The sequence below is a fragment of the Sphaerisporangium album genome, assembly GCF_003323745.1.
In the GTDB taxonomy this organism is placed as follows: domain Bacteria; phylum Actinomycetota; class Actinomycetes; order Streptosporangiales; family Streptosporangiaceae; genus Sphaerisporangium; species Sphaerisporangium album.
This window is the reverse complement of record NZ_QOIL01000021.1, coordinates 57672-114487: the sequence shown is the minus strand read 5'-3', so window position 1 is coordinate 114487 and position 56816 is coordinate 57672. Positions and strand designations below refer to the sequence as shown.

Genomic DNA, 56816 nt, shown 5'->3' with positions numbered 1-56816 from the left:
TCTTCGTCACCTTCATGATCTTCTGGATGCGCACCGCCGCACGCAAGCTCTCCGGCGACCTGCGCGCCAAGCTGAGCGAGGCGCTCGGCCTCGGCGCCGCCGCCGTGGTCGTGATGGCCTTCCTCGCCGTCGCCCGCGAGGGCCTGGAGACCGCGTTGCTGTTCTTCGCCGCCGCCCAGGGCGCCGGCGCCACCTCCTCCCCCCTCATCGGCTTCACGCTCGGCATCGCCACCGCGATCGCGCTCGGCTGGGGGCTGTACAAGAGCGCGCTGCGCATCAACCTCGGCAAGTTCTTCACCTGGACGGGCCTGCTGCTGATCATCGTCGCCGCCGGCATCTTCAAGTACGGCGTGCACGACCTGGTCGAGGGCGGCGTGGTGCAGGTGCTCACGGCACCGGCGTTCGACCTGACCGGCGCGCTGCCGCCCGACGCCTGGTACACCACCCTGCTCAACGGCGTCTTCAACTTCACGCCGCAGCCCACCACCATCGAGACGATCGCCTGGGTCGCGTACCTCGTGCCGGTGCTGGTGCTGTTCCTCGTGCCGGCGCGCAAGGGGCCGGGCGCCTCGCGCACGCCGTCCGCCACCCCGGCGTCCGCCGCCTCCTGACCCCGCCTTCTTCCTCTACACCTTTCGACCTTCGTGAACTGGAGCACCATGCGTACCGCCACTGCCCTCACCGCCGGCGCGCTGGCCCTCGCCGGGCTGACCGCATGCTCGTCGACGACGAGCGACGGCGGCGACACGTCCGCGCGGACGGCCGGCAAGCCCGGGAAGATCACCGTCGCCGCCTCGGACACCGAGTGCAAGGTCTCCACGGCCTCCCTGCCCGCCGGCACCTCGACCTTCCAGGTGACCAACGGCGGCAGCAAGGTCACCGAGTTCTACGTGTACGCGGCCGGCGACCGCGTGATGGGCGAGGTCGAGAACATCGTCCCCGGCCTCACCCGCGAGGTCATCGTCGAGCTGCCCGCCGGCGCGTACGAGACCGCCTGCAAGCCGGGCATGATCGGCAAGGGCATCCGCAACCCGCTGAAGGTGAGCGGCACGGCCGTGGCCCTCTCCGACGACGCCCAGCTCGCCCAGGCCGCCAAGGACTACGGGCGCTACGTCAAGAGCCAGACCGACACGCTGCTGGTCAAGACCCAGGAGTTCGTCGACGCCGTCAAGGCGGGCGACGCCGACAAGGCCAAGGCCCTCTACCCCGTCGCGCGGACGTACTGGGAGCGCATCGAGCCCGTCGCCGAGAGCTTCGGCGACCTCGACCCCGCGATCGACGCCCGCGAGGACGCGATCGAGCCCGGCGCCGAGTGGACCGGCTTCCACAGGATCGAGAAGGACCTGTGGGTGACCAAGGACATCAGCAAGGACGGCCCCATCGCCGACAAGCTGATGGAGGACGTGAAGAAGATCGTCGATCGGGCCAACAGCGAGCCGCTGTCCCCGCTGAAGCTCGCGACCGGCGCCAAGGGCCTGCTCGACGAGGTCGCCACCGTGAAGATCACCGGCGAGGAGGACCGCTACTCGCACACCGACCTGTGGGACTTCGCGGCCAACCTCGAAGGCTCCAAGGGCGCCATCGCCGCGCTGCGTCCCGTCCTCACCGAGCGCGACCCCGCCCTGGTCAAGAGCCTGGACGAGAAGTTCGCCGCCGCCGTGGACACGCTGGGCAAGCACCGCTCCGGCGACGGCTGGAAGCTCCACACCGAGCTGTCCAAGGCCGACCTGAAGGAGCTGTCCGACTCGATCAACGCGCTGGCCGAGCCGATCAGCAAGGTCGCCGCCGTGATCGCCAAGTGAGCGTGCGGACGCACCTGGACGGGCACGCGTGCCGGGCGACGTCCCGGCCGGCGTGCCGACGGACGTCCGGGCCGGGCCGCGAGGAGACGAGATGAAGCAGATCAACCGGCGCACGCTGTTCGGGCTGGGAGCCGCGGGGGTCGCCGCCGCGGGCACGGGCGTCCTGGCCTCGCGCTCCCTCCTGGAGGGCGCGCCGCCCGCCGCCGCCGCGTCGACGTCCGACCCGGTCGCCTTCTACGGCGAGCACCAGGCGGGCATCGTCACCCCCGCGCAGGACCGCCTGCACTTCGTCAGCTTCGACGTGGTCACCAAGAAGCGCGACGAGCTCGTCGACCTGCTCCAGGAGTGGACGGCGGCCGCCGCCCGCATGACCCAGGGCAAGGACGCGGGCACGTTCGGCGCGGTCGGCGGCGTCCCCGAGGCCCCGCCGGACGACACCGGCGAGGCGCTCGGACTGCCCGCCTCCGGGCTGACGATCACCATCGGCTTCGGGCCGTCCCTGTTCGACGACCGGTTCGGGCTCGCGGCCAAGAAGCCCGCCGCCCTCGCCGACCTGCCGAAATTCCCCGGCGACGCGCTCCTGCCGGAGATCTCGGGCGGCGACATCTGCGTCCAGGCGTGCGCCCACGACCCGCAGGTCGCCGTCCACGCGATCCGCAACCTCGCGAGGATCGGCTTCGGCAAGGTGTCGGTCCGCTGGTCGCAGCTCGGCTTCGGCCGGACGTCGTCCACCTCGCGGGCCCAGGCGACCCCGCGCAACCTGATGGGCTTCAAGGACGGTACCAACAACCTCAAGCTGGAGGACGCCGCCATGCTGGGGCAGCAGCTCTGGGTCGCCCCCGGGGACGGGCCGGCGTGGATGACCGGCGGCAGCTACATGGTCACCCGCAAGATCCGCATGAACATCGAGACCTGGGACCGTGCGCCGCTGTCCGAGCAGCAGCAGATCTTCGGCAGGGACAAGGGCGAGGGCGCGCCGCTCGGCAGATCCCGGGAGTTCGACCCGATCGACTTCAACGCCAAGGGCGCGGACGGCGAGCCCGCCATCGCCATGGACGCCCACGTCCGCCTCGCGCACCCGTCCACGCACGGCGGCGCCCACCTGCTGCGGCGCGGCTACAACTACGTGGACGGCTCCGACGGGCTCGGGCGGCTGGACGCCGGGCTGTTCTTCATCGCCTACCAGCGCGACCCCCGTAAGCAGTTCGTCCCCATCCAGATGGAACTGGCGCGTAAGGACCTGCTGAACGAGTACATCAAGCATGTCTCCAGCGCGCTGTTCGCCTGCCCGCCGGGGCTGCGCGACGCGGGCGACTACTGGGGGCGCGCCCTGTTCGCCTGAGGTTTCACCCCGCCCCCGGACGCCCGTGCGTGGCGCTGGGGGCGTTCTGTGTACCGGGCTCTTGTTCCGGCTCACCGGTCGGGTTCTCGTGCCGCTACGGGGCGCTCAGCGCTGCGTAGATGCGTTCACGGGGCCGTGCGGCGCCTGAAGGTCGGGCTTTCCCCGTAGAACGCGAAATTTCCGTCGCCCCCGGGTTGATCCACCTACCCACAGGCGCGACGGAAATTTCGCGCGGCCGGGCTCAGCCCCTCAGGGCTCACACCCGGCCCTCTGCACGTGGCCGCCCGCCCATATCAGGACTTGGCGCCCGCCTTCGCCCCCGCCTTGGCGCGCGGGCGCTTCGGCGCGGGGCCGCGGGCGCGGCGCTCCGCCAGCAGCTCGGCCGCCCGCTCGATCGTGATCTGCTCCACCGAGTCCTCCTTGCGCAGGGACGCGTTCGTCTCGCCGTCGGTGACGTACGGCCCGAAACGCCCCTCCTTGACCACGACCGGCTTTCCGGAGACGGGGTCGTTCCCCAGCTCGCGCAGGGGCGGCGCGGCGGCCGCACGGCCCCTGCCCCGCTGCTTGGGCTGCGCGAACAGCTCTCTGGCCTGCTCGATCGTCACCGTGAAGATCTCGTCTTCCGAGGCCAGCGAGCGCGAGTCCGTCCCCTTCTTGATGTAGGGGCCGAACTTGCCGTTCTGCGCGGTGACCTCCTCGCCGTCGATCTCCCCGAGCACGCGCGGCAGCGAGAGCAGCTTGAGCGCGTCCTCCAGCGTGACCGTCTCCAGCGACATCGACTTGAACAGCGAGCTGGTGCGGGGCTTCTGAGCGTCCTTCTTGGCCCTCTTCTTGCCGTCGGCGGGCGGCTCGTCCTCGGGGAGGATCTCGGTGACGTACGGCCCGAAACGCCCCGTCTTGGCGACGATCTTGTGCCCGGTGACCGGGTCCGTCCCCAGCTCGCGCTCGCCCGAGGGCTGCTTGAACAGCTCCTCCGCCTTCTCGGCCGTCAGCTCGTCCGGCGCGAGGTCCTCGGGGACGTTCACGCGCGCGCCGTCGCGGTCCAGGTAGGGCCCGTACCTGCCGACGCGGATGACGATGTCCGTCCCCTTGATCGGGAACGAGCTGATCTCCCGGGCGTCGATCTCGCCCAGGTCGCTGACCAGCTCCTTCAGGCCCTGGCCGTGATCGCCGTAATAGAAACGGCGCAGCTCGGGCACCCGCTGGGCGCGGGCGTTGGCGATGTCGTCGAGCACCTTCTCCATGTCGGCGGTGAAGTCGTAGTCGACCAGGTTGCCGAAGTGCCGTTCCAGCAGGTTGACCACGGCGAACGCCAGGAAGGACGGCACCAGCGCCGTGCCCTTCTTGAAGACGTACCCGCGGTCCAGGATCGTGCCAATGATCGACGCGTACGTCGACGGGCGGCCGATCTCGCGGTCCTCCAGTTCCTTGACCAGCGACGCCTCCGTGTAACGGGCGGGCGGCCGGGTGGAGTGGCCCTCGGCGCCGAGCTCCAGCGCGGTCAGCGGGTCGTCCTGGCGGAGGTTCGGCAGCCTGCGCACGGAGTCGTCACGGTCGGTGGCGGGGTCGTCCGCGCCCTCGACGTACGCCTTCAGGAAGCCGTAGAACGTGATCGTGCGGCCGCTGGCGCTGAACTCGACCTTCTCGTCCGTCGAGGACGTGCCGCCGATGCGCACGCTGACCGACTCGCCGACGGCGTCCTTCATCTGGGACGCCACCGTGCGCTGCCAGATCAGCTCGTACAGCCGGAACATGTCCGAGCTGAGGCCGGTCTCGCCGGGCGTGCGGAACTCGTCCCCAGAGGGCCTGATGGCCTCGTGAGCCTCCTGGGCGTTCTTCACCTTGCTCGCGTACACCCTCGGCTTGTCGGGGACGTACTCGGCGCCGTACAGCCGCACCGCCTGGCTCCTGGCGGCGGCCAGCGCCGTCTCCGACAGGGTGGTGCTGTCGGTACGCATGTAGGTGATGAAGCCGTTCTCGTACAGCTTCTGCGCCACCTGCATGGTGTACTTCGCCGAGAAGCCGAGCTTCCGGCTCGCCTCCTGCTGCAATGTGGTCGTCCGGAACGGCGCGTACGGCTTGCGCGTGTACGGCTTGCTCTCGACCGAGGTGACCTTGTACGCCGAGCCCTCCAGGCGCAGCGCCAGCGCCCGCGCGGCCTGCTCGTCCAGGTGCAGGACCTCGGCGCTCTTCAGGGCGCCCGTGCTGGCGAAGTCGCGGCCCTGGGCCACCCTGCGGCCGTCCACGCCGGTCAGCGTGGCGGGGAAGCTGTGCGGGTCCTCGTCGTGGCCGGTGTCGAAGAGGGCCTGGAGGTCCCAGTACTCGGCCGAGGTGAACGCGATGCGCTCGCGCTCGCGCTCGACCACCAGGCGGGTCGCGACCGACTGCACCCGGCCGGCGGACAGGCGCGGCTTGACCTTCTTCCACAGGACCGGGCTGACCTCGTAGCCGTAGAGCCTGTCCAGGATGCGGCGGGTCTCCTGGGCGTCCACCAGGCGCAGGTTCAGGCTGCGGGGGTTGGACACCGCGTCCCGGATCGCCTGTGGCGTGATCTCGTGGAACACCATGCGGTGCACCGGGATCTTGGGCTTCAGCACCTCCTGGAGGTGCCAGGCGATGGCCTCGCCCTCGCGGTCCTCGTCAGTGGCGAGGTACAGCTCGTCGGCGTCCTTGAGAAGCTGCTTCAGCTTGGACACCTGGGACTTCTTGTCAGGGTTCACGACGTAGAGCGGCTCGAACTCGTGGTCCACGTTGACCCCGAGGCGGGCCCATGCCTCGCCCTTGAACTTCTCGGGGATGTCCTCGGCCTTTTCGGGCAAATCACGAATGTGACCGATGCTGGACTCCACGATGTAGCCGCGCCCGAGGTACCCCGCGATCGTCTTCGCCTTCGCAGGCGACTCCACGATCACCAGGCGGGTTCCGCCGGCGTTGCCGTTGTTGGCTGGCACGCTGCTTCCTACCTCGCTGTTCGCTGTCGTTCTCCTGCCGGTCGCTCCCGGCCCGCCGTGGGCGGCGTGCCGGGTGATCCGTCACAGGCATGAAGGTAACCCGTCGTCGGAAAATTCTCCCCGTCGGACTACCCGGTCACTTACCGGTGTTCCACCTACCTGGACCCGATACCCACGAGGACGCAGAATAGAGCCCAGAGAGTGCCAGCGTCCCCTTGCACACCCTTCGGAGACTAACCGCAGTGCTCGAGTACTCCTATTTGGACCTGTACCTCCCGCGCGGGACAACGCGGGAAACCGCCCGCCGGGTGCTGACCGAGCATGCCGAGTACGGCCACTGGGAGCTGGACCGTCTGAGGTTGTATCCCGACGGGCGCCGGTACGTACGGCTGCGACGGAAGGTCCTGCGGGTGGCCAGCACACTTTAATCCTCGTGAGGCCACTGTAGCCCCTGGACATGGCTTTGCCCGCCCCGGGCCGCGCCCCCGGAACGGGCAAAGCATCTGTGCTCCGCCGCGCGAATCGGGCCCTGCGGCCCGGCGCCGCGGCCTGTATTCGCAGGCGGCGAAGCGTCTGTGACTCCGCCGCAGGATCACGGCGAAGGGTCTGAGACCCCACCTCGCGCGTTCGCACGAAGTGTTTGTGACTCCTGTCGCATCGCGGAGAGCGGACGTTCTATAGAAGATCTATAACAGAGCCGCATGGCTCGCGGCCCGCCGTCCGTGCTCTCACGGCGACGCTCGCGAGAGCGCTGTCGCGGCACTCTCCAGGCTCCACCCGGCCCGCGTCGCGTGGCTCGCGACGCGGAACCGGCCGGTCCCGCCGGCGGTGTCGCTCCGCCGGCGTCTCACTCCGGGTCGTTCACCTGCGGCGGAGGCGGCGGGTGCTCGCGACGATCGTGGCCGAGGCGGCGAAGAGCGCACCGACCAGCAGGGCCGCCAGCGAGCCCGCGTTCATGCCCGTGACGCCGAGCGGCCGCTCGGCGCTCATCAGGCCGATCTTGTCGCCCGCGAGGGGCAGGGTGCCCGTCACGGAACGTCCACCGGCGATGCCCCCGGCGGGCGTGCCAGAGACGATCTTGTTGACGGGGGCGAGCGGGTCGCCGGCGGAGGCCCCCTGGACCGGAAGGCCCGGGGTCACGGGGAGCTCGGGAAGGCCGAGGGGCTTCTGGCGCCCGCTCGTCGCCGGGGACTGAGGTCCCCCGGCCTGGCCCGACTGGTGGCTCGGCGCGGCCGGCCCGCGCTGCGCCGGGAACGCCGGGACCAGAGGCAGCTCGGGCAGCAGGCCGAGGCCGGACCGCTTCTCGGCGGACACGTCGCCCGAACTGCGGGCCCAGTGCCCGAGACCGTGCCTGGCGCCGTGCGCGGCGGCCTGGCCGCCCACGCCGGCACCGCCCAGGCAGCCCGCGGCGGCGTCGCCCAGCACGGCGACGGCGTTGCCGCACACGTTGACCGGCGCCTCGATCGGGGCGACGACCTGGTTGCCGCCGAGCACGCTGTGACGGCCGTCCGTCCTGTTGCCGCCCGCGCCGCTGCCGCCGCCGCCCTTGATGGTCGCGCCGCCGGTGCAGTTCGAGAACGCCCGGCCGATCACGGCCACGGACGTGCCGCAGACGTTGATCGGCGCCTTGATCGGGGCCACCACCTGGTTGCCGCCGATCACCGACGCGTACCCGGACGTACGGTTGCCGCCCGCGCCGCCGCCGGCGCCCGGTGCGCTGACACCGCCCGGGCAGGTGGCGGCGCCGTTGCCGACGGCGTTGCCGCACACGTTGATCGGCGCGTTGATCGGGGCGACGACCTGGTTGCCGCCGAGCACGCTGTGACGGCCGTCGGTGGAGTTGCCGCCCGCGCCGCCACCCCCGCCCGAGCCGTTGTAGCCGTTGCCGCCCTTGCCGACGGTGGCGCCGCCCCGGCAGCCCGAGAACGCGTGGCCGATCGCGGCCACGGAGGTGCCGCAGACGTTGATCGGCGCGGCGATCGGGGCCACCACCTGGTTGCCGCCGATCACCGACCCGCGCCCGGACGTACGGTTACCGCCCGCACCCTGCCCGCCACCGACCTTGGCCGTCGCCCCGCCCCGGCAGCCCGCGGCCGACCGGCCGATGACCGCGACCGCGTTGCCGCAGACGTTGATCGGCGCGGCGATCGGGGCGACGACCTGGTTGCCGCCGAGCACGCTGTGCGAGCCGTCCGTCCTGTTGCCGCCCGCGCCGGACAGGCCGTTCCCGCCGCCCTTCACTTCGGCTCCGCCCCGGCAGCCCGCGTCGGACAGCCCGATGACCGAGACCGCGTTCCCGCAGGCGTTGATCGGCGCGGCGATCGGCGCCTTGATCTGGTTGCCGCCGAGTACGCTGCCGTTCCCGTTGGTGCTGCCCGGGGTGCCGGCCGTGCCGGAACCGCCGTGGACCGACGAGCCACCCCGCGAGGAGGCCGACGCGCCGCCGAGGACGCCCACCGCGTTCCCGCTGATGTCGACGGGAATGGTGATGGGCAGGTCGACCTGGTTGCCTCCGGCCACCGAGCCGGTGCCGGAGGTGTCGGCGAATGCCGTGCCGCCGCTGAAAGCCAGGACGCCGACCGCCAGAAGAGCGGCGGGAGCGGAGCCCTTCGCCCACGTACGCATAATTGATTCGCTCCTTGTTTTCTTGGGGGAGTTCCTGACACACCCGGCGTGACCAACGGGTTTCCGTCGAACCATGCCGACGGGCACCGGGTTTCCCGCCCGTCTCCTCGCGACCACGGCCACCGCCAGGACGCGGTGGCCGACTGTGTGGCCCGAGAGGTCGCGTACCGGAATGGCGTGCCGGGCGCGAGTCGGGCATCCGGTCGTGGCCGTGTCGCGCCTCACGGACGTCCGCCATGGGAAATCACGGCTCGTAGCGGGATTTCGCGCGGCAGGACCGTCGAAGACGCCGGGCGCCCATCACAGGTGCTGCTACTGCCACTGGTGCCGTCGAGACCACCGACGCGAGTGCGGGGGATGACGCGTCACCCGCGCGGAGGCCGCTCACATCTCTCCCGAGAAGTCGTCTCCGAGGCGTCACTCTCGTGAAGAGCCACCATCGAGGAGAGCGGTGATCTGCGGCACGCTCCGCGACCGGCCGGCCCCAGCGGGCCCGTACCGGCGCAGGGCGGGGATCAGTCGGGAGAGAAAGAGGGGTCGTCCGCGGCTGTGCGGACGACGGGGGCGGGCGCACTCGCCGTGACGGCGGGCGTGGCCACGAGTCGCGGGTCGAAGACGGACCGCGCGACGTCCCCCGGACCCGGCCCGAACGGGCCGGAGCCACCACCCCGGGGCACGATGCCGTCGGCCCCCGCCGAGTGATCGGCGGTGGACGGCGTGGGATGTGCGGGCTTGGACTGGCTGGTGAGCCCGTCCACACTGCGTCCCGCCATCGCCCCGGCGTCGGCCGAGGCGGTGTCGCTGACCGTGGGGAAACCACCGGCCGGAGCCGGCCCGGAAGCGACATGAGGGGGTGTGGAGGCGGAACCGCGCGCCGCCCCCGACGTGCCGACGTCGGCCACCACCCGGGAGACCTGGACGTCCTCGCCCGCTTGACCGGCCGCGGCCACGTGCCCCGAGGGGACGTGCGACTCCGCAGACGCCGCGCCGGCGAGGCCGAAGACCAGCCCCAGGACCCAGCCGACGGCGATCAGACCGCCGACGGCCAGGAGACGACCCAACCGGGAACCGGCCACGAACCGTGCCATCCGGTCTTCCCGCGTCGCGGTCGTCCGGGCCCCATCGCCCGAAGCGGCCGCGGGCACGCACCGAGCCACGGCGGGCGACTCGCCCACCCGCGGCCCCAGACCGGTGCGTGCCACGCGACCTCCCCGAACTCCTCGATCAGCCCAGCTTTCGCAGGGCTGATCGTGAATGCCAACCCCTCAACGCAAAGTTACTGTATCAGTACGGGGAGTGAACGCGACACGTTTCCATGGATCCGGTCAGCAGGCATCAAGGAAACGGTCAAGGACGCGTACGCCGAACTTGAGCGAGTCGATCGGCACACGCTCGTCGATGCCGTGGAACATCCCGCTGAAGTCCAGGTCGGCGGGCAGGCGCAGCGGCGCGAAGCCGAACCCCCGGATGCCCAGGCCGCTGAGCGCCTTGAGATCGGTCCCGCCGGACAACGTGTACGGCACGGCCCGCGCGCCCGGGTCCTCGGCCAGCAGCGAGTCCGCCATCGCCTTGACCAGCGGGCCCTCGAAGGCCGTCTCGAGCGCGATGTCGTGGTAGACGAACTCCCTGCGCACGTTCGGCCCCATCAGCTCGTCGATGGTCGCGAAGAACTCGTCCTCGTAGCCGGGCAGGAACCGGCCGTCCACGTGCGCCGTGGCGGTCTGCGGGATCACGTTGGCCTTGTAGCCAGCGTCCAGCATCGTCGGGTTGGCCGTGTTGCGCAGCGTGGCGCCGATCATGCGGGCCAGGGGGCCGAGCTTCGCGACCGCCGCCTCGGCGTCGTCGGCCTCCAGCTCGATGTCGAAGGCCTCCTTGAAGAAGTCCCGCACCGTCGGCGTCAGCCGGATCGGCCACTCGTACCGCCCGATGCGGCCGACCGCCTCGGCCAGCTCGGTGACCGCGTTCTCGCTGCTCAGCATGGACCCGTGCCCGGCGCGACCGGTCGCGGTCAGTTTCATCCAGGCGATGCCCTTCTCGGCCGCCTCGATGAGATACAGACGGTTCCCCTCGCCCACGGAGACGCTGAACCCGCCGACCTCGCCGATCGCCTGGGTGCAGCCCTCGAACAGCTCCGGATGCTCGGTCGTCAGCCACTGCGCGCCGTACTCGCCTCCGGCCTCCTCGTCCGCCGTGAACGCGAGCACGACGTCCCTCGGCGGCCTGCGCCCCTCGCTCAGGCGCTGACGCACCACCGCGAGGATCATGGCGTCCATGTTCTTCATGTCCACCGCGCCCCGGCCCCAGACGCACCCGTCCGCCACCTCGCCGCTCAGCGGGTGATGCGTCCAGTCGGACGCGTTGAAGGGCACCACGTCGAGATGCCCGTGAAGCACCAGCCCGCCACGGCCGGAGTCCTCGCCCTCGATGCGGGCGATCACGCTGGCCCGCTTGCTGTCACTCTCCAGGATGCGCGGCTCCAGCCCGACCTCCGCCAGTTTCCCGGCGACGTACTCGGCGGCCACCCGCTCCCCGGGGCCCGTGTTGTCCCCTGGGTTGGTCGTATCTATACGGATCAGGTCGCGGCAGAGCTCGGCGACCTCGTCCTCACCTTTGAACACGGACATGCGTGCTCCTTCGGTCCGGGTAGGGGCTGACCCCTCCATCCTGCCGCCCACCCCGATTCCCCCTCGCCCACCCCCGGCCCCGCCCGGCCCCCCGGCCAACGCCGGGCTTCCCGGTATGTAGCACTGCCCGAAGTTTGCTAACCTAGTGCAGCCGACGCGGGAAGACGTTCCCACGTGCAGGCACCACTCGTCCGGGTGGCGGAATAGGCAGACGCGCTAGCTTGAGGTGCTAGTGCCCTTTACGGGGCATGGGGGTTCAAGTCCCCCCTCGGACACCAACTCATACCCCATATGGTCCTGGTCACTGGAAGCGGCGACCAGGACTTTTCGTTGTGCGGGCTTGTAGATCAGCCTCAGGCCGGTCGGCGCTCCACAGCGTCAGCGTCGTACGCACCCGGGCGCTCATGCCGCGACCCCCTCGGCGTACGGGACTGCCTCCGTCGTCGCAGGCTCGGACCGCGCCGCTCCCGTACCGGCGTCAGCCTGACCGCGCACCTCTCGGACGGTGTCCACCTGGAAGGGTGCCTCCGCAGGCTCACCCATGGACGTGCGGTCGTAGGCCACGGCCTTGCGCCCTGGGTCCGCACGGTCCGGCAGCGGCTCCGCACGGTCGCCCTGACTCTGCGGATGACCCTCCGCACGGTGCGGACCACCGTGCGGGCCTACCTCGGAGGCAGAGGCACCACCGTGCGGGTCGGCTTCCGCAGGATCCAGGCCACCATGCGGACCCACCGCGTCAGCGTTCGCAGAGTCGCCAGCCAGCTCGTCGAAAACCGTCCCGTCCATCGACAGCAGTCCGCGGCGGGCTTCGGCCAGGACGCCCTCACACCACCGCTTGCGGTAACCGGTGCGCTGTTCGACGTCCCGCCAGGTGACCTCGTACTTCTCGCCCCGCTCGATCGCCGCGAGCATCTCCTCGCGGAGCTCGGCGACCACGGCGGCCCGGTAGGCGGCCTGCTCGACCGGCGCGCTGGGCTTGTCCGCACGGTCCTCCTCGGAGAACCCGCGCACGCCATCGTCCGTGCGGTCCTCCACCGTAAGGTCCGAATCCGCACGGAGGCTCTCGGCCCGCACAGTCGCCGGGGAAGGGACGACCGTGCGGGCCAGCACCGCACGGTCCCGCTGCAACCGTGCGGTCCCGGGCCTCGGCGCATCCGCACGGTCCACGACCGTGCGGGTCGGCCCCGCATCGGACGACAGCCCGTGCAGCCGCTCGGCCGCCGCCCGGTAGGCTCGGCGCACGGCCTCGGTGATCCAGTGCCGCAGGTCCGTCACGGCCTCGGCCGCACAGAACACGATCGCCGGCGGCACCGAGTGCAGCAGAATCAGCGAGGGATCCAGCGACGCCCAGGCCGACCAGGTGTTCATCGCGTAGGTACAGCCGAGGGCGACCCAATTGGTCCGGCGCACCCACGGGCCGGCCTTGATCTGGTGCCGGGCGATGACCTGCTCTCCGAGCAGCACGCCCACGAGAACCAGGGACACCATCGGGTCGAGCAACCAGGCGGTGCACCACTCGATCGATCCGACCTCGGCGCCGCGCGCGGCGAACGCCTGGACGTTGGCCGCGGTGAAGGCCAGGCCGAGGACGAGCCCAGTCCAGATCAGCCGGTCGACGCGCGTTCTCATCCGCTCGATGCGGTAGGCGATCACGTCAGGGTTGGTGTCGTAGGCCCGGACATCGGCGGCGGCCTTCGCCGCCAGTGCCAGCTTCTCGGCCTTGCTGCTCGGCCGATGCTGCGGTTCGGCGCGCGGCGGGGCCGAGGGCCACAGTGTCGTCGGCTCGGACATCAGGCGCTCACCGCCCTGCCGGCCCCGGCGGCCTCGCGCTGGACGGCCCGCTGTCGCTGGCGGATGAGGTTCAGCCGCTGCCATGGCACCGTACCGCCCCGGATGCCATGAACCCAGGTGCGAGGAAGGACGATCTCCTCCCGAAGCGCCAGCTCCAGGCACTCAGCCCGGACCGGACACGGCCCACAGAGGTCCAGCGACCGCCTCGTACGCAGCGCGCTTCTCCGCCAGTGCTTCGGGGCTGCCCCCGTTGAACTCGGGCGGCTCACGCGGAAACCACGCGTCGGGCTCATCCGTCCCGACGCACAAGCCGTCCACGATGACCCGCCGGTGCAGATCCCTCGTGGTCTGGGCGTAAACGCCCTTGAGCAGGGGTGCGAAGATGTTGGGCATCGGGTCTGATCTCCTTTCGCCGAGGTGGACTGACCCGGTGTCTCGCGACTCCGGTGTTGCAGCACCGGAGCCGCTTTGGTCTGCCACTCCTCGCCGAGGGCCGAACTTCGACCAACACACCTACTCGACTAGAGGAGTTTGCCTTCCCGTTATGGCTCCTCTAGACGAGTTGGTCAAGCCCTATCGCGCAGGAAGTTCGTACGAGAGCACGTACGCGTCGCTCGACATCACCGTGTCGCACACCTCGACAGGCCGGCCGTCTGCCGCGTAGGCCGTACGGATCAGGTGAAACACCGGCACTCCAGGCGCAAGCTTCAAGGCGCGCACCTCTTCGCGAAACGGCATCCGCGACCGGATCTCCTCCACGAAGCGATCAAGCCGGAAGCCAAGCTCCTCAAGACGGGCATAGATCCCGCCAGGCCCGCTGTCGGGCTGCTCGATCTGCGTACCCTGCGCGATCGAGGAAGGCAGATAGGAGACCGCCGTCTCCACCGGCTGCCCGTTGATCAGGTACCGGCGCGATCGAACGATCACGTGTTCGCCACCGGCAAGCTCCAGGCGCTCGGCAACATCGGAGGGCGCCGCAGCCTCACTCACCTTGATCGAGTCAACGGACGGCTTCCCACCCGCCTCCTCCGTCTCCACGATGAAGGCGGCCTTACCCCGCTCACGGTGGCGCCTCGCGAAGCGGTCAGAGGCAAGTCGGCGGACAGGTGGCCGAGAACGCACGAACACCCCGCGGCCGTGCTCCGCAACGGTGAGCCCCTCACTCTGTAGGACCTGAAGGGCATTCCGTATGGTCATCCGAGCCACGCCGTAGTGCTGCATAAGCTGCGCCTCTGAGGGAATCTTGTCTCCCTCATGGAGGGCACCGCGCTCGATGGCCTCACGAACGTGATCGGCGATCTGGCGGAACACAGCCCGGTCGCTGAGCGGGTCCAGCTCCGGCAGCGGCAGCTCCGCCACGCCAACTCCTCAACTCGTACATACCTGTACCGTCGGAGTTTAGCGACGGCCAGGTTGGAGGGTACCGCCCATGGATCACCAGCACCTGCACTCGGTCAGCGTGGCCGGCGTAATCATCGACGACCAGAGGCGCGCGCTACTTATCCAGCGGCGGGATAACGGCCACTGGGAAGCTCCCGGAGGAGTCCTCGAACTGGACGAAGATATCGAGACTGGCCTAGTCCGGGAGGTAAGGGAGGAAACTGGCCTTGAGGTCAGACCCATCGCACTGACAGGCGTCTACAAAAATATGACACGCGGTATCGTGGCCTTGGTCTTCCGTTGCCGAGCAGTCGCTGGCAGTCTTGCGGAGACCGACGAGTCTCGTGCCTTCCTGTGGGCGACCGCCGACGAAGTACGAACTCTGGCATCGGAGGCCTTCGCTGTGCGGATCGTGGATGCAATGGACCCCACCCAGGCGCCCACCGTCCGGCAGCACGATGGCAAGCATTTGATAGACACCACTCGACATGCTGCCGAAATGAGCCATATCGTGCGAGTCAGCAGCACAACTGCGCATGGACGTTCAGATCAGGCCTAGGATTCGAGTGCAATCGTACGGCCAGGTCTCGAGCGTGCACCTGGCACTGCACTTCAGACGTAGACCCTGTACGCAACCAAGACTTGAGCACCCAGGGTGATCCCCCAAGGGAGACTCTGGGTCCTACCGCAGGAGATCGCGAAGGGTGGGCTACAGCTCGCCAAGCTCAGAAGCAGCATCTAACATATGGCATAGCAGGGGATAATTAAACCTGTATATTGCTACCATGACGGCGACGGATCTGGCCCCACCCCCCACCTGGCCCGAAGACGCATTGCGGCTAAATGCCATCTGCCCATACTACACAATGTTTCCGTTGGACTTCCCGCTCCAACAACTGGCCGCCTTCACGCAAGCGACTCGCGTACTCGATCCATTCTGCGGCAGAGGGACGACGCTATACGCCGCGCGACTGGCCGGGCTCCCGTCTGTGGGCATTGATATCAATCCGGTAGCTGCAGCTATTGCACAGGCCAAACTGGTCCGGGTAACGCCAGGAGCCGTGGTGCGGCTGGCGACAAGAATTCTCAAAGAAGGAGAACCAGACGACATCCCCGATGGAGACTTCTGGCGATGGTGCTTCGAGGCGGATACTCTGCGCGAGCTCGTTATACTTCGAAACGCACTAATGTCGCTGAACTCGCCCACCGCCGCGATACTGCGGGCGGTGATGCTTGGAATCCTTCATGGGCCTCAAAATAAAGGCCTTCCTTCCTATCTGTCCAATCAGATGCCGCGCACTTATGCATCCAAACCAGCATACGCCGTACGCTTCTGGAAACAGCGCGGCATGGAACCGGTACGGGTCCCGGCGCTCCAAGTTATCGAGCGGCGGGCCGCAAGGCTGTTGGCAGCTACTCCGGCGGCTCACGGCGGCAGGGTCTACCTAGGAGACTCGGTGCAGACTCTGAACAGGTTGCGACAACACTTTGATCTAGTCGTCACCTCTCCACCGTATTACGGGATGCGCACATACGTTCAAGATCAATGGCTACGCTCATGGTTCCTTGGTGGTCCCGCTGAGGTTATCTACGGCTCCGACGGTCAGATCGCCCGTCAGCCGAGCCAAGAAGCCTTCATCGAAGCGCTAGCCGAGGTGTGGGCAGCTACCGCTCGCCGCTGTCACCCAGAGTCCCGCCTGGCGATCCGCTTCGGGACCATACCGTCGGCCCGCACTGATCCGGAGCGGATGCTACTCGCTTCACTGGAGAAGGCGCATGCTGGCTGGGTCGTCAAGGACGTGAGGATTGCAGGAACTCCATCTAAGCGCGCCCGGCAGGCGGAGCAATTCGGTAAGGCTGGCTCCGCGGTCGACGAGATCGACGTCATCGCAGAACTAGCTGATGTACCACAATAAGGGACAAAACGGTTACTTTCCCGAATCTGATCACATCGTGTTGGCGTTTCATGCCATGCTGTAGCTGAAACCAGCTCATTACTCGCCTGGACAGCGCATGGCGCGGGGGGACGCATGTTCGACGCCGATCAGATCAAGGAACTGAAGCGCCAGATCGGTGATCAAGTAGAGGCCGGCCGCGTGGAATTGGACAAGCTTGTCGCCGAAGCGAAGTCCCTGGCTGGCAGCGTGAAGGTGATCAAGCCCCGATCCGCTACGTCTGTGGCGCTGATGGCCTCGGATGGTGGCAATAATAAGGTTGCCTTCAACCCGTTCTACCTGCAAGTAGTACGTGTAGTTGACTCCAAGGGCAAAGAACTGTGCCTGGAAGTAGTCTCTCCCCTCTCAGACATCGAAGAGCTGGGCCGGCGTCAATTCAATGCCGACGGGTCTCCGCGTACCGCACTCGGCAAATTGATGAATGGACTCGGTGTCACCACTCTCAAAGAGCTGTCCCCGATGATGTCAGGTAAGTCATCGAGCTGGGTACTCGTCTTCAGAGATCTTTGCGAGTGGGCCACCTTGTATGACCTGATCTGCCATCGCGACTACGCCACCGACACCCTCATTGTTCGTGATGGTCTGTTGCGGAGCAAAATTTTCGCTAAAGACTACTTCGTGCAGATGGGCCATTTGATGCACGAAGCGATTATGCAGACCTGGGAGCGCGACCGCTGTCGAGTGTGGCTGGTGGGGCTGGCGAAGAAGACTCAAGTGCTGGAGTACTATCGTCTAGCGATATCCCTCTCTGCCGTCCTCGACAATGGCACTCCGTGCTTCGTTAAGGTGCCCAAGCAGATGCTGGATGTCTACCAGTGGGACGAGTACACCCGCGATGTTGACGATAAGGGTGTAGGCGAGGATCCAAAGTTCAACTTTGGATCGATGCACTTTGTCCGCTTCGGCCCATATTCGGGCGATCCGATATGGACAGTGGACATTATGTCCCGGCAGGATAAGGATGCTCAGGCAATCTTCGGCTACCTGCAAGCCGACGCCGTAGCCGGGTTTCCGATCCCCTTCTACCCTAACTGCATTCAACAGGCCGACAGCTTCTCTCGTGTTGCCGACATAGACTTGGACATTATCGAGGACAACCTCGTCGATGCCATCCGCGAACAGGTCGGCGAAACTAAGGCACCAGTGGTAGATGCACTTCGGCTGGCCTCCGATGTTGCCGCGCGCCGATATGAGTAATTCCCCCGACCTTCCCGACCTCTGCGGAGCATGACACAATAATGAGCCTGTTCGATCGTGACAAGGTTGTCGGCACCTTCCGCGGCTTCGCCGAAAGCGGCATGGAGTTTCACGCCGACCTTGTTCTGCCGCATCACGACGACTTCCAGACGATGGCCATGCACGGTCAGTTCGTCCTCGTGCAACTCGAGCACGAACGAGAAGCGATTCTCGGTCGAATCACCACCATCGCCTCGCAAGGCCGGCTGGTTTCTCCAATTGGAGAGGATTACGCCACCCGCGCAGTTCGGGATCAGAGGCCGATCCCCGATGAACTACGCGAGCGCTACCTTAAATATAAGGTCGACATTCGCATCCTTGGCGTCCTTAGACGGGATGGGGACAAGTACATTTTCGTCCCCAGCCATCGGCGTCTACCGCACGTCGGCGCCCAGGTCGCGCTACTGACGGACGATCTGCTAGCTGAGGTGACCAACGCCAACGATACCGATGGCGGAGCAGTGCCAATTGGGTACCTCTCCTTCGGCGAATTCGTCTATGCCGGGGATGACCGACGCATCGGCGACAGTTCCTGGATGGTGGTCCAGCATCCGGCGATCATGCCGACCTTTCAGATCAACAAACTTGTATCTCGACGCAGCTTTGTCTTTGCCCGCGCGGGCTTCGGTAAGTCCAACCTGGTCAAACTACTGTTCTCTGCACTATATGAGCACCAGCCCACAGTTGATCGTCGCGGCGGGCGGAAGGCAGACGTCGGAACCGTGATCTTCGATCCTGACGGCGAATATTTCTGGCCTGACCACCGTGGCAAGCCTGGTCTGTGCGACGTCCCGCACCTGAAGGACAAGCTAGTCGTCTTCACCAACCGCAAGGGGCCAAGTCCGTTCTACCAGTCTTTTGTGGTCAACGGCGTTAAGTTGAACATCAAGGAGCTTTCCCCTGCGCGGGTTCTAGGCATTGCGCTGCCTCCCGAAAAGCAGGACCAACAAAATATGGTCAAGCTCAAGTCTCTGAATGGCGTCAAGTGGGCTGAGCTGGTGGACCTGATCGCCGCAGAAAAGTTCGGAGCCGATCAGGTTCGGGTTCGTGAGCTCCTTGACCTCCCGAAGAACGACGAAGCGCAGACGATGGCGGCCATTGGCAACATGACGCGGGTGGTCAATTCCCTTCACGACCCAGCCAGTCAACTGCTAAGTGCCCTAAAGGAGTGCCTAAGCCAAGGGAAGCTCTGTGTGGTAGACATCTCCCAAATGCGGGGACAACAGGGACTCCAGCTCGCTGGTGTCATCCTCAGCGACATTTTTGAGCATAACCAGACACAGTTCACTGAGGCCGAGCCCAAGACCATTCCCACAATCGCCGTGATCGAAGAAGCCCAGTCTGTCCTCGGTGGTTCGAACCAGAACGAGGAGGGTCCGTTCGTCTCCTGGGTCAAAGAAGGTCGCAAGTACGATCTCGGCGCGCTGCTCATCACGCAACAGCCAGGCAGTCTGCCACAGGAACTGCTCAGCCAGGGCGATAATTTTTTCGTGTTCCACCTGCTGTCTGGTGGAGACCTCAATGCTCTCAAGAAGGCGAACGCCCACTTCTCAGACGATCTCCTGGCTACTCTGCTCAACGAGCCACTTGTCGGTAGCGGCATCTTCTGGTCCAGCGCTCCAGGAACTGATACACATTCCCGCCCCTATCCGGTTCCCGTCCGCGTCCTGAGCTTCGATGACTCCTACGAGCAGATCGATCCGGGGTACTCGATGGAGGCCGCAGATAGCTTTGCCGCCGAGACTAAGGCGCACCTCGATGAGCGGCGAAAAGAGGCATGGGCCGCTGCGGCGAGCCTGGCGGCGACCAACCCACAGGAATCGGCAATCGCTACCGCTGAGGAGGATTCCGCACCACCGGGCGCGGACGACAAAGCCATCGCGATTGTGCATCTGCGCGACAAGCAGGAGTTCCAAGACAAGATTAGAACCACAGAGGGAATTAAGTGGGGTCGAATCGGCTGGCTGCTCGCGGAAAAGGCACCCGATCATGCCAAACGGATTGATGATGGCCGCCAGTGGGGAATGGACCTTGTCAAGGAGGCGCTCGACCGCCTCTACCCTGACCAGTGGGTGTCTGAGCGCAGAGCTGGAAGCGGTGGAAACCAAACCAGCTGGGTTCGCTTGAAGGATGGCTTTGAGTCGCAATCCCAGGGCGAGCTCTTCCCGACGGCGCCTTCCGACGAGGATGCGCCCTTCTAGTACATGGGCGCCTATAGGGTGGTCTCGTTGCCGCCTGAGATGCTGGCTCTGGCGCGTCGTCGCACTTGCGCCCTGAGGACAACCTTTCGTCATTCGACGTTCAGCCACGGGTCTGGTTGGGCGCTGAGGAGATGGGCGAAGGGTTCGAGTCGCCCCTCGGACACACTTTGCTACATGATCGCCCGAGTTCAGCTCGGGCGATCACTGTTTTCTGGGCCGGTTGATAGGTGAGGTGCAGCCCAAGCTGCCCGTACACCTGTCCCTTGTCCTGAGGGTCGGCACTGCGGAGCAGCCTTCTCATGTCCCCGAGCATCTCGGTCATGGCCGCGATCTCCTCCTCGGTGAGTCGTTTGGGCATGGTGGTGACGATCCTGTCCAGGCGTAGCCGCTCGGCCTTACGCCGGGCTTCGGTCTCGGCGATCCACGCGTCTCCGGCGACACGGACCTCAGCGCCGGTCCGCCGCTGACCTTCACCCCGCAGAACTGGAACATCCCGCAGCCGATCACCGTGAGCGCGGCCGAGGACGGCGACACGCTGAACGGCACTGCCACCTTCGACTCGCGCAGCAGCCAGATCACCGGCAGCAGCGCGGTGCTGTGGCAGGCGGTCGAGCAGGACAACGACGTCACCGCCCCGACGCCGGCCCCCATGCCGATGGTTCCGGTGGACGACCCCTTCTCGGGCGTCGGGGCATACACCGGCGCGGCTGGGTCCAGCGCATCCTGACCTCGGCCGCCACCACGGACGCTTCGACGCGGACCGGATCCGCACGCTGACGAGCGTCCCCACCGCCGTCCGGCCCGGCCGCGTCGTCGCGACGATCACCGAGCCGCTGGCCCATCCGGTCACCGGCACGAACACCGTCTCCGGCGCGGCGGCCACCGGCGTCTGGCGCCCCGAGCAGTTCGTCACGCTCCCGCGCGGCGCCTGCCCACCTCTGTAACGGCCGCCGGACCCGAGCGTGGGACACGGCACCGTCGCCCCAGGATCACCCGGCCCTCGCCGGGCGCCCCGGGACAGGACGTGCCGGTCACCGGTTCCCAGGCGCGCAGGAGACCACGCGGAACGCCTTGAGCTCCTGCGGCCTCGCGGCTTTTCGTCGGTGCTGATCACTACTCTGAGCCTCGCGCTCAACCGCGCATAGGGATATTTCCCGACATCGACGCATGAAGGCGATGGTGTAACTGCGCATTTCCGCAGTTCAGCTCCCTTCACCTGCCGATGGCGTCCGATCCTCGACCCGTCCTGCTCCAGGACGGGTCCCTCTCCCCTCGGAGGACCAGTGAGACTACGGTCTCTACTGGCGGGCACCGCTGTGCTCGCCATCACCGCGTCGGCCGCGCTGACCGCCGGGACACCGGCCCAGGCCACGACCGCCGCCGCCCCGGCCGTGGCGGCGAACCTCGTGGCCGAGGTGGAAAACGGCAAGAAGGTACGCGCGATCGTCGAGGTAAGGGGCTACGTCGCCCGTGTGGCCGAGGCCCTCGAAGCGGCCTCGGACGAGACCACGGTCATCGACAAGACCAGCTCGGGCGACTTCCTCGTCGCCACCATCGACAAGCCGACCCTCGCCGCGGCCATGGCCCACGACATGGTCAAGTCCGTCTACAGGGACGAGCTGAGCAAGCCGACGCTGGACGCCGGCACCAAGCTGATCGGTTCGGACAGGGCCAACAAGGCCGGCTGGACCGGCAAGGGCTTCACCATCGCGATCCTCGACACCGGAATCGACCGGGATCACCCGTTCTTCGCCGGACGGATCGTACGCGAGGCCTGTTTCTCCACCTCCGACCCCGACCCGCTCTACCAGGCCGACTCGTTGTGCCCCAACGGCCAGCCGTCCCAGATCGGCGTGGGCGCGGCCGACGCGAAGACGGCCAAATGCGTCGTCAAGGGCACGTTCAGGTGCTCCCACGGGACGCACGTCGCGGGCATCGCGGCCGGGAAGAAGGCCGGAACCGGTCCCTCCGACGGCGTCGCGCCGGAGGCGGGCATCCTGCCGATCCAGGTGTACTCCCGGTTCAACGGCCCCATCTGCCGGCAACTCGCCACCTCCGCGCCGTGCTTCCTCAGCTTCACCTCCGACCAGAAGCTCGCGCTGCAATACGTGGACCAGGTCCACGCGGGACTGAACGTCGTCGCGGCCAACCTCAGCCTCAGCGTGGGCCCGAAGCACAAGGTCCACTGCGACCAGGACCCCGCGTACGGTGCTCTCAAGTGGGAGATCCTCTGGCTCAAGGACTTCGGCGTGACCACCGTCGTGTCGGCGGGCAACGACCGGCACGCGGACGGCGTCGCCAGCCCCGCCTGCATCTCCTCGGTGGTGGCCGTCGGCGCGACCGGCCACCACGACCGCCCCGCCCCGTTCGGCAACCGCGGCCCTCTTCTCGACCTCTTCGCGCCCGGCGTGGCCGTCAGGTCCGCCGTACCCGGCGACACCTACAGGACGCTGAGCGGCACCTCAGTGGCCGCGGCCCACGTCGCCGGGGCCCTCGCGCTGGTCCGCCAGGCCAACCAGGACCTGCCCGGCGAGGAACTCGTCGAGAAGCTGCGGACCAGCGGCAAGGACATCACCTACAGAAGCGGCGGGACCACGGTGACCACCAAGCGGATCGACCTCGCCGCCGCCCTCTCGCTCGACCCGCCCACGACCCCGGCGCCCACCGTCACCCCGAGCCCGGACCCCACGTCCCCGGCCTCCGCGGCCACGTCCAGCGCGGCACCCACTCCCGCGCCCACTCGAACAGGGTCCACGGCGGCACGACGCTGAAGAGGACCATCGGCGTCGCCGAGGAGCACCGCATAGCCACGGGCACAGACGCCCGGCTCAAGAAGACGGCCCTCCGCCTGTACGAGTGCGTCGGCCCGTAGCGGCCGCCGCCGGAGACGTCCGCCGGCAAGACGGCCTGCGCCTCGTCCAGGTCCTGGACGAGGCGCAGGCCCCGGCCGTCCGCCGGCATGCGAATGCCGGTCACCCCATCACGTGGCCGGCATCCGCATGCCGGCAAGAGCTCACTGATGCCCTGAACAGCGCGAGGCCGGGCGGCCTCCGGCGTCGGCTCGCGTTCCCAGAACCCCTCGCCGATGAGCGCCGGCCGCCTACGCCCAGCGGCACCGTCCGGGGTCGCCCGGCGCCCGCTGCTCAGGACCGCCCGGCCGCCGGGCCGAGCGCGAGCCCGGCGGCCAGAGCGTCGAGCATGCCCTGGCGGAACGCGCGCATGGACGGCACGGTCGCGTGGTGGTCGAAGTCGGCGCCGTGGTACATGCCGGGCTCGACGACGAGGTCGACCGGCACACCGGCAGCCCCGAGCCGTTCGGCGTAGCGCAGGTTCTCCGCGTAGAACAGGTCGAGGTCGCCGACGCCGATCCACGCGGGCGACAGGCCGCGAAGATCCTCCCGGCGGCCCGCCGCGGCGTACGGGCGGGGTTCGGCGACGCGCGGCCCGCGGCCGAGATAGCAGGTCCAGGCGTACCTGTTGGAGCGCGGCGTCCATCCGATCCTGCCGCGCCCCCGATGGTCGCGCACCAGGGCCGTCCGGTCGTCCAGCATGGGATAGAGGAGCAGCTGGAACGCCACCGGCAGCCCGTGATCGTGCGCCTTCTGCACGACCGAGGCCGCCAGGCCGCCACCGGCGCTCGCCCCGCCCACCGCGACGCGCGCACCGTCCACGCCGAGCGCGGGGGCGGCGTCGTGCAGCCAGCGCAGCGCGGCGAAGCAGTCGTCGAACCCGGCGGGGAACGGATGCTCCGGAGCGAGCCTGTAGCGTGCGCTCACCACCACGATCCGCAGGTCGCGGGCGATCCGGCCGCACAGTTCGTGGTCGCTCTCGGGGTGGCCGAGGATCGTGCCGCCCCCGTGGATCCACAGCAGCGCCCCGCCGGGGCGCCGGCGGCCGGGCGGCTCGTACACGAAGGCGTCCCGTCCGCCGGGGACATCGTGCCGCGTGACCGCCACCCCCGCGGCCGGGTGCGTCGTGCGGCGCGAGAGCCGCCGGGCGAGGGTCAGGCTCAGCCTGCCGGTGACCGGGAGCGGCAGCCACAGCGCCGGTGTCCTCAGGTCCGGCGCGACGGCCGAGAGCGTGTGGCGACGACGCGCCACGACGGCCGCGACGGCGGCCGCCCCGAGCAGTCCCGCCGCCGCGCCGCGCGACCTGCTCAACGCCCTGCTCCCGGGGACACGGGAACGACCAGAGAGGTGGCGGCTTCGTCCAGGGTGAGTTCGAGAACCGGCGCGATCGTCCCGCCGAAGGCGGCCCTCGCCTCGGCGGGCGCGGCCTTCCACGGATCCGGCCCTCCGATGGAGCGGTAATTGAGGAAGCCCACCACCTTCAAGTCGGGCAGGACCAGCCAGGCGTACGCCTGGTCGGGCTCTTCCGCGGGGTTGCGCAGCACGAGGCCCGAGCCGTTGAGCGGTGTGTACGGCCCGGTGAGGCGGGGGGCGACGAAGCCGTAGAGCCCGGTAGGCGCGCTTCCCGGCGGGTGGAACGCGTGACGCTGTGTGGAGAAGAAGAGGTAGTACCACGACCGGTGCGCCACGATGTGCGGCCGTTCGATCTCGTGGTTGACTCCGTCGGCCACGAGGAGGGGCGGCCGCAGCGACCAGCCTCCCGGTGTCGCGGCGGCGAGGGCCACCGCGCCCATGAAGGCGTGGTCCGCGTCGGCGGACGCCGCGACGGACGCGGCGACGAGCAGGTACTCGCGCCCGTCGGCGGGGTCGCGGAACCAACCCGGATCGCGGAAGGCCTTGATCCGCCCGGGTCCTCCCTCGACCTCGTCGGCCGGCAGGTACGTCACACCGTCCGAGCGGAGGACCTCCCGGTGCGCGGCGGCCTGGTCCAGCAGCACCCTGCCGCCGTCGGTCACCAGCCGGGCCCGGGCCTCGACGACGGTCTGGGCGAACGTCGGGCGGGCCTCCCCGCGCCGCCCCGCGGCCGTGTAGAACACCGACACCGTGCCGTCCGGTCTGCGGACCGCCGATCCCGACCATTCGCGGCTGCCCGGCGAGGCTCCGTCGGCGAAGGCGTGGCCGAGGTCGGCCCAGCCGTCGCCGTCCCTGGCGAGCAGCCGGAGGCGGGCGCGGTCGTGACGCTCCTCGGGGTGGCCGAGGGCGGGCGCGGACAGCGCCATCCACAGCTCGCGGCCCTGGACCACGGACGTCGAGCCGTCCTCCTCCTGGATCGGCCACAGATCCCAGATGTCGTCGTGGGGCAGCACGCGCGGCGGCGCCGGAAGGCCGATGACCGGTGCCGTCGTCGCCGCACCACCGGCCGGCCCGGCGAGGTGCCGCCGCGTCCAGCGCGCGGGCTCGCCGCTCACGCGGTCCCCCCGTCACGTCGCCGTCCGCCGGCGAGCGCCTCGTACGCGCCGGGCCGGGCCTCCGGTCCGGGCGTGCCGTCTCGCCGCCCCCATGGAGCCATTCGAAGAACCTCCAACTCGACCGCGCGGGGCGTTCCCCGCGCGTCCTACAGAACGGGTGGATTCGGCGCGGGCCGCGCCGCGCGTGCGAGTTCCACGGCTCCGACCACTCCCGAGCGGTCGCCGAGGAAGGGTCCGGTGACGTACTCGTCCATGGCCGCGGCATCGACGGGCACCGGCTCCCCCGGGTAGCCGGCGGCGAGGGCGAGCAGCCGCGCCCGCACAGCGGGAAGCAGCGCGGGGTTCTTGGCGACGCCCCCGCCCACGACGATCCGCTCGGGCGACAGCGCGTAGGTCAGGTTCAGGACGGCGAGGGCGACGTACTCGGCCTCGAGCTCCCACACCGACGGGTCGTCCAGATGCTCGGCGGGACGCCCCCATCGCCGGCGCATCGCCTCGCCCGACGCGAGCCCTTCGAGACAGTCGCCGTGGAACGGACAGCTCCCCGCGAACGGATCCCTGACCAGGTCGTGGGGGACGCGGATGTGGCCGAACTCGGGATGCAGCAGCCCGTGCACGAGCCCGCCGTTCACCACCGCTCCCACGCCGACGCCGGTGCCCACGGTCATGTAGGCGAGCGTGCCGAGCCCCGCGCCCGCTCCCCGCCGCCATTCCCCCAGCGCCGCGGCGTTGACGTCCGTGTCCAGGCGGACGGGTACGCCCAGCGTGGCGCGCAGCGGGGAGACGACGTCGACGTGCGCCCAGCCCGGCTTGGGCGTGGCCAGGACGCGGCCGTACGTCGGCGAGCCCGGTCGCACATCGACCGGGCCGAAGGTGCCGATGCCGATCGCGGCGAGCGGTCGGCGGTCCTCGAAGAACCTCACCGCGGCGCGGATGGTCGTCTCCGGCGTGGTCGTGGGGATCACCTCGGTCGTGAGAACGCCTCCCCCGGCGTCGGCGACCGCGCACACCCATTTCGTCCCGCCCGCTTCGATCCCCCCGTAGACCGGTGCGTTTCCGTCCATGCGCGTCACCCCTTCAGGGAGCCCTGGAGCAGAGCCGTGACGAAGCGGCGCTGGAAGATCAGGAAGATGACGAGCGTGGGGGCCAGGATCAGCAGTGACCCCGCGCAGAGCAGCGGCATGTCGGTTCCCCACTGGCCCTGGAAGGCGCCCAGGGCACCGGACATCGTCCGTTTCAGCGGGTCGTCGACGAGGACGATCGCGAGGAGGAACTGGTTCCACGTCCACAGGAACAGCAGGATGGCCAGGGACGACAGCGCCGGCATGGCCAGCGGCACATGGATGCGCCAGAAGAGCTGCCACACGTTCGCGCCGTCCATCCGCGCGCTCTCCGACAGCTCGTCGGGCATGTTCACGAAGTGCGCCCGCATCCAGAAGACCGCGAACGGCATGAAAAGCCCGATGAGCGGCAGGATGATGGCCCACCGGGTGTTCAGCAGTCCCATGTCGCGCACCTGGTAGTACAGCGGCGTGATGATGCCCTCGAACGGCAGCGTCAGCCCGAGCACGAACGCCAGGAACACCACGTTCCGTCCCGCCATCCGCAGGTGACCGATGGCGAAACCCGCCATCGTCCCGAGAAGCAGCGCGACGGGGACCACGCCGAGCACGATGAGCGTGCTCGATTTCACCAGCTCTATCATCCGCGCCGCCTGGAACGCCTTGACGAAGTTGCCCCACTGCGGATCGCGCGGCCACTCCAGGCCCGAGGGATAGCTGCCGGACGGGTGCAGGGCGGTGACGAACAGGCTGAGGAACGGCATGAGCGTGACCGCCATCAGCAGGACGAGCAGCAGCCTTCCGGTCCACGTCTCCCGGCGTCCGACGATCATGAGGACCTGTCCTTGGTGAGCCACTGGATGGGGAGGGCGACGACGAGGACGAGCACCATGAGCACGACGGCCAGTGCGGAGGCGATGCCCACCTGCCGCTCGGAGAAGGCCAGGTAGTAGATCTCCAGCCCCGGGACCATGGTCGCGTTCCCCGGTCCGCCCTGCGTGGACACGTAGACGATGTCGAAGCTCGCGAGGGCCGCGATCACCGTCACCGTGACGCAGACGCCGATCTCCTGCCGCAGGCTGGGCACGGTGATCGAGAGGAACTCGCGCAGCGGCCCCGCCCCGTCCATCCGGGCCGCCTCGTACAGCGCCGGGTCGATCTTGCTCATGCCGGACAGGAGAAGGATCGTGCACAGGCCGAGCAGCACCCACGCCCCGATCACGCCGACCGCCGGCAGGGCCGTGGAGAAGTCGCCCAGCCACGCGCGTGCCACGCCGCCGAGCCCGACGGAGGTGAGGAGCTGGTTGACCAGTCCGGCCGACGACAACAGCCAGCTCCAGGCGATGCCGGCGGCGACGAGCGGGATGACCTGCGGCAGGAACAGGACCGTCCGCCCCACCAGCGCGAGCCGGCTCGCGGCGATCCGGCGGATCGTCGAAGCGCTCATCAGGCCCAGCACGACCGGGATCACGCTGAAGAAGACGATCAGCTTGACCGCGTTGAGGATGGAGTCGTACAGGTCGGGGTCGGTGAACACCCTGGCGTAGTTGCCCAGTCCGGCCCACGTGGACGGGCCGATGCCGTCCCAGCGGTACATCGAGTACTGGACGGTGAGCGCGATCGGGCGCAGTACGAAGACCGCGTAGACGCCGAGTGCCGGGGCCACGAAGAGCCAGCCGACCCACCGCGGCGTACGGAGCCCCGCCGCGCGGGCGTGGCCCCGCTTCCTCGTCACGGCTGCCGGCCCGGGGCTGGTCGCAGGGGGATCGACCACGCTGTCGGGAGTCGGCCGTGTCATCGGTGCTCAGCTCCCCCCGACCTGGCTCGTGTAGTCGCTCTGCACCGACTTCAGCAGTTCTTCGGGGGTCTGCTGCCCGGCGACCAGCTTCTGCAACTGGGGAGTCCAGCTCTTGGCGTAGATCGCGCCGGTGGCGTTGGCGATGAAGTCCATCGCCCCGTCGTCCTCGGCGATCTTCGCCCCGGCCTCCAAGGTGCTCGCCGTGACCGTGCCCTTCGTGACCTCCGGCATGGGGGCGTCCGCCGGGCCCATCGGGTGCGACCCGCCGACCTTCACCCCGATCTCACGCGCCTTCGGGTCGGTCGCCACCCAGTTGAGGAAGAACGCCGCGCAGTCGGCGTTCTTCGCCCTGGAGCTGATCCCGAAGGCGAGGGGCGCCGACATCGCGGCCTGCCTGCCGCCCTGCTGTGCCGGTGGCATCAGGAAGAAGCCCACGTCGCCCGGCATCTGCTTGTCGAGATTCCCCGACTCCCAGTCGCCGTCGAACATGAACAGGCCATCGCCCTTGATGAAACGGCTCATCATCGTCGCGTAGTCGACGGCGTTGACGTCCTTCCAGAAGTGCCCGGCCTTGATCCACTTCTCCAGGTGCCGCGTCGCCTGCAGGTTGGAGGGAGTGTCGATCGTGGCGCCCGGCTTCTGGTAGATCCAGTCGTTGATCGGCCCTGAGGGGCCGTACGCGGCCATGAGGTCCTGCAGCGGGAAGGCGAGACCGCCGGTGGCCCCGCCGTTGAACTGGGCGATCGGGGTGATGCCCGCGCTCTTGGCCTTCGCGAGCGCGTCGTCCAGTTCGGCCAGGGTGGCGGGCGGGGACGACATGCCGATCTTGGCGGCGAGCTTCTTGTTGTAGAACACTCCGGTCATGCTGAAGTTCAGCCCCATGGCGTACAGCGACCCTTCGCCGCGCGTCTTGCCTCCGGGGGTCATGCGCATCTGCTCCAGCTGGGAGGCGGGCCAGGAGTCCCAGCCGAACGCCTTCGCGTAGCCGTCGAGGTTCTTCAGCAGGTTGTTCTTCACCAGCTCCGACACCTGGGGAAGCCGCATCAGGTCCGGCGGATCGTCGGCGAGGACGCGCGGCGCGTTCTGCGTGATCACCGCGAACTGGTCCTCGCGTATGTTCCACTTCACGTTCGGATGCTGCTTGGAGAACTCGGAGCTGAGCTCCTTCGGCAGGGGGAAGCCGGTCTCGACATAGGCGTTGAGCGTGACCGGTGCCGTGCCGCAGGTCGGCGCGGTCGCCAGGGTGGCGCTGGGGGCCTCCGGCTGGGGAGCGTCGCCGCCGGGCGCCCCGCAGCCCGCCGCCAGCGTCCCTCCCATCACGACCGCGAGCGCGGCCCCGTTCCAGCGAGTTCGACGCGACATCTGCGTCTCCTTGATTGCTAGGGGACTCGCCGGCACACACCGGATGCCCCAGGACTCAGGTTGCTAAATCGGATTAGCAGTGCGATAGTCTCATCACACGTGTCGCGGGGTGTCAACCCCCACATCGCAGGAGGTCACCCTGTGAGCCCACGACGGGTCACGCTGGCGGACGTCGCCAAGATCGCCGGCGTCTCGCCGACCACCGCGTCGCTCGTGCTATCCGGACGCGGCCGGGAACTACGCATCTCCCAGGATGTCGAGCAGCGTGTCCTCAAGGCCGCGACCGAACTGCAGTATCGGCCGAACATCGTATCCGTAGGCCTACGAACTGGTACAACTCGGACTATCGGCTTTATTTCGGACACCGTCGCCACGTCGCGGCTCGCCGGCGACATGATCAAGGGAGCACTCGAAGCCGCGCGGGAACGCGGCTTCATGCTGTTCATCGGCGAGACGGAGGGGGACGCCGAACTCGAGCGGCTCCTGCTGCAGGCCATGCACGACCGTCAGGTGGACGGGATCATCCTGGCCGCGATGTACACGAGAACCATCAGGGTGCCCAAGGGCATGGCGGCCGCCCCCGCCGTCCTGCTCAACGCCCTCCCCAGGCAGCCGACACCACTGCCCTCGGTCATCCCCGACGAGATCGAGGCCGGACGCGTCGCCGCGAGGGCTCTGCTCGACGCCGGCCATCGCGAGGGCATCCACCTGATCGGCGCCGGCCCCGGACGGCGCAACGTCCCCGCGGGCGGAAGCGTCGCCGCCGTCGAACGGCTCATCGGCATTCGCGAGGTGCTCGCCGACGCGGGGGTCAAGCCGGCGGGCGGCCACGTCTGCCCCGACTGGCAACCGGAGTACGGCCTCGCCGCGACCCGGGCACTGCTGCGGAAGGAGCGCCCGCGGGCGTTGATCTGCTTCAACGACCGGGTCGCCCTGGGCGCCTACCAGGCACTCGACGACTTCGGGCTCAAGGTGCCCGCCGACGTCTCCGTCGTGTCCTTCGACGACCACCCCATCGCCTCGTGGATGCGCCCCCAGCTGACGACCGTGGCCCTTCCCCACTTCGAACTCGGCCGCAAGGCCGTCGACGTGCTGTTCACCGAGATGGGCCGTGACCGTGAGGACGACGGCGTGGAGGGCGAGGTGCATCGCGTGCCGATGCCCATCCGCCTCCGAGAGTCGGTCACACCACCGGGTACCTGACCGGCGCCCCTGCCACCACCGCGTCGACCCGGCGGCGCGGTCGACGCCATCGTGGGCGGGCACGTGGAGAGGCTGACATGATCACCGCGCGAACTCGAAGACGTCATCGACCTGGCCGACCGGCGCGGCATCGGCAAGATCGTCGTCACCCGCTGAGCGGGACGGTGTAGAGGGCCCTCTTCTCGCCTAGCCATTGACGGTCGATGAATCGGCCGCTCATGCGCCCGGTGAGGAAAAGAAAGGTCTCCAGGCAGATTCGCGAGTGGCCCTCGGGCTCGGTGATCCAGGACCGGGAGCGCGCGACCTCCGGGACCGAGGGCCGGCCGACTTCCCGAAGGTAGGGCTCCACCATGGAGCCGGGCTCGGCGGCGACCTCCCCGTACCACCGCTGGGTGACCCAGGCGGTCGTGACGCCATCGCTGGTGAAGAGATCGTGGACGTAGGCGTCCATGGTGCGGATCTGGAGGAAACGCAGGCCCGCTTCCGTCAGGCCCGTGATCACCGGGGGCGGGCCGCTGATGGTCAGGACGTGTGTCCAGCCGTCGGCGTGGAGGCCGGCCCAGATCCGTTGGGTGAAGCCCATCGGCAGGTAGTGGGCCATGGCGGTCTCGAGGTCGCAGTGCCGGCGAGAGGCGAGATCCGCGCCGAGCAGGGCTGCCACGGCGTCGGCGTCGCCCGACTCGATCCAGGTGCCGGTGAATCCGCGTCCCATTCCCGCGCCGAGGAGGAACTCCCATTGATCAGTCATCGGCCCATGCCCCGGCGGGGATACGGCAGAGCACCCCTGGCGTGGTGAACCAGGTGTCGTCGATGAATTTGCCGGTCGTGTACGCCATCACGGCGAGGAACAGGTTCATCTCCTGGGCGATGTCCGAGGAGCCGACGAGGTGCGCGCCCTCCTCCATTGGGCGGTCGAAGTAGTCCGGGGTCATGTCTTGCCAGCGGCCCTCGTTGACATAGCGCGGTTCGCTGACTGCGCCGATTTCCTGCCTGCTGACGACGGCTCAAGTGCTCGCGGGGACGGGTCCGTAGAGGGCGGGCCAGATCAACGTCCAGCCGGGAGAGCTGGATGCCGACACCTTCGGCGAGTTGGCCCATCGAGGGCTGGAGGCCTGGCGCGCAGCGCCCGAGGCCGTCGGTTACGCCTCGCCGTTCGCCTTCGCCGCGGCCTTCCGCCGCCACCACGGCAGCCCGCCCGGAGTCTGGCGGAAAGGGGAACGGACGGCCGCGGATTCCGGTTGACGGCCTGGCGTCAGCTCTGCCACCACTGCGCCAGCTTCGCGGCGAGGTCGGCCGTTTGTTTCGTGCCCGCCGCGATCGCGGTGTCGATGAAGTTCGGGTCGAGCGCGTCGCTGGGCTTGGTGATGAAGGAGTCGGAGACGATGACGCGAACGCTGTGGCCGCGTTCGGTGAGGATCGCCTCCTCACGCGCGAGGTTGGGGGACGGAATGGGAGCCATGATCAGCACTCGGCCGGGACCGTCGCCGACGAGCAGGTCGGCGTTGGTGCCTGACCGGACGCCCCCGTCCACCCAGACGGAGTCGCCGACCGCGACCGGGGGCGCGGCGCCGGGCGCGGCAGTGGAACACGCCACCGCGACGGGCAGGGGGATGCCGTCCTGAGCCGTCCACTGGCGCGCGGTTCCCGTGTCCGTGTCGACGGCGAAGATGCCGAGCCGGTCGGGCCACGGCCCGTCCGGCAGAGCTGACTTCCACAACCCCTCGGCCTGCTCGGCCGAGATCGGCGGTATCGCGGCGAGCGCGGCCCGGCCGATGGCACGCGGGTCATTACCGTGCGCCGCGGCCATGCGTCGCAGCAGAGCCTTGTCGCCCTGTCCGGCCTGGGCGGTTCCGGCGTGCCGGGCGGCCCGCTCGCGCATGTGTCCGGGGACCGCGGCGAGATTTTCAGGAGACATCGTCAGCCAGGAGCCCACGACCGCTCCGGCTGAGGTACCCAGCACCACATCGGCCTCGGGAAGCGGCACTCCGGCGGACACCAGTCCGTTCACTAGCGTCGCCATCCACGACGCGCCGACCGGCCCGCCGCCTCCCAGCACCAACGCGTGAAAGGAGGTCGTCTCGCCGTGAGAGCTGTGTCGGTTCATGAGTTGTGGTCCTTCCTTGGTGAACTATGAGCGCGGGCAAGACGTCGAACCGGGCGGTGCAGGGGCGGCAGCCAACGTCCGCATGATGTCGTTCATGGCGTGACGCGCGACGGCGGGATCGAGGGAACCTCAGGAGCGTTCGCGATGGCCTCGGCCGTCATCCGGAAGCTCTCCGGATAGGCGTCGCGCTCGGTTCGTCGCGCGGGTTCGCTGGTGCGCCAGCAGTACTGGCAGCGTGCGCACCGCACCACCTCCCACACCTCCGCGACGGGTGAGGCGAACAGCAGGTCGATGGTGTCATGTGCGCAGCGCGGGCAGATCTCCGGCATGGCGGCAACCTCCTTGGCGGGGGGTGGGTTCAGCGGTTCGCGGCCAGTTCTTGCAGCCTCGTCAGCCACGCGGCCGCCTCGGGCAGATCGCGCACCTGGTTGCCGTAGTTGCCGCGATTGTCCGGCGACACCGGGGTGGTGGCGTCGATGATCAGTTTGTCGACCATACCGGCGGGCTGCGCCTGGGGCGCGAGTTCCATGACCGACATGGCGGGGACGGTGATCAGGTCGTGGGAGGGGTTCATCTTCGTGGACAGCGCCCACATCACCTGCGGAAGGTTGAACGGGTCCACGTCCTCGTCCACCATGATCACCGTGGACGCGTAGCCCAGCCCGTGCGGGGTGCTCAGCACCCGGAGTCCAACCGCCCTGGCGAAGCCGCCATACCGCTTGGCGGTCGACACGATCACGACGAGGCCATGCGTGTACGTCGCGTTGACCGCGCGAACCTCGGGGAAGTCGGCCTTGAGCTGTTTGTACAGCGGGACGCAGGTGTTGGCGGCGATCAGGTAGTCGATCTCGGTCCACGGCATGCCGAGGTAGAGGTGCTCGAACACCGGGTCGGTGCGGTAGGAGACGCGGTCGACGCGGATCACCGGCAGTCGCCTGCCACCTGAATAGTGGCCGGTGAACTCGCCGAACGGTCCCTCGATCTCCCGCTGACGGCCCTCGATCACGCCTTCGGCGACGACCTCGCTGCCCCACGGCACGGGCAGTCCGGTCAACGGCGCCCTGGCGATCGGCGCGGGCGCGCCGCGCAGCGCCCCCGCAAGCTCGTACTCGTTCTCGTCGTAGCGCATGGGGGTGGCCGCCGCAATGGAGATCACCGGGTCGTTGCCGACGGCGATGGCGACAGGGAGGTCCTCCCCGCGTTCCTCGGCCTTGCGTAGGTGCAGTGCGATGTCGTGCATCGGCACCGGCTGCAGCGCGAGCCTGGCGGGACCCTTGACCTGGATGCGGTAGATGCCCACGTTCTGCTTGCCTCTATTGCCAGGATCGTCGGGGTCCTCGGACACGACCGCGGCCTTGTCGATGTAGAAACCGCCGTCGCCGTCGTTGAGCCGGATCAGCGGCAGCACCCGGAAGAGGTCGACCTCCGCGCCGGTCATGGTGTTCTCGGCCCACGGCGGAGCGTCCCTCCACTCCGGCCTGACGGGGAACCGGTCCCAGCGCCGGGCGAACTCCCGGATCTGCTCCTCGGTGCCGGTCTCCTTGGGCAGCCCGAGTGCCAGGGCGTGGTTGGCCCACGACCCGTGCACGTTCATGGCGATCCGGGCGCTGGTGAAGCCCTTGATGTTGTCGAAGTACAGGGCGGGCGCGCTGCCGCCCATCCGGGAGACCGCGTTGGCCGCGGCCGCCACGTCGGGTTCGGGGAGAACCTCATCGGTGACGCGCAGCAGTTGCCCCTGCTCGTCAAGTACGCGCAGGAAACTGCGCAAGTCGTCGTACGGCATGAGGGTTCCTCCGGATCAGAAGCCGGTTCGGGTGGCGTGCATGCCCGGCCATCGCCTGGCATCCGGTGCGGTCAGGCCGATCTGGTCAAGCACGCGGACGACGATGTGGTCGACGATGTCGTCCACTGTGGATGGACGGTCGTAGAACGCGGGCATCGGCGGCACGATGCGCGCGCCGAGTCTCGCCAGCGCCAGCATGTTCTCCAGGTGGATCTCGTTGAGCGGGGTCTCCCTGGGGACCAGCACCAGCGGGTGACGTTCCTTGAGGACGACGTCGGCGGCCCTGCTGATCAGGCTGTCGGCGTACCCGGCCCGGATGCCCGCCAGCGTCTTCATCGAGCACGGGGCGATGACCATGCCGTCGACGCGGAAAGAGCCGGAGGAGATCGTCGCGCCCTGGTCGTCGGGCGCGTGTACCACGTCGGCCAGCGTGCCCACCTCGCGGGTGGAGAGCCCGGTCTCCAGTTCCACGGTCGTGCGGGCCCAGCGGGAGAGCACCAGATGGGTCTCCACGTCGGGCATCCGGCTCAGGCGTTCGAGCAGGCGAATGCCGAACACCGCGCCCGTCGCCCCAGTGATACCGACGATCAGCCGCACGATCACCACTCCTCGACTTTTTCGGTCCGTTTTCTTTGACGTTATGGTTGTTCGATGCCTGAGAACTGGAGTGCTGGAGACAAGTGATGGTCAGAAACGGACACGCTCCGATCGTCACGCTGCCCTACCGCGCTGCGGTCGGCGTGCCGCCGGGTGTGGAAGTGCTCGGCTTCCCGGGGCTGCTGGCCAGGGCGCTCGGGCACGGCGTCGACCCGTACGCGCTCAGGCGACCCGACTTCCACGTGTTGATCGCGCTGCGGTCCGGGACCTTGCGCTGTTCGCTGGACTTCGCCGACCACGTGCTGCGCCCCGGCGACTGGCTGTGGGTGCGGCCGGGGCAGGTGCAGAGATACGACTCTCCGCTGAACGCGGCCGGCGGACGGGTCGTGTTGTTCCTGCCCGGCTTTCTCGACCAGGCCACGGCCGAGCAGGCCGGCACGGACCGCGGCGTGTGGCGTCCGGCTTCGGTTCCGACGGACGTGGAGCGTGGCAGCCTGTGGCGGCTGCTCGACCTGCTGGAGCACGAGTACGCGCTCTGGGGCGGCCGACAGGAGGAACGCCACGTGGAGGTGCTGCGGCATCTGCTCGCCGCGCTCGTGCTGCGCCTGGCGGTCGTACACGGCACGGACGGCGAGCCGGTCGCGGGAGGGGAGGCGTTCCTCCGCTTCCAGTCGGCCGTCGAGCAGGACTTCACCCGCAGCCACCGCGTGGAGGACTACGCCACCCGGCTCGGGTACAGCGTCCGCACCCTGGCCAGGGCCAGCCAGGCGGGAGCAGGCGTCGGGGCCAAGGGCTACATCGACAACCGCGTTCTGCTGGAGGCCAAGCGCCTGCTCGTCCACACGGACCTGCCCGCCGGTGCGATCGGGCAGCGGCTGGGATTCCCGGAGGCCACGGTGTTCACGAAGTTCTTCCGCCGGCACACCGGCCGCACGCCCACGGATTTCCGCGCGGCCGGCGCCTGACGGCGGCGCGTCTCAGCTCTGGCGCCTGATCACCGCGCTTCCGGCGTTGTAGAGCGCCCTGGCGACGGTCGACGGGTCGCCGAGATACCCGGAGACCATGGCGCCGTCCCGCAGCATCACCAACTGGTCGGCCACGTCGGCGGTGTCGACGACGCCGATCTCGCGCAGCATGTCCTCGATGGTCTGCTTGAACCAGATCCGGTGCGCGCGTACGACCTGCCGCACCGGGTGCTCCGCGTCGGCGTACTCGGCCGCGGCGTTGATGAACGGGCAGCCGCGGAAGCCGGGGGAGCAGCTTTCCGCTCCGACGGACCGCTGCTCGTCATCGGCGGAGGCAGGGACCACACCGTTCCCGAGGTCGTCGCCAAGGCCGCCTACGAGCTGTACGGCGGTTCGAGTGCCGTCACCGACTACCAGTCGTTCCCCGATCGCGGCCACTCCCTGGTCTTCGACCACGGCTGGCGCGAGATCGCCGATTTCGCGCTCTCGTGGCTCCGCCGCCAGGGCTTCTGACCCGACCTCGAAAGGAAGAATCATGAAGTCATCCAAGAGATCCCGTTGTCAAGGCATCCGGACCGCAGTGCTGGGAGTCGCGTTGGTCGTCGTGGCCGCGATCGTCCCCGCCGCGGGGGCCGCCTCCGCCGCCGCCGGGCACGACGGTCATCCCACGGCCGAGCCGACCGTCGTGCTGGTCCACGGCGCGTGGGCGGACGGCTCCAGTCGGAGTGGTGTCGTCGGCGGCCTGCAACGCGACGGGTACACCGTCGCCGTGCCGCCGAACCCGCTGCGCGGCGTTGCCCAGGACTCCGCCTACCTCGCCGCCTACCTGAAGACCGTGCAGGGACCGATCGTGTTGGTCGGGCACTCCTACGGAGGTTTCGTGACCACCAACGCCGCCGCCGGCAACCCCAACGTCAAGGCGCTGGTCTACGTGGACGCCTACATTCCGGCGCAGGGCGACACCCTGAACGGGCTGACGGCGCAGTTCCCGGGCAGCCGGGTCGGCCCCGACGCGCTCGACTTCGTCCCCTCGGCCGGCGGCGTGGTCGACGCCTGCCTCAAGCCCGCCCGGTTCCGCGGCGTGCTGGCGGGCGACCTGCGGCCCGACCAGGCCGCCCGGCTCGCCGCCGTCCAGCGTCCGCTCGCGGCCTCCGCGCTGGACGAGCCGTCGGGCCGGCCCGCGTGGGCCACCATCCGCAGCTGGGGTGTCATCGGCACCGCGGACCGCGCCTTGCCCCCTGCCGCACAGGAGTTCATGGCCAAGCGGGCGGGTGCGACCATCACGAAGGTGAACGCGTCCCACCTGTCGATGATCTCCCGCGTCGGCAAGGTCCAGGACGTCATCGAGGACGCGGCACGCACCATCCGCTGAGGCCCGCCGGTACGGTCCCGCCGGTACGGTCCCGCCGTCATCTGCCGGTACGGTCCCGTCCCACCCTGGAACTCGACGAGTGGGGATTGCCCGACGTTGGCGTTAACCTAATCCGGCGGAGCTGAACGATTCGTTCGGACCTGTGGTGCTTGCGCCGGTGGTCAACAGTGAGAAGCTGCATGAGCTGCTCGCTTGGGAGACTGAGTACGCCACCCTCGACTTCAAAACTTCATCGAAGCTGTCCGAGAAGCGTGACCAGGTCAAAATCGCCAAGGACATCGGTGCCATGTCCGTACATGGCGGCTTCCTCGTCATAGGCGTTGACGGGCGCGGGAAACCCACAGGAAAGGTCTCGCCATCAGATGCAGACCTCTTCGTGCAGATCGGCATGGATTTGCTCGGTCACCTGCATGTCGGGAACCGTGGCGTCGGTGGTGACCACGTTCGTGATCAGATGCGGGCAGCCGAGAGCGGGATCGTCAGACGTCTCAGTAGATGGACCTTATAGCCCGTCCAACCGGATCCGCGTTGATCGCGTAACGGGCCTGGACGTCGTAAGGCGAGCTCACCAGGTCTGGTCTCGGTGGGAGTTTCTCGCCTTCAGGCCAATCTAGGGTTTCGGGGGTCGGCGGGTGGGATGTTGTGATTGAGCCGGAAGGTGTTGTCCGGATCGTAGACGGCCTTGATTTCGGTGAGGCGCTGGTAATCCTTGGGCTCGTACGCTGAGCGCACCTCCTTGGCGGCGTCCTCGCCGTTCATGAAGTTGAGGAGACGGCCGCCGGTGCTCCACGGGGCGAGCGCTTCGAGCATGCGCTTGTGTGCCGGCCGGATTTCGGTGATGTCCGCGCGTTCCAGCCGCGAGACCACGTTGAGCAGGTATCGCGCGTCCCGGTTGCCCACGGCGTTGGCGACGGCCGGGGGGAGCGCGAGCCGGCCGCCGAGGTGACGCAGTTCGAAGATGTGCGGGACGGGTGCGTGGGGCGGGGCCAGGTCGAGGAGGGTGCGTACCGCCGTGGTGTCGAGCGCGCCGAGCAGGGCGGTGCCAGCCTCGATGAATCCGGGAGAGGGCGGATCGGCGTAGATGGACCCGGCTTCGGTGTAGGGCAGTTGGCCGAGGGTGTCGCTCGTCGGGCCGAGTGCCCGTAACGGTTCGACCAGGCCCTCGGCGTCGTCGAGCGTGTCCGCGGCGTAGGCGATGCGGATATTGACGGCCTGTCGGCCTCGCAGTGCCTCCGGGAACGCGGGGATGTCCGGATAGGACATCTGCATGATCGACGAGCTCATCTCGTCGGGCACGGTGGCCGTCCAGCGCAGGTAGGTGTCGAACACCTCGGCGGCCGATTCGCCGGGGAACTGCAGTGATCCGCCGTAGAGGGTGGTGATCGGCACGAGGCCGATCTCGATGCCGGTCACCACACCGAAGTTGTCCCGGCCGCCACGTAGTGCCCAGAACAGGTCCGGGCAGGACTCCTCGGTGACATGGCGCAGCCGGCCGTCCGCTGTGACGACGTCGATGCTACGCACGTGATCGGCGGCGTAGCCGTAGCGCCGGGAGAGCAGACTGAGCCCTCCGGCCAGGGTGTAGGGCACCACGGCAAGGCCCGGATAGGAGCCTGACAGCGGCGCCAGCCCGGCGGGCGCGGCTTCGTGGATCACTTCGTCCCATCGGGTGCCGGCTGCCACCCAGGCCGTGTTCGCCTCGAGGTTCAACCGGACGCCCGTCATCCGAGTGGTGTTGATCAGCACTCCGCCCTCACCGGCGATGCCGGCGGACGCGTGCCCGGTGCCCTGCACGGCCACAGGGAGCGCGTGACTTCTCGCGAATTCCACCGCGGCCCGCACGTCCGCGGTTCCGGTCGCGCCCACCACGAGGTCGGGCCGATGCTGACGAGCGAGCTGGTACCCGGCCCGTTCTGTGTCGTAGCCCTCGTCTTCGGGTGTGAGCACCGGGCCTCTCACCCGCTTGGCCAGGGCCTTGACCTCGGCTGGGTCGATGCCGACGGGCTGGAAGCGTTGTGGGTCCGAACTGCTCATGATCATTCCCTATGGGTTGCCGGTATGGGATACGCGACCAACCAGAGCGGCCGCAGATAGTAAGGTAACCGTACTATCAATGGGCGCGGTATTGTCAAGTCCCCTGACCAATCACGGCGGAAAGAGGGCGCCCCAGGATGACGACACGCGCCGGAAGGCAGGGCGACGAAGGTGTGAGCCAGATCCCACTTCCCGCCCTGTTCACGCAGGCCAAGGACGTCACGCTCGCGAAGCTGCACTGGAGGCTCAATGAGGAGGGATTCAAGGGCATCCGTTACAGCCACGGCGCCGTTTTCCGGTTCATCGACGCCGAGGGCTCGCGACTGACCGCGCTCGCCGAACGCTCAGGGCTCTCCAAGCAGGCGCTCGGCGAGGTGGTTACCGAGCTCGAGCGGCACGGCTACGTCGAGCGGACGACCGATCCGGACGACCACCGCGCGAAGGTCATCCGACTGACCGAACGGGGAACGCAGGCCCAGGTCGCCGCCGCTCGAATCCTCGGGGAAATCGAGCGACGGTGGGCACAGCACCTTGGCCGGGATCGGATCGCCGAAATGCGCATGGTGCTGGAAGAGGTCATCCGCTTCGAAAAAAGCTAGGCAGCGGGCCTCTCGTTATCGATTTACGACCAACCCGGCACGACGCATGTACCAAATTCTCGATCTTCGTACTGGGCCTTGGTGAAGGCCTAGGCTTGGATGTCTGGTATGAACTGGTGTTCCGTAAAGAGATCCCCCACCAGAACACCAGCCGGCCGGACCGCTGTCCCAGATCAGGGTGTTCCGTATAGGTGTCCCGCGAACTGTTCCGATGAAGGGGGGCTATACGGAACCCTTGCAGGCGTGAACGGAACCCGCGTCGGCTACGCCCGCTGCTCGACCGATGGGCAAGACGTGATCATTTAGACCGAGCAGTTCCTGGCCCTCGGCGTCCCCCAGGACCGGGTCTATACCGACCGCGCCTTCTCGGGCACCACCCGCCGCAACCGCGTCGGACTCGACCAGGCCCTCGGTGCCGTGTGGGACGGCAGCGTCTTCACCGTGACCAAGTTCGACCGGTTCGCCCGCGACATGGCCACGGCCAACGAGATCCTCACAGACCTGTCCGGCTGCGGCGTCCTGGTCGGCCTGGACGATCCGTCGACGACTGGAACGACGTGTTCGGGCGGCTGTTAAGTTGCGTCCACGGGGTGGTGTATGAGTTTCCGCTGGTAGACAGCGTGGCGTCGTGGAATCGACATTGGCGCCGAGGCTGGCCAGGCTGGCGACCACCAGGAGTGTCCATGGCAGTAGGCCGCCACGGGAGCCGTGTCGGCTGGCCAGGAGCAGCGACATCGAAGCGGCGACGATCAGCCGTCGACGGACAGAGGGATCAGGGCCGCGCTCCACGGGCTCTCTCCGTGGCGGAGCACCAGTTCGTGCATGTGGGCGTAGGAGACCGCTGCCGCGATCGCGGCGAGCAGGACGACGCCGGCGGTCGTGGTACGCCGGATCCACTGATCTGCTTGAGGAGCTCCCACCCTCGCTCACCCCTGTCCCAGCAGGAACTGGCGGGTGAGGACGAAGTAGAGCCGGCCCAATAAGCGATCATCGCCTGCAGTCCCCGCACCCAGGCTCGCAGCGCATGGTGGTCGATGATGGACGCATAGGTCCATGCCGCTTTCGCCTGAGTCTTCGGCATCCGACGCATTGGTTCGGGAACTCAGGCGCTGGGACGAATGGGGCAAAGTCATCGTCCCCGACACCAGCGTATACATCGAGCACCCGCGAAGATCGATGATCTGGACCTAGCGCGTCGGGGTCTCCTGCGCCGGCGCAGCTCGCGCTCGGCGCCTGTACGAATGCCATGCGTGGCCTGAGGTCGGCCTTCCCGAAAACGCCGAGGTGCCGCGAGCGTCGCGCTCGCGGCACCTCCTGCGCTTCGCGTCTGCAAGACGCGAAGCATCGTGCTCACGCGATGTCGAACCGGTCATCCGCCACAGACGACCGTCACCTCTCCGACCCCCGGGACCTGGTAGTCCGGGTTGTGGTAGCGAACCGAGGCACTGGTCAAACCGCGGAACTCGTCGGTGACCGTGACCCAGTCCGAGTGCGTCTCCCGGTAATTTTGCGCCCACTTGTTGGCCGGGCAGGGGCTGGTCACCCAGATGTCCCCCCCGAGCGGCACGAAGCTCTTCATCGCGAAGTCGTAGGTGGCCGGGCGCCCGTGATCCACGTTCGAGCAGGTCACCGTCACATCGACCGTCACGACGACCCGCTTCTTCGCGTCCTCCTGGTAGGTGCGAAGGTTCTGGTAATCGACCTTCACCGTCTGACCGTCCGGCAGCGTGTCGATGCTGTTGTACCTGAGGGATTTGGAGTCCGCGGCATCGGCGAACTTGGATGAAGCCGACGCGGACACGACGTACGGCGAGGTGGAAGGGCACTTGACGGTCGTGTAGTGGGAGCCCTGGGCACCCACGGAGCTGGAGTTCGTCACCTTGACGATGGTCTCGGCGTAGGCCGGGCCGCCGAGGCCGATCACCCCCGCGGCCGTCGCGATCGCCGCCGCGCCGATGAGTGACATTGTGAAGATGCGCATGTGTTTCCCCTCGTTGGAGCTTGTTTCGGCAAGGAACAGGCAGGTGACGGCCGCACCGTCGGATTTCCGGCGCGAGCGCCGTTTGCCCGTGCGTCTGCGACGGTAGGAGAACCGCCTTGGCGAACTCTTGGGTCGACTTCGCGGGGACTGAAGGTCCAGTTGGCGTGACCCCGTGAGTGGGCGTTCCACGCCCCCGATCACGACCGGCCCGGGCGCCTGACCACGGGCACCGGCTGGCCACGGCGCCCGGCCTCGGCCCGCAGCCGCTTCCCCAGCTCGCGCCCCTGCCGCAGGAACGACCGCCTCCGCTCACGACGGCGGCCGGCCAGGCTCCAGTCGTTCAAAGCCCGGTCGACCTCGACGCGCGACCGGTCGCCCTCCCCCACGGCCGTCCCCATCAGCACCACGTTCTCCTGCCACTCCATGACTGGGCCGTGCCGGTGGAAGGTCAGGCAGACGGGTCCCTCGCCCGCTTCGACTCCGGCGGGCAGGCGCAGATCGAACCCCCCGGCGGTCCGCGTGCACGAGCGGGTCCGCACAGCCAGGGGGCGGCCGTCCGACACCATGGTCAGGACGGGCTCGCCGAGCCCGGCCGCTCGATCGGCGAAGGGCTGCCAGTCGGCCGGCGGTACCGACCGGCTCGGGAGGCGCGGCCCCGCCGGCGCCGGGTCGGACGGTGGTGCGACGAGGTCGTCGGCGCAGGTCCAGGCTTCGGGCGTCCTGGATAGATCACCCTCCGGCCACCAGAGGATCCTCTCCGGGGTGACCTCCACCCAGATGCGGGCGAAGTACCATCCGAGGCGCTTCATCAGGAACCACGGAGTCCCCGAGAAACCGGCCGGGGTCTTCGCCAGCGATTCCCGGACGTACCGGTCGGTGTTGGCTTGCAGGTCCGCGTCCCGCACGGCCGCACGGCCCTGTACGAGGACGACGGGTGGCCGGTCCAGCCCGCTTCCCGTCGGGTCCGAGTAGAGCAGGGCGACCCGCGGGTCCCGGCGCGCGCGCTCGGCCTTGTCCGGATAGGTGAGACCGGTGGACACGTCGAGCGTGCCGTTCGCGCCGACGTAGGGGGTCAAGGGCCATGTGACGGGCCGCCCGTCACGGGTGAGCGAGGCGTACTCGCACACGAGCGACCGCTCGAACAGCCTGGCCGTCTCGGACGGCCAGGTGGCCGGTACAGGTCCGGTCATGACGACTCCAGGAAGACGTCGGCGGCAATGGGGGCGTCGGCGCCGTACAACCGGGCGAAGCGCCGCCGGTAGGCCGGCCACCAGAATCGCCGGAACATGAACCGGGCCACGACGGGCAGCTCCGCGTGCGAGGCGACGAGCAGCTCGCCCTCCGCGCTGGAGGCGAGCCAGCCGAAGATCGTCGGGACTCGGCGGCGGCCGAAGTCACCCATCGCCTGGCGCTTGTCGGACTCGATGTCCTCGAGGGTGAGGTGCCGGAGCATCAGCGGGACGGCGTCCCGCTCCTCGTGGTCGAGGTGCTCGTTGACGAACTCGTGCAGGCGCAGCAGCGTGGGCGCCCGGTCCGGCAGGGGGACCGAACGGTCGCCGGCGGCTCGCACGAGCGGATCGAGCACGGCGTGCTCGGACTCCAGCTCCGCGAGCACGGCCGCCGCCTCGGGCGCGCGGCCGGCGAGCCGCGGCCACAGATCGGCGTCCTCGTGCGCGTGGTGGGCGTGGAGCATCTCCAGCACGAGCGCGAGTTGCTCCTCAAGGAGTTCCCCGTGCTCGGCGTCACGGGGACTGCGGCACGCCTCGGCCAGGCGGCCGAACTCGGCGCGGAAACCGGCGTGCATCATCAGGAATCCGGTCAGGTGTTGTCGTGTGATCATGTGTCTGCTCCCTCACGTGTCGGGAGCAGCGTGCGGCACCGGCCCTCACATGCACTTGGCGAGTTCTTGGCGTGCCCTGGAGAGCCAGTACTCGGTACCCGCGGTCTCCAGGATCCGCACCGCGTCCACCAGGTGGGCCCGCGCGGCCGCGCGGTCCCCGAGGGCTAGAAGCGCCTCCCCCAGGTGACCGTCGTACGCTCCGGCGACCGTGGTACAACAGCCGTTCACGAGGAGCCGGCCGGCGAAGGGCCGGAACAGGTCGTACATCTCCCGGACGACATCCGGGTCGCCGAGGCGGATCCCGGCGTGCAGCCGGCACATCGCGGCGATCACCCAGGTGTAGTCGCGCGGCGGCAGGGGGGTCTCGCGCAGGATCCTCCGGGCGCGGTCGCGCTCACCCAGGCCGGCCAGCGCGTACGCCAGGATGTAGCGGAGCCCGGCCATCCCGGTGCGGTGCCAGAGCTCCTCCAGCCGCTCGGTCTCCCCGGCGAGCCCGTCCTCTTCGAAGAGCACCTCGAACCGCTGGGCGAGCATGGCCGCCTCGAAATAGCCGCGGTCGCCGAAGGACAGCAGCGCCTTGACGGGCTCGTAGTGGCGGAACGCGTCGGGCACGTTCTGGAAAAGGTCGAGCCCCACGTGCGTGACCGCCGCCTGCAGCGCCAGCGTGGGGTTGTGCAGCCTGCCGAGCAGCGCGTCCGTCTCCGCCAGCAGCGCACGAGCGTCCGCCACCTCCCCGCGATCGGTCAGATCGGCGGCGGCGTGGAGCTGAGCGATCACCCGGAGCTGGGACGACAGCCCGGGCTCCGCCAGCAGGCGCCTCACGGTCCCGGTCCGCTGCTCCATGAAGTCCTGCCCGCGCAGGGCGATCAGCCGCAGGTGGAGCACGCGCCGCAGCAGGTCAGGGTCGTCCAGGCGCTCGGCCGCCGCCACGGCCTGCGCCGACACCCCGTCGACGTCCTCGCGTCCGTTCTGGGCGAGCACGACGGCCCGTACGGCCTGCGCCGTCGCCCAGGCGGGAGCGGCCGGGGGCAGCTCGCGGACGGCACGGTCCATCGACTCCCGCAGGGCGACCGGGTCGAGGCCGTAGCGGAACGGGACCCAGATGCCGTGCGCCATCGCGATGTCCGCGGCCATGACCGCCTTCTGCAGGTCGGCGCCCGCCAGCGTCAGTGCCTGCTCGACCGCGTCGTAGCCCTCGTCGAACCGCCCGGCCGCGTAGCAGCTTTCCGCCAGACCGACCGCCAGCTCGAACCGCTCGGCGGCCTCGGCTCGGGCCACATCGGACACGGCCAGGGCCTCCTGCCAGGACAGGATGGCGTCGTCAGGGGAATGGCGGCGCAGCGCCGCCCGCGCGGCCCGCGCGGCGTAGTCCATCGCCATCCGGGCCGGTTCCGGGCCCAGATCCGCCGCCGCCAGCCAATGCCTCCCGATGTCGCCGAGCCGGCTCTCCTGCCGTCCGTGGATGCGGGTGAGCACGCCCGCGATCTGCTCGTGCACCCTGGCCCGCCACAGGCGGGAGCGACGGGACAGCAAGGCGTCGATCACCAGCGCGTGCGCGAACCCGTACCCGCCGAGTATGTCCGCCGACTCCCGGATCAGGCCCGCTTCCAGCGCCACCTCCAGCGACGGCAGCAGGTCCCCGACCTCGCGGTGGGCCACCTCCGCCAGAACGCGGGCCTCGAACTCGCTCCCGGCGACGGCGGCCAGCTCCAGCACCCCGGCGGTCTCCTCGCCGAGCCTCTCCACCCGGTGCAGCACGACGTGCAGCACGCCCTGCGGCAGCTCCTCACCCGCACGGGCGAGCTCCGTCAGGAAGAACGGGTTGCCCTCGGTGCGGCCGCGGAGCCGTTCGGCCCTCTCACTACCAGGGTCGTGGCCGGACACGGTCCGCACGAGCGTGCGGACCTCCTCCGTCGCGAGCCCCTCCAGCCCCAGCCGCCGAGCGCCGAACCGGGACAGCGCCGACAGGGTGGCGCTGAGCCCGGATACCTCGTGCCGTCTGAAGCTGGCCACGAGCAGCAGCCCCGGGGGCGCGGCCGACGCCACATGAACGAGCAGCCGCAACGTCGCGTCGTCGGCCGCGTGGATGTCCTCCAGGACGACCACCACGGGGCGAACGACCGCCAGGAACGTCACGACCGCCTCGAAGAAACGAAGCCTGGCTCCCTGCGCGTCGTGGGCCGGGATCGCCTCCAGCCCGCCCGCGAGGAAGTCACGGATCCCCTCGGGCAGCGCGGTCACCGACGAGGCGGCGGCCAGCTCCCGCAGCACCTGCTCCCACGGCCACAGCGCCGGCGCGGTCTCGTGGTCGGGACTCGCCCCCCAGGCCACCGGCACCCCGGCCGCCGAGCGGAACCTCCTGAGCAGGCTCGTCTTCCCGACGCCCGGCTCGCCGTCCACCAGGACCACCTGCCCGGCGGCCGACGCCGCTCTCACGGCCTCGGACAGGAACTCGAGGGCGTCCGCGCGACCGACGAAAGGCGTGTCGTCCGGCGGTTCGCCGGGCCCCGGACGGGCGGCGGCGGCCCGCGCCGGCGGGATCAGTGTGGCGTCCTGGCGGAGCACGGCGGTCTCCAGCTCGCGCAGCCGCGGCCCCGGGTCGATGCCGAGCTCGTCGGCGAGCACCTCGCGCACCGTGCGCAGGCACCCCAGCGCGGCGGCCTGCCTCCCCGCCCGGTAGTGGGCCAGCACCAGCAGCTCCCACGCCCGCTCGCGCAGCGGGTGTTCGTGCACGAACGGCTCCAGCCGCGCGACGACATCCGTGTGGCGGCCCAGTTCGAGCAGCGCCCTGGCCAGCGCCTCCACGGCGTCCAGCCGCACCTGCTCCAGCCGCGCCGTCTCCGGCTTCGCCCAGCTCTCGGACCGCACGTCGATGTACGGCTCGCCCCTCCACAGGTCGAGTGCCGATACGAAGGCCGCCGCCGCCTCGTCATGGCGGCCCTGGTCGAGCCTGCTGGTCCCGGTGGAGACGAGCGCCGCGAACTCCCTCGTGTCGAGGTCGAGCCGCTCCGTCATCAGCCCGTACCCGTCGCCCACGGTGACGATGACCGTCGCCGCCGCGCGCCGGTGCCGATCGCGCTCCAGCAGCCTGCGGAGGTTGGAGATGTAGACCTGCAGGCTGCCCTGCGCGCTGACGGGCGGGTTGCCGCCCCACAGCCGGTCGGCCAGGACGTCGGCGGGGAGCACCCGGCCGGCGTGCATCGCCAGCATCGCCAGCAACGCCCGCTGCTTGGGAGGGCCGATCGGTACCGGCTGCCCGTCCGCAATGAGTTCCAAAGGCCCGAGGACGTTCAACCGCACGGGGGCATCCTACGGAGACGCCGGAAGACTGTCCAAGCTGCCCCGATTCGACGCGAGGTCGTCCGCATGCGTGGGCCGGCGTACGTGCCCGAACTGGATCTCCGCGCCCTCGTGCTCGGCGTGTACGTCCTGCGGCCAGGCCGCCTTGAGCATCGCGTCGCGTTCCTGCCGGTCGATGTCGCTGCGCACCGCCAGCCGGCGGCTTCCCACCGGCAATTCGAGGTCCTGCGCGATCCGCGAGTCGTTGATGGTCCGTACGATGCGCACCGAGCACAGCAGCGGCCCCGCTCCGTGGCGGTCACCGAGACGGCGCCGGTCAGGTCGCGCATGGTGTTGCGGTGGTGATGGTCGAGGTCCCACACGCGCTCCACAGGTTGGGTCGTCATGGTGCGGGTGCCTCGTGCGCGAGCGCGCCGCCGCCGAGCGCGAGGGGGGCGGCTGCCGTGACCGCGTGCCACCCGCTGGCCAGCGCCTGGGCTCCGGCGGGCGGGGGGTGCCGACGGACAATCTGAGCGACACCGCGCGGTTCACCCTCGTGTGCTCCCCCCGGACGCGGGATGTTCTCCGCAAGGCATCACACGGCGCGCCATTGGCTCCTGCCTTGCTGACCGACGACCTGTAGTCGCGCAATCCGAAGTAGGGCGGGCTGATCACCACGTTCCCAATGGATGTGTGGGGCATGGGGTTGGCCCGGCGCCCCGCACCGAGCATGGCTCAGCTGCAGCAGGTGCTCGCCGTGCCGGCGGTGGACGGCCGGCCCTGGGTGGTGGTTGTGACGGTGTCAGGGCCACAGACGCACGGGGCGTCGGTGGAGGCGTCGTTCTTGTCGAGGACGTCGGCGTCGCCCTTGACCACGTACACCTCCCACGGTTCGGCCCCGGGGCCGGTGACCCACACCTTGTCCTGCAGGGCGTAGCAGCAGGAGGTGTCGTTCTCCTCGAAGGTGGCCAGCCCGGCATCCTTCAGGCGCTGGGTGGCGGCGGTGACCTGCTCGGTTTCCTCGACCTCGACGCCGAGGTGATCCATGCGGGTCTCCTGGCCGGGCTCGCCTTCGAGCAGGACGAGCTTGAGCGGGGGCTCGGCGATGGCGAAGTTGGCGTACCCCGGGCGCCGCTTGACCGGCTCGGCGCCGAACAGTTTGGAGTAGAACTCGATCGAGCCTTCCAGGTCAGAGACCCGCAGGGCGAGCTGTACACGTGACATGTGGCTCCTCCTTGATCGGATGTGGGCCTCGGCGCCAGCGCCTCAACCTCACATTGATTAGATGAGGTTCTAATCAATGTGATGGCATCAGTGTGGAGCCCTATCTAGGTGCCTGTCAAATTAGACTCATATCTAAACAGGCCATCGCCGGGCTTCCTGGTGCGCGACGGGGAGCGCCGCACCGTTTGGCTGCCCGCCGATGCAGGACCTTGCAGATCTCCGTGCCGTCACGACCGGTGAAGGTGACCATGATCGGTCGGCGTCGAGATCGTTGCACCGACGTTCAAGATGGTCGCCTACCAGGCAGAACCGAACCGCCGTCGCAGACCGCCCGCCACGAGGAGAGCCTGGCGCACCACCCGAGCACGCCCGTTCTCCCACCAAGGCGCTCACGGGGCAGTGCTTGACGATCGGCCATTAGCTCAACAAAGATTAAGGTAATTATGATTGAGCTAATGAGCATCGAGAGACGTGCCGCCGTGCATGCGGCGTTGGCCGAGCCCGTCAGGCTGGCCATGACCGATGCACTGCTGCTGGGCGATCGATCCCCGGGCGAGCTCGGCGAGCAGACGGGTCTGTCCACCAGCCTGCTGGCCCATCACCTGCGCGTACTGCAGGAGGCCGGCGTAGTGGAACGATCCCGATCTGAGGCCGACCGACGCCGCAGCTATGTCCGGCTTCGCCCGCAGGCGCTGGCCGGCCTCGGCCCGGCGGCGGTCTCCGTGGCGGCGCCGCGGGTGCTGTTCGTCTGCACGCATAACTCCGCCCGCTCCCAACTCGCCGCCGCGCTGTGGCAGCAGGCCAGCGCGGTACCCGCGGCATCGGCCGGGACCGCACCCGCCTCCCGGGTACACCCCGGAGCTCTGGCCACCGCCCGTCGCCATGGATTGCGCCTGGACCCGCGCGCCACCGCACACCTGGACCAAACACTCGAACCCGGCGACTTCCTCGTGGCGGTCTGCGACAACGCCTACGAGCAGCTGGAACATCGCCCGCACCTGCACTGGTCGGTGCCCGACCCGGTCGCCGTCGGCAGCGATCAGGCGTTCGAAGAGGCCTTCGCCGACCTGCACGCCCGGATCGGCCGGCTCACCACCGCGCTAACACCCGCCGATCCGCCCGATGACACCGACTCGGCCGCGAGGCCACCCGAGGAAGGAAAGCGATGACCCACCCCCTGGCCTCTCATAACGACTTGAGCCTCGATCAGCGGCACGCCCTGTACACCGCCGCCGCCAATCTCTCCGCCGAGTTCTCCGGCACCTTCTCCCCAGAGACCATCGAACGCTTCCTGCGCACGAGCTACGACCAGTTCGCCGGCCGCGCCACGGTCTCCGGATTTCTGCCGCTGCTGGCCGAACGCTTCGCCCGCCAGCGGCTGCGCGCTCTGGCCCGGGTCGAGGGCAAACACGACACCGGCACCCCGACGGTGCTGTTCCTGTGCGTACACAACGCCGGACGCTCGCAAATGGCCCTGGGCTACTTCCAGCACCTGGCCGAGGATCGCGCGATCGCCTGGTCAGGCGGGTCTGAGCCGGGCGAGCGCATCAACCCCGCCGCCGTGGCCGCCATGGCCGAGGTCGGCATCGACATCACCGGCGAATACCCCAAGCCCTGGACCACCGAGATCGCCCAGGCCGCCGACGTCATCATCACCATGGGCTGCGGGGACGCCTGCCCCATCTTCCCCGGCAAGCGGTATGAGGACTGGGAACTGACCGACCCCGCGGGCAAGACCGTGGAGGCGGTGCGCGAGATCCGGGATGAGATCGAAAGCCGCGTCCGAACCCTGTTGGAGCAACTCGGTGTACCGGTGCGGGGTCAACGATGAGGGGCTGGGCCGCCGCGTCTTCGCCGGGTCCCTGGGCACCGCGGCGCTGCTGGTCGCGGCCGTCGGCTCCGGTCATCGCCGCCCAGTTCACTGGCGCGACGCCGGCCGTGGCGGTCATCGCCGTGCTCTACCCCCGCCGCGACCACAGCACCGACGCCCCCACAGCCCAGACGGTCACTCCCAGCACCCCGACTGCGGCCGCCTGGTGATGCTGCGCGCGTCGTCCAGCAGGACCTACGGCGTCCGTCACTTATAATTTAGATCGAGGTCTAAGTAAGGAGTCGCCGGATGGCCGTCACCAGCTCCGCGTGTTGCGTGCCCATCGCGCGCGAGGCCCTCTCCGAGAGTGACGCGGCCGAGCTGGCGACCTTGCTGAAGGCGGTCGCCGACCCGGTGCGGTTGCGGCTGCTGTCGATGATCGGCGCGCATCCGGGTGGAGAGGCGTGTGTCTGCGATCTGACCGGCGCCTTCGATCTGACCGGGCCCACCATCTCTCACCATCTCAAGGTATTGCGCACGGCCGGGCTCATCAACGGCGAGCGGCGTGGCACGTGGATCTACTACTGGATCGTCCCGGAGACGGTGGCCCGGCTCGGCGCGCTGTTCAGCCCGCTGGGCGAGCCGGCGCCCGAGGCGCAGGCCGTCACCGCCTGAGCACACCCCCTACGGTCACCCGACGGTGGTGCTGCGTCGTTCGATCATGAGGACGTCGCGCCAGACGCCGTGATGCCGCCCGACGCGTTCGCGAGTGCCGAGGACGCGGAACCCGACCGCCTCGTGCAGGGCCAGGCTGGCGGTGTTCTCGGGGAAGATCCCCGACTGGACGGTCCAGATCCCGGAGTCCTCGCCCGCTTCGATGAAGGCGGTCAGCAGGGCGCGGCCGATGCCGCAGGCGCGGTAGCCGGGATGGACGTAGACGCTGTGCTCGATCACTCCCGCATAGACGGGGCGGGTGGACACCCGCGAGGCGGCCACCCAGGCGACGACCTGGCCGGTCTCCGTGTCGGAGACGACATAGCGGAGGTTGTGGAGCTTGCCGGCGCTGAACCGCTCCCAGCTCGGCGCGGTGGTCTCGAAACTCGCCTGTCCGGTGTCCAGCCCCAACTGGTACACCTCCAGGACCTGCTCGGCATCGGTGTCGCGCATCGGGCGGATCTCCAGGCCGGGGCCGATCGGCGGTTTGCGGGCCTTGACGATGGCCGAGTGGACGCCGTCGCCGTGGTCGGTGGTCAGGGTGACACCGACGCCCACGAAGCCGGCCTCCAGCAGCAGGTCGCGGTACCGAGTGATGGTCAGTGATCCGGCGGTGCAGCCGATGCGCCGCTCGGTCGCCGCCCGGCGTCGCAGTTCCTCGGCCGTGCCGGTGTCGCCGTCGTCGGTGACGATGTCGCTGACGCCGAACCTGCCGCCTGGTCGCAGAACCCGGAACGCCTCGGCCAGCGTGGCGGCCTTGTCATCGGACAGGTTGATGACGCAGTTGGAGATGACGACGTGCACCGAGCGCGCGGGCAGCGGCACGTGTTCGATGGTGCCGTGCAGGAACTCGACGTTGGTCACGCCCGCCTCCTCGGCGTTGCGGCGGGCGAGTTCCAGCATGTCGGTGCTGGCGTCCAGGCCGTACGCCCGGCCGCACGGTCCGACGCGGCGCGCCGACAGGAGCACGTCGATTCCTCCGCCGGAGCCGAGGTCGAGCACGCTCTCCCCCTCGCGCAGGTCGGCGACCGCGACGGGGTTGCCGCAGCCGAGGCTTGCCTGCACCGCGCCCTCGGGGAGCGTCGCGGTGTCGTCGTAAACGGCGGCTCCGAAGCATCCCCGATCGGCGGCTTCGCCGGCCATCGCGGTCCTGGCCAGCCTGGAATAGCGGTCGACGATCTCTTCATGGGCCACGGCGGCCTCCTTGGTCGCATGCCGGGGCGGCGGGGGCCGGGTTGCCCATCACGACGTCCGCGGCGGTGGGGAAGCAGCGCACGCACGTCTCGTTGATCCGGTAGAACCTCGCGGTGCCGCGTCGCTCGACCAGGACGAAACCGACCTCCGCCAGGATCTTCAAATGGTGGGAGACCGTCGACTGACCCACCCCGGACCCCGTCACGATCTCGCCCACGGTCATCGGCACGCGGCGTCGCGCCAGCAGCGACACCAGTTGAAGGCGCGTGGCGTCCGCCAGCGCCTTGAACCAGCTCGCGTACTCCTCGGCCTCGTCCCGTGCCAATGGCCCATTATCAGCATTCATCGATAATCGACGATAATCGATGAATGCTGAGGACGTCCATACGTCGAGGGCCGGACGCGAACGCTCCGGCCCTCGACATGGCATCGGTGACGAGCCCAGAGGGCTCAGTTCGCGGTGACCGGGATCCGGTAGGTGGGGCGCGGGTAGCCCGGCTTGAACGAGGGGACACCCGCGCTCTGCACGGCGGACGTCCCGGTCGCTACGGCCACCTCCTTCACCGCCTCGGCGACGGCGGCGTCGAGTTCGGCCGGTTCGCAGGCGACCCGGGCGTTGATCCGAACCTCCGCCTCAGTGAACGACGTCCCCGCCACCGCGTCCGCGGACGGTCCGGCGCCGGTGGCGGTGAGGCTCATCTTGGCCAGGAAGCCGGCGGACTCCAGGCTGACCTTCACGTGGCCGATCATCCAATCGTGACGCGCGGTCGTGGCCGACAGGTGGTCGAGGAGCGAGCGGGCCCAGGCGTCGGGGTCGAAACCGTCCACCGCCGTCACGGTCAGGCTGAGGTTCAGCCACGCCAGCGCGGCCTCGGCATTGGCGTAGCGGTCATAGTCGATTTCCAGCCCGCGTTCGGCGGGCTCCGCTCCCAGCCAATGGGAAACGAGCCGATCGATCCCCTCGCCGGATTTGGCCGAGTAGCCGAGAACGGTGGCTGTCGGGTGTCGCTCGCTCAAATCCGCCAGGATGGCGGCGACCCGGTCAGCGTCGAGAAGGTCGATCTTGTTAAGGGCGATCACATCGGCTTCTTGTAACTGCTTGCCGAACAAATAAGACATGTCCGAATCTGTATCGTCCAGCGGCAGCGCGGTGCGGAGCGCCTGAAGCCTTTCCGGTTCCACGACCACGACGAGAGGCGCGGGAGCGAATCGCTCACCATAGTGAGCGCTCAGCGGACGGATGACGGTCGCCTGCAGATCGGTGCAGCTGCCGACCGCCTCGGCGAGCAGTGTGTCGACCCCGTGCTCGTCGACCAAGCGCTGCGCCACGGTCAGCAGGTCTTCGAAACGGCAGCAGAAACAACCGCCGGTCACCTCGCCGGCCTCGGCGATGGCGGAGCGGGCGAGCTGGGTGTCCACGAGCTCGGTCCCCTGGTCGTTGGTGATGACCGCCACCCTGCGCCCCATCTCCTGGAGATGTTTGGCGACCGCGACCAACGTGGTGGTCTTACCCGCGCCGAGGAAACCGCTCAAGGTCATGAAGGTGATCAACCGACGTTCGCCTCACTTCTGGTAACGATGGTCCGTTGGGATATCACGGCACGATTCGACGTGAGCGTGTTTTCGCGGCAATGGTTCTCACGTGGCCATCTCGGCGCCACCTTCTACCGAATGCAAACTAACAAGGCACATTCAGAGAGGTCAAGAGCCTGCCACACGGAGAGAATTGTTCACTATCAATGCCCACCCTTTGAGATGCGCATTGATGGCCATCAATGCAGGTGCTAGACTCCACCCGACGATGGCCACGGGCGCGTTATTGGCGCATTCATTTCCGCGCCGCCGGCATCAGTGAACGAGGAAGAACCCGCTTATGAATTCCTTACCGGGCGGCGACGGAGGGCACGGCGATGATGCCCGTCAGCGCGGTGAGCGCCTCGGGGACCACACGGTAATAGACCCAGGTCCCCCGGCGGGTCGATGTGACGAGCCCGGCGTCACGCAGAACCCTGAGGTGATGGCTGATGGTCGGCTGCGTGAGGTCGAACGCTCCGACGAGATCGCACACGCATGCCTCGCCGTCGAGGTGAGAGGCGACGAGCGAAAGCAGGCGCAGCCGAACCGGATCGGCGAGCGCCTTGAACCCCGCGGCGAGCTTGATGCTCTGCTCCCGGGTCAGCGGCTCCGTCACCCGGGCGGGACGCGGGACGCCCGGCGCGACGGGCGGCAGCTCCTCGTCCGGCAGCAGCACGGGCTCGTCGCGCTCGGCCATGACGATCAGACCCCTTCCCGAGGCGCCCCGGGCGCGACCCACCCGGCGATTTCTCTCTTAAGTCTAGACAACCCTCTGGTTCAGGAGGTTTCTTCATGCCTCGCGCATCGCTGACCCGTGCCGAGGCCACGGAGCGCGCCGTCCTGCTGGACGTGCGTTCCTATCGGATAAGCCTGGATCTGAGCCATATGGAGGAGCCGACATTCCGGTCCAGGAGCAGGATTCGCTTCACCTGCCACAGCCCCGGGGCTTCGAGCTGGGTGGACGCCCTCCCTCGACGGGTGCGGTCGGTCCTGCTCAATGGACGTCCACTCGACCACGAAGGCGCTGGGCGGATCCGCCTGTCCGGTCTGGCGGCCGAGAACGAGCTGGTCGTGGACGGAGACTACGACTACTCCACCTGCGGCGAGGGCCTGCACCGATTCGTGGATCCCGAGGATCGGCAGGTGTACCTCTACAGCCATCTGCAGCCCGGCCACGCGCCGGCCGTTTTCGCCTGCTTCGACCAGCCCGACCTCAAGGCTCCCTTCGAGCTCGACGTGCGGGCGCCGGCCGACTGGGGCGTGCTGTCCAACGCCCCCCTCGCCAGCCCTCCCTCGCCCGGCCACGGCGGCTGGGTCGACGTCCGCCGGTTCGCGTCGACCCGGCCGATCAGCACCTACCTGGTTGCCGTCGCGGCAGGCCCGTGGGCCTCGTGGACGGCGGACCAGGGTGGGCCGGTGCCCCTCGGTGTGCACGCCCGGCGGTCTCTGGCGAAGCACGTCGACGCGGCCGCGTTGCTCGATCAGCTCCGTGCCGGGATCGAGTTCTTCTCCGGGGCGTTCGCGACGCCGTACCCGTTCGGGAAACTCGACCTGTGCTTCGCCCCCGAGTTCAACTTCGGGGCGATGGAGAACGCCGGCTGCGTCATCGCGGCGGAGACGTTCGTCTTCGACCGGACCGTCACCCGGCACGCGCACCGCCGCCGAGCCGAAATGATCTTCCACGAGCTCTCCCACCAGTGGTTCGGGGACCTCGTCACGTTCCGGTGGTGGGACGACCTGTGGCTGAACGAGGCGTTCGCCACCTGGGCCGGCATCCACGCGGTGACGCGGCTCACCGACCACACCGACGCGTGGGCCGACTTCACCGCGGGCAAGAAGGCCCGCGCCTACGCTCTGGACCAGTCGCCGTCCACCCACCCCGTCGTGGCCGATGTCCCCGACCTGGGCGCGGCCGGCTCGGCGTTCGACGCGCTCACGTATCACAAGGGCGCGAGCGTGCTGCGCCAGCTCGTGGCCCGCCTCGGCCTCGACCGGTTCCTGGCGGGCATGCGGCACTACTTCGCGGACCACGCCTTCGGCGTCGCAGGCCGCGCCGAGATGATCGCCGCCCTTCAGGAGGCCGGTGACCGCGACCTGACCGCGTGGGCGGACGCCTGGCTGTACACAGCCGGACTGACCGACATTCGTGCGGACTTCAGCCTCGACGAGGACGGACGCTTCACCCGGTTCGACCTGCTCCACGCGCCGGCCGGGTCGCTCAGGCCGCACCGCCTCGCGGTCGGCGTCTACGCCGAGGACCGACACGGCGACCTGACGCGCGTCGCGCGGCACGAGGTCGACGTCGAAGGGCCGCGCACCCGGGTGAACGCGCTCACCGGAACCAGGTGCGGACCGCTCGTGCTTCCCAACGACGACGACCTCACCTACTGCCGGATCCTCCTCGACGACCGCTCCGCCGAGGAGATCGTGCGGCGGGTCGGCCGTCTGCGCGACCCCATGGCCCGCTCGCTCTGCTGGACCGCCGCATGGGAGATGGTGCGGCACCGGGAGCTCCCGCCGCGCCGGTTTCTGACGATGGTCATCGGCGGGGCCGCGGCGGAGACGCAGATCGGCGTGGTGCAACGCCTGTTCGGCCAGGCCGCGACCGTCCTCGCCTCCTACACCGACCAGGACTGGGCCCGCGCCCATGGCTGGCCGGCTCTCGCCGACCTCCTGCTGGAGCTCGCCACGAGCCGTGACGCCGGCCCCGACCACCGGCTGGTGGCGGCCCGGGCGGCCGCGGACGCCGTCCTGACGACCACCCAGTGCGCCCGGCTACGGGACTGGACGCACGGGGCGGCCCCGATCGCGATGGACGACGACCTGCGCTGGCGCCTGGCTCGCGCGCTGGTCGCGCACGGGGAGTCCCCGGAGGAGATCGCCCACGGCCTCATCGGCGTGCGAGAGCGGCGAGTCGAGCGGCTCAGGGCGTCGGCGCCCACCGCGGCGGCCAAGGAGTGGGCGTGGCGGACCATCCTGGACAGCACGAGCACCGCCCAGGTCCGCGCGCTGGCGAGCGGCTTCGTCCACCCCGGCCAGCACGACGTGCTCGCGCCGTACGCCGCGCGCTACGTACAGGACGTGCCGCCGCTGGTGA

54 protein-coding genes and 1 tRNA gene (2 of these 55 cut by a window edge) are annotated in these 56816 nt (G+C 68.9%); 22 read left to right on the top strand and 33 right to left on the bottom strand.

Features of this window, described 5'->3' with window-relative positions; all coding sequences use genetic code 11:
* The 3 genes from efeU to efeB all read left to right on the top strand — a co-directional run.
* A protein-coding gene (gene efeU, locus DQ384_RS30865) for an iron uptake transporter permease EfeU (protein WP_114032402.1) crosses the window boundary here: on the top strand, positions 1 to 611 show its 3' portion. 241 nt of this gene lie to the left of the window's left edge; the window shows 611 of its 852 coding nt (coding positions 242-852); its start codon lies off the left edge, out of view; it ends in the stop codon at positions 609 to 611.
* Positions 612 to 659: 48 nt separating this feature from the next.
* Positions 660 to 1802 (top strand): iron uptake system protein EfeO, encoded by a 1143-nt coding sequence (efeO, locus tag DQ384_RS30860; RefSeq protein WP_114032401.1) that lies wholly within the window; start codon positions 660 to 662, stop codon positions 1800 to 1802.
* Between the two features lie 91 nt (positions 1803 to 1893).
* Entirely contained in the window at positions 1894 to 3144 is a 1251-nt protein-coding gene (gene efeB, locus DQ384_RS30855) for an iron uptake transporter deferrochelatase/peroxidase subunit (protein ID WP_114032444.1), read from the top strand.
* Positions 3145 to 3437: 293 nt separating this feature from the next.
* Here the strand turns inward: efeB and topA are convergent, their stop codons facing one another.
* Entirely contained in the window at positions 3438 to 6095 is a 2658-nt protein-coding gene (topA, locus tag DQ384_RS30850) for a type I DNA topoisomerase (protein WP_114032400.1), read from the bottom strand.
* A 242-nt stretch (positions 6096 to 6337) separates the two neighbouring features.
* Here topA and DQ384_RS30845 point away from each other — a divergent pair, with 242 nt between their 5' ends.
* Positions 6338 to 6523: a DUF5703 family protein gene (locus tag DQ384_RS30845; RefSeq protein ID WP_114032399.1), complete on the top strand. Its 186-nt coding sequence runs from the start codon at positions 6338 to 6340 to the stop codon at positions 6521 to 6523.
* A 433-nt stretch (positions 6524 to 6956) separates the two neighbouring features.
* Here the strand turns inward: DQ384_RS30845 and DQ384_RS30840 are convergent, their stop codons facing one another.
* From DQ384_RS30840 to DQ384_RS30830, 3 genes are all read right to left on the bottom strand, one after another.
* Entirely contained in the window at positions 6957 to 8720 is a 1764-nt protein-coding gene (locus DQ384_RS30840; RefSeq protein ID WP_181871513.1) for a chaplin, read from the bottom strand.
* Positions 8721 to 9235: 515 nt separating this feature from the next.
* Positions 9236 to 9808: a hypothetical protein gene (locus tag DQ384_RS30835; RefSeq protein ID WP_181871512.1), complete on the bottom strand. Its 573-nt coding sequence runs from the start codon at positions 9806 to 9808 to the stop codon at positions 9236 to 9238.
* A gap of 237 nt (positions 9809 to 10045) precedes the next feature.
* A complete protein-coding gene (locus DQ384_RS30830) occupies positions 10046 to 11344 on the bottom strand; it encodes a M20/M25/M40 family metallo-hydrolase (RefSeq protein ID WP_114032396.1) in 1299 nt (432 codons plus the stop codon).
* 189 nt (positions 11345 to 11533) lie between these two features.
* Between DQ384_RS30830 and DQ384_RS30825 the strand changes: the two genes are divergently transcribed.
* A tRNA-Leu gene (locus DQ384_RS30825) sits at positions 11534 to 11622 on the top strand.
* A 124-nt stretch (positions 11623 to 11746) separates the two neighbouring features.
* Here the strand turns inward: DQ384_RS30825 and DQ384_RS30820 are convergent.
* From DQ384_RS30820 to DQ384_RS30810, 4 genes are all read right to left on the bottom strand, one after another.
* Positions 11747 to 13135 (bottom strand): hypothetical protein, encoded by a 1389-nt coding sequence (locus DQ384_RS30820; protein ID WP_114032395.1) that lies wholly within the window; start codon positions 13133 to 13135, stop codon positions 11747 to 11749.
* Positions 13135 to 13404 (bottom strand): WhiB family transcriptional regulator, encoded by a 270-nt coding sequence (locus tag DQ384_RS44305; RefSeq protein WP_181871511.1) that lies wholly within the window; start codon positions 13402 to 13404, stop codon positions 13135 to 13137. The genes DQ384_RS30820 and DQ384_RS44305 overlap by 1 nt, the downstream gene beginning before the upstream one ends.
* Positions 13298 to 13528 carry a hypothetical protein gene (locus DQ384_RS41645; protein WP_181871525.1) on the bottom strand — a complete coding sequence of 77 codons (231 nt, stop codon included), beginning with the start codon at positions 13526 to 13528 and terminating at the stop codon, positions 13298 to 13300. Before DQ384_RS41645 ends, DQ384_RS44305 begins: the two co-directional genes overlap by 107 nt.
* Before the next feature lie 180 nt (positions 13529 to 13708).
* Positions 13709 to 14494 (bottom strand): GntR family transcriptional regulator, encoded by a 786-nt coding sequence (locus tag DQ384_RS30810; RefSeq protein WP_114032393.1) that lies wholly within the window; start codon positions 14492 to 14494, stop codon positions 13709 to 13711.
* A 70-nt stretch (positions 14495 to 14564) separates the two neighbouring features.
* Here DQ384_RS30810 and DQ384_RS30805 point away from each other — a divergent pair, with 70 nt between their 5' ends.
* From DQ384_RS30805 to DQ384_RS30780, 6 genes are all read left to right on the top strand, one after another.
* A complete protein-coding gene (locus DQ384_RS30805) occupies positions 14565 to 15074 on the top strand; it encodes an NUDIX hydrolase (RefSeq protein WP_114032392.1) in 510 nt (169 codons plus the stop codon).
* A gap of 226 nt (positions 15075 to 15300) precedes the next feature.
* Positions 15301 to 16431, top strand: coding sequence for a DNA methyltransferase (locus tag DQ384_RS30800; protein WP_342769467.1), 1131 nt, complete (start codon positions 15301 to 15303; stop codon positions 16429 to 16431).
* 114 nt (positions 16432 to 16545) lie between these two features.
* Positions 16546 to 17667, top strand: coding sequence for a hypothetical protein (locus DQ384_RS30795; RefSeq protein ID WP_114032391.1), 1122 nt, complete (start codon positions 16546 to 16548; stop codon positions 17665 to 17667).
* Positions 17668 to 17708: 41 nt separating this feature from the next.
* The gene (locus DQ384_RS30790) at positions 17709 to 19907 is read left to right on the top strand and encodes an ATP-binding protein (RefSeq protein ID WP_114032390.1); all 2199 of its coding nucleotides are present in this window, start codon (positions 17709 to 17711) and stop codon (positions 19905 to 19907) included.
* A 508-nt stretch (positions 19908 to 20415) separates the two neighbouring features.
* Entirely contained in the window at positions 20416 to 20634 is a 219-nt protein-coding gene (locus DQ384_RS30785) for a hypothetical protein (protein WP_114032389.1), read from the top strand.
* A gap of 556 nt (positions 20635 to 21190) precedes the next feature.
* On the top strand, positions 21191 to 22678 hold the full coding sequence (locus DQ384_RS30780) for a S8 family peptidase (RefSeq protein ID WP_147268950.1): 1488 nt from the start codon (positions 21191 to 21193) through the stop codon (positions 22676 to 22678).
* A gap of 372 nt (positions 22679 to 23050) precedes the next feature.
* Here DQ384_RS30780 and DQ384_RS30770 read toward each other — a convergent pair whose 3' ends face one another.
* From DQ384_RS30770 to DQ384_RS30745, 6 genes are all read right to left on the bottom strand, one after another.
* Complete coding sequence (locus DQ384_RS30770) at positions 23051 to 24067, bottom strand: alpha/beta hydrolase (protein ID WP_114032386.1); 1017 nt, start codon at positions 24065 to 24067, stop codon at positions 23051 to 23053.
* Positions 24064 to 25224 (bottom strand): glycoside hydrolase family 68 protein, encoded by a 1161-nt coding sequence (locus tag DQ384_RS30765; RefSeq protein ID WP_114032385.1) that lies wholly within the window; start codon positions 25222 to 25224, stop codon positions 24064 to 24066. Before DQ384_RS30765 ends, DQ384_RS30770 begins: the two co-directional genes overlap by 4 nt.
* A 146-nt stretch (positions 25225 to 25370) precedes the next feature.
* Entirely contained in the window at positions 25371 to 26288 is a 918-nt protein-coding gene (locus DQ384_RS30760) for an ROK family protein (protein WP_114032384.1), read from the bottom strand.
* Positions 26289 to 26293: 5 nt separating this feature from the next.
* Complete coding sequence (locus DQ384_RS30755) at positions 26294 to 27118, bottom strand: carbohydrate ABC transporter permease (protein ID WP_114032383.1); 825 nt, start codon at positions 27116 to 27118, stop codon at positions 26294 to 26296.
* Complete coding sequence (locus DQ384_RS30750; RefSeq protein WP_114032382.1) at positions 27115 to 28083, bottom strand: carbohydrate ABC transporter permease; 969 nt, start codon at positions 28081 to 28083, stop codon at positions 27115 to 27117. Before DQ384_RS30750 ends, DQ384_RS30755 begins: the two co-directional genes overlap by 4 nt.
* A gap of 6 nt (positions 28084 to 28089) precedes the next feature.
* Complete coding sequence (locus DQ384_RS30745; protein ID WP_114032381.1) at positions 28090 to 29445, bottom strand: ABC transporter substrate-binding protein; 1356 nt, start codon at positions 29443 to 29445, stop codon at positions 28090 to 28092.
* 141 nt (positions 29446 to 29586) lie between these two features.
* Here DQ384_RS30745 and DQ384_RS30740 point away from each other — a divergent pair, with 141 nt between their 5' ends.
* On the top strand, positions 29587 to 30648 hold the full coding sequence (locus DQ384_RS30740) for a LacI family DNA-binding transcriptional regulator (protein ID WP_114032380.1): 1062 nt from the start codon (positions 29587 to 29589) through the stop codon (positions 30646 to 30648).
* A 145-nt stretch (positions 30649 to 30793) separates the two neighbouring features.
* Here DQ384_RS30740 and DQ384_RS30735 read toward each other — a convergent pair whose 3' ends face one another.
* The 6 genes from DQ384_RS30735 to DQ384_RS30705 all read right to left on the bottom strand — a co-directional run bounded on the left by DQ384_RS30735 (position 30794) and on the right by DQ384_RS30705 (position 35132).
* A complete protein-coding gene (locus tag DQ384_RS30735) occupies positions 30794 to 31396 on the bottom strand; it encodes a hypothetical protein (RefSeq protein ID WP_147268949.1) in 603 nt (200 codons plus the stop codon).
* On the bottom strand, positions 31389 to 31580 hold the full coding sequence (locus DQ384_RS30730; RefSeq protein WP_114032378.1) for a hypothetical protein: 192 nt from the start codon (positions 31578 to 31580) through the stop codon (positions 31389 to 31391). Before DQ384_RS30730 ends, DQ384_RS30735 begins: the two co-directional genes overlap by 8 nt.
* A 320-nt stretch (positions 31581 to 31900) precedes the next feature.
* The gene (locus tag DQ384_RS30720; protein ID WP_114032377.1) at positions 31901 to 32752 is read right to left on the bottom strand and encodes a patatin-like phospholipase family protein; all 852 of its coding nucleotides are present in this window, start codon (positions 32750 to 32752) and stop codon (positions 31901 to 31903) included.
* Between the two features lie 92 nt (positions 32753 to 32844).
* Complete coding sequence (locus DQ384_RS30715; RefSeq protein ID WP_114032376.1) at positions 32845 to 33081, bottom strand: non-oxidative hydroxyarylic acid decarboxylases subunit D; 237 nt, start codon at positions 33079 to 33081, stop codon at positions 32845 to 32847.
* A 29-nt stretch (positions 33082 to 33110) separates the two neighbouring features.
* Entirely contained in the window at positions 33111 to 34535 is a 1425-nt protein-coding gene (locus tag DQ384_RS30710; RefSeq protein ID WP_114032375.1) for a non-oxidative hydroxyarylic acid decarboxylases subunit C, read from the bottom strand.
* A 15-nt stretch (positions 34536 to 34550) separates the two neighbouring features.
* Complete coding sequence (locus tag DQ384_RS30705; RefSeq protein ID WP_114032442.1) at positions 34551 to 35132, bottom strand: non-oxidative hydroxyarylic acid decarboxylases subunit B; 582 nt, start codon at positions 35130 to 35132, stop codon at positions 34551 to 34553.
* Between the two features lie 86 nt (positions 35133 to 35218).
* Here DQ384_RS30705 and DQ384_RS30700 point away from each other — a divergent pair, with 86 nt between their 5' ends.
* Entirely contained in the window at positions 35219 to 36097 is an 879-nt protein-coding gene (locus DQ384_RS30700) for a helix-turn-helix transcriptional regulator (RefSeq protein WP_114032374.1), read from the top strand.
* Between the two features lie 12 nt (positions 36098 to 36109).
* Here DQ384_RS30700 and DQ384_RS30695 read toward each other — a convergent pair whose 3' ends face one another.
* Positions 36110 to 36322: a hypothetical protein gene (locus DQ384_RS30695; RefSeq protein WP_114032373.1), complete on the bottom strand. Its 213-nt coding sequence runs from the start codon at positions 36320 to 36322 to the stop codon at positions 36110 to 36112.
* Between DQ384_RS30695 and DQ384_RS30690 the strand changes: the two genes are divergently transcribed.
* The 3 genes from DQ384_RS30690 (at position 36299) to DQ384_RS30680 (ending at position 37977) form a co-directional block, all read left to right on the top strand.
* The gene (locus DQ384_RS30690) at positions 36299 to 36610 is read left to right on the top strand and encodes an alpha/beta fold hydrolase (protein ID WP_181871510.1); all 312 of its coding nucleotides are present in this window, start codon (positions 36299 to 36301) and stop codon (positions 36608 to 36610) included. The two genes, DQ384_RS30695 and DQ384_RS30690, sit on opposite strands and share 24 nt — an antisense overlap.
* A 22-nt stretch (positions 36611 to 36632) precedes the next feature.
* Positions 36633 to 37469, top strand: a complete 837-nt coding sequence (locus DQ384_RS30685; protein WP_114032372.1) for an alpha/beta fold hydrolase — start codon at positions 36633 to 36635, stop codon at positions 37467 to 37469.
* A 142-nt stretch (positions 37470 to 37611) separates the two neighbouring features.
* Entirely contained in the window at positions 37612 to 37977 is a 366-nt protein-coding gene (locus tag DQ384_RS30680; protein WP_114032371.1) for a hypothetical protein, read from the top strand.
* Positions 37978 to 38069: 92 nt separating this feature from the next.
* Here the strand turns inward: DQ384_RS30680 and DQ384_RS30675 are convergent, their stop codons facing one another.
* Complete coding sequence (locus tag DQ384_RS30675; RefSeq protein ID WP_114032370.1) at positions 38070 to 39503, bottom strand: FAD-binding oxidoreductase; 1434 nt, start codon at positions 39501 to 39503, stop codon at positions 38070 to 38072.
* A 137-nt stretch (positions 39504 to 39640) separates the two neighbouring features.
* On the opposite strand from DQ384_RS30675, the gene DQ384_RS30670 reads away from it, so the two are divergent.
* The gene (locus DQ384_RS30670; protein ID WP_114032369.1) at positions 39641 to 40102 is read left to right on the top strand and encodes a MarR family winged helix-turn-helix transcriptional regulator; all 462 of its coding nucleotides are present in this window, start codon (positions 39641 to 39643) and stop codon (positions 40100 to 40102) included.
* 318 nt (positions 40103 to 40420) lie between these two features.
* The gene (locus DQ384_RS30665) at positions 40421 to 40678 is read left to right on the top strand and encodes a recombinase family protein (protein ID WP_220183238.1); all 258 of its coding nucleotides are present in this window, start codon (positions 40421 to 40423) and stop codon (positions 40676 to 40678) included.
* Positions 40679 to 40851: 173 nt separating this feature from the next.
* Here DQ384_RS30665 and DQ384_RS43795 read toward each other — a convergent pair whose 3' ends face one another.
* From DQ384_RS43795 to DQ384_RS30630, 7 genes are all read right to left on the bottom strand, one after another.
* Complete coding sequence (locus DQ384_RS43795) at positions 40852 to 41022, bottom strand: DUF2637 domain-containing protein (RefSeq protein ID WP_281274134.1); 171 nt, start codon at positions 41020 to 41022, stop codon at positions 40852 to 40854.
* A gap of 449 nt (positions 41023 to 41471) precedes the next feature.
* On the bottom strand, positions 41472 to 42083 hold the full coding sequence (locus DQ384_RS30655) for a hypothetical protein (protein ID WP_114032368.1): 612 nt from the start codon (positions 42081 to 42083) through the stop codon (positions 41472 to 41474).
* Between the two features lie 197 nt (positions 42084 to 42280).
* On the bottom strand, positions 42281 to 43273 hold the full coding sequence (locus DQ384_RS30650) for a pyridoxamine 5'-phosphate oxidase family protein (protein WP_114032367.1): 993 nt from the start codon (positions 43271 to 43273) through the stop codon (positions 42281 to 42283).
* On the bottom strand, positions 43270 to 43923 hold the full coding sequence (locus DQ384_RS30645; protein WP_114032366.1) for a hemerythrin domain-containing protein: 654 nt from the start codon (positions 43921 to 43923) through the stop codon (positions 43270 to 43272). Before DQ384_RS30645 ends, DQ384_RS30650 begins: the two co-directional genes overlap by 4 nt.
* A 45-nt stretch (positions 43924 to 43968) precedes the next feature.
* Entirely contained in the window at positions 43969 to 47223 is a 3255-nt protein-coding gene (locus DQ384_RS30640) for an ATP-binding protein (RefSeq protein ID WP_114032365.1), read from the bottom strand.
* A 9-nt stretch (positions 47224 to 47232) separates the two neighbouring features.
* Positions 47233 to 47904: a glycoside hydrolase family 38 C-terminal domain-containing protein gene (locus tag DQ384_RS43790; protein WP_281274133.1), complete on the bottom strand. Its 672-nt coding sequence runs from the start codon at positions 47902 to 47904 to the stop codon at positions 47233 to 47235.
* 33 nt (positions 47905 to 47937) lie between these two features.
* Positions 47938 to 48426, bottom strand: a complete 489-nt coding sequence (locus DQ384_RS30630) for an ArsI/CadI family heavy metal resistance metalloenzyme (protein ID WP_114032364.1) — start codon at positions 48424 to 48426, stop codon at positions 47938 to 47940.
* Between the two features lie 455 nt (positions 48427 to 48881).
* Here DQ384_RS30630 and DQ384_RS30625 point away from each other — a divergent pair, with 455 nt between their 5' ends.
* From DQ384_RS30625 to DQ384_RS30615, 3 genes are all read left to right on the top strand, one after another.
* The gene (locus DQ384_RS30625) at positions 48882 to 49595 is read left to right on the top strand and encodes an arsenate reductase/protein-tyrosine-phosphatase family protein (RefSeq protein WP_245966900.1); all 714 of its coding nucleotides are present in this window, start codon (positions 48882 to 48884) and stop codon (positions 49593 to 49595) included.
* On the top strand, positions 49592 to 50257 hold the full coding sequence (locus DQ384_RS43260; protein ID WP_114032362.1) for an arsenate reductase ArsC: 666 nt from the start codon (positions 49592 to 49594) through the stop codon (positions 50255 to 50257). Before DQ384_RS30625 ends, DQ384_RS43260 begins: the two co-directional genes overlap by 4 nt.
* 288 nt (positions 50258 to 50545) lie before the next feature.
* Entirely contained in the window at positions 50546 to 50911 is a 366-nt protein-coding gene (locus DQ384_RS30615) for an ArsR/SmtB family transcription factor (RefSeq protein ID WP_114032361.1), read from the top strand.
* A 15-nt stretch (positions 50912 to 50926) separates the two neighbouring features.
* Here the strand turns inward: DQ384_RS30615 and DQ384_RS42415 are convergent, their stop codons facing one another.
* From DQ384_RS42415 to DQ384_RS30590, 4 genes are all read right to left on the bottom strand, one after another.
* A complete protein-coding gene (locus DQ384_RS42415; protein ID WP_220183231.1) occupies positions 50927 to 52144 on the bottom strand; it encodes a GNAT family N-acetyltransferase in 1218 nt (405 codons plus the stop codon).
* Positions 52134 to 52469 carry an ArsR/SmtB family transcription factor gene (locus DQ384_RS30600; RefSeq protein ID WP_245966899.1) on the bottom strand — a complete coding sequence of 112 codons (336 nt, stop codon included), beginning with the start codon at positions 52467 to 52469 and terminating at the stop codon, positions 52134 to 52136. The genes DQ384_RS42415 and DQ384_RS30600 overlap by 11 nt, the downstream gene beginning before the upstream one ends.
* 125 nt (positions 52470 to 52594) lie before the next feature.
* Positions 52595 to 53695, bottom strand: a complete 1101-nt coding sequence (locus DQ384_RS30595; protein WP_220183230.1) for a GTP-binding protein — start codon at positions 53693 to 53695, stop codon at positions 52595 to 52597.
* 331 nt (positions 53696 to 54026) lie between these two features.
* Positions 54027 to 54416, bottom strand: coding sequence for an ArsR/SmtB family transcription factor (locus tag DQ384_RS30590; RefSeq protein ID WP_114032359.1), 390 nt, complete (start codon positions 54414 to 54416; stop codon positions 54027 to 54029).
* Between the two features lie 95 nt (positions 54417 to 54511).
* Between DQ384_RS30590 and pepN the strand changes: the two genes are divergently transcribed.
* Positions 54512 to 56816, top strand: partial view of an aminopeptidase N gene (gene pepN / locus DQ384_RS30585; protein ID WP_114032358.1) — the 5' portion only. It continues 197 nt past the right edge of the window; only the first 2305 of its 2502 coding nucleotides appear in the window; it begins with the start codon at positions 54512 to 54514; its stop codon lies off the right edge, out of view.

Bases quoted from the DNA above. Each gene is read 5' to 3' on its own strand.
- efeO (WP_114032401.1), top strand. From the start codon at position 660: ATGCGTACCGCCACTGCCCTCACCGCCGGCGCGCTGGCCCTCGCCGGG.
- efeB (WP_114032444.1), top strand. From the start codon at position 1,894: ATGAAGCAGATCAACCGGCGCACGCTGTTCGGGCTGGGAGCCGCGGGG.
- DQ384_RS30840 (WP_181871513.1), bottom strand. From the start codon at position 8,720: ATGCGTACGTGGGCGAAGGGCTCCGCTCCCGCCGCTCTTCTGGCGGTC.
- DQ384_RS30835 (WP_181871512.1), bottom strand. From the start codon at position 9,808: ATGGCACGGTTCGTGGCCGGTTCCCGGTTGGGTCGTCTCCTGGCCGTC.
- DQ384_RS30830 (WP_114032396.1), bottom strand. From the start codon at position 11,344: ATGTCCGTGTTCAAAGGTGAGGACGAGGTCGCCGAGCTCTGCCGCGAC.
- DQ384_RS30820 (WP_114032395.1), bottom strand. From the start codon at position 13,135: ATGTCCGAGCCGACGACACTGTGGCCCTCGGCCCCGCCGCGCGCCGAA.
- DQ384_RS41645 (WP_181871525.1), bottom strand. From the start codon at position 13,528: ATGCCCAACATCTTCGCACCCCTGCTCAAGGGCGTTTACGCCCAGACC.
- DQ384_RS30805 (WP_114032392.1), top strand. From the start codon at position 14,565: ATGGATCACCAGCACCTGCACTCGGTCAGCGTGGCCGGCGTAATCATC.
- DQ384_RS30800 (WP_342769467.1), top strand. From the start codon at position 15,301: ATGACGGCGACGGATCTGGCCCCACCCCCCACCTGGCCCGAAGACGCA.
- DQ384_RS30795 (WP_114032391.1), top strand. From the start codon at position 16,546: ATGTTCGACGCCGATCAGATCAAGGAACTGAAGCGCCAGATCGGTGAT.
- DQ384_RS30790 (WP_114032390.1), top strand. From the start codon at position 17,709: ATGAGCCTGTTCGATCGTGACAAGGTTGTCGGCACCTTCCGCGGCTTC.
- DQ384_RS30760 (WP_114032384.1), bottom strand. From the start codon at position 26,288: ATGGACGGAAACGCACCGGTCTACGGGGGGATCGAAGCGGGCGGGACG.
- DQ384_RS30755 (WP_114032383.1), bottom strand. From the start codon at position 27,118: ATGATCGTCGGACGCCGGGAGACGTGGACCGGAAGGCTGCTGCTCGTC.
- DQ384_RS30750 (WP_114032382.1), bottom strand. From the start codon at position 28,083: ATGACACGGCCGACTCCCGACAGCGTGGTCGATCCCCCTGCGACCAGC.
- DQ384_RS30745 (WP_114032381.1), bottom strand. From the start codon at position 29,445: ATGTCGCGTCGAACTCGCTGGAACGGGGCCGCGCTCGCGGTCGTGATG.
- DQ384_RS30735 (WP_147268949.1), bottom strand. From the start codon at position 31,396: ATGACTGATCAATGGGAGTTCCTCCTCGGCGCGGGAATGGGACGCGGA.
- DQ384_RS30730 (WP_114032378.1), bottom strand. From the start codon at position 31,580: ATGACCCCGGACTACTTCGACCGCCCAATGGAGGAGGGCGCGCACCTC.
- DQ384_RS30720 (WP_114032377.1), bottom strand. From the start codon at position 32,752: ATGAACCGACACAGCTCTCACGGCGAGACGACCTCCTTTCACGCGTTG.
- DQ384_RS30715 (WP_114032376.1), bottom strand. From the start codon at position 33,081: ATGCCGGAGATCTGCCCGCGCTGCGCACATGACACCATCGACCTGCTG.
- DQ384_RS30710 (WP_114032375.1), bottom strand. From the start codon at position 34,535: ATGCCGTACGACGACTTGCGCAGTTTCCTGCGCGTACTTGACGAGCAG.
- DQ384_RS30700 (WP_114032374.1), top strand. From the start codon at position 35,219: ATGGTCAGAAACGGACACGCTCCGATCGTCACGCTGCCCTACCGCGCT.
- DQ384_RS30685 (WP_114032372.1), top strand. From the start codon at position 36,633: ATGAAGTCATCCAAGAGATCCCGTTGTCAAGGCATCCGGACCGCAGTG.
- DQ384_RS30675 (WP_114032370.1), bottom strand. From the start codon at position 39,503: ATGAGCAGTTCGGACCCACAACGCTTCCAGCCCGTCGGCATCGACCCA.
- DQ384_RS30670 (WP_114032369.1), top strand. From the start codon at position 39,641: ATGACGACACGCGCCGGAAGGCAGGGCGACGAAGGTGTGAGCCAGATC.
- DQ384_RS30655 (WP_114032368.1), bottom strand. From the start codon at position 42,083: ATGCGCATCTTCACAATGTCACTCATCGGCGCGGCGGCGATCGCGACG.
- DQ384_RS30650 (WP_114032367.1), bottom strand. From the start codon at position 43,273: ATGACCGGACCTGTACCGGCCACCTGGCCGTCCGAGACGGCCAGGCTG.
- DQ384_RS30645 (WP_114032366.1), bottom strand. From the start codon at position 43,923: ATGATCACACGACAACACCTGACCGGATTCCTGATGATGCACGCCGGT.
- DQ384_RS43790 (WP_281274133.1), bottom strand. From the start codon at position 47,904: ATGCCCCACACATCCATTGGGAACGTGGTGATCAGCCCGCCCTACTTC.
- DQ384_RS30630 (WP_114032364.1), bottom strand. From the start codon at position 48,426: ATGTCACGTGTACAGCTCGCCCTGCGGGTCTCTGACCTGGAAGGCTCG.
- DQ384_RS30625 (WP_245966900.1), top strand. From the start codon at position 48,882: ATGAGCATCGAGAGACGTGCCGCCGTGCATGCGGCGTTGGCCGAGCCC.
- DQ384_RS43260 (WP_114032362.1), top strand. From the start codon at position 49,592: ATGACCCACCCCCTGGCCTCTCATAACGACTTGAGCCTCGATCAGCGG.
- DQ384_RS30615 (WP_114032361.1), top strand. From the start codon at position 50,546: ATGGCCGTCACCAGCTCCGCGTGTTGCGTGCCCATCGCGCGCGAGGCC.
- DQ384_RS30590 (WP_114032359.1), bottom strand. From the start codon at position 54,416: ATGGCCGAGCGCGACGAGCCCGTGCTGCTGCCGGACGAGGAGCTGCCG.